Here is a 57671-nt window from a genome sequence, read left to right on the forward strand (position 1 = left end):
TGATCCCGAATGCTGCCGGGTCCACTTTCGAGTCCGACCAACAATAGGAAGTGTTGGCCTTCAAAAGACTCCTTAGAAAGGAGGTGATCCAGCCGCACCTTCCGGTACGGCTACCTTGTTACGACTTCGTCCCAATCGCCAGCCCCACCTTCACTCATTCCCTCCCCGAAGGGTTAGGCCACAAGTTTCGGGTGTTGCCGACTTTCATGACGTGACGGGCGGTGTGTACAAGGCCCGGGAACGTATTCACCGCGGCGTTGCTGATCCGCGATTACTAGCGACTCCACCTTCATGGGGTCGAGTTGCAGACCCCAATCCGAACTGAGACCGGCTTTTAGGGATTCGCTCCACCTTACGGTCTCGCACGCCCATTGTACCGGCCATTGTAGCATGTTTGCAGCCCAAGACATAAGGGGCATGATGACTTGACGTCGTCCCCACCTTCCTCCGAGTTGACCCCGGCAGTCTCCTATGAGTCCCCACCATTACGTGCTGGCAACATAGAATAGGGGTTGCGCTCGTTGCGGGACTTAACCCAACATCTCACGACACGAGCTGACGACAGCCATGCACCACCTGTCACCCACCAACTAAATGACCCTGTATCTCTACAGGTCCACGGGCGATGTCAAACCTTGGTAAGGTTCTTCGCGTTGCGTCGAATTAAGCAACATGCTCCGCCGCTTGTGCGGGCCCCCGTCAATTCCTTTGAGTTTTAGCCTTGCGGCCGTACTCCCCAGGCGGGGCGCTTAATGCGTTAGCTGCGGCGCGGAAACCGTGGAAAGTCCCCACACCTAGCGCCCAACGTTTACGGCATGGACTACCAGGGTATCTAATCCTGTTCGCTCCCCATGCTTTCGCTCCTCAGCGTCAGGTAAGGCCCAGAAACCCGCCTTCGCCACCGGTGTTCCTCCTGATATCTGCGCATTTCACCGCTACACCAGGAATTCCAGTTTCCCCTACCTACCTCTAGCATGCCCGTATCCACTGCAGAACCGGAGTTAAGCCCCGGTCTTTCACAGCAGACGCGACACGCCGCCTACGAGCTCTTTACGCCCAATAATTCCGGACAACGCTCGGACCCTACGTATTACCGCGGCTGCTGGCACGTAGTTAGCCGGTCCTTATTCCCCACCTACCGTCAACCCCCAGAGAACTGGGAGCCTGCGTTGGTGGTAAAAGAGGTTTACAACCCGAAGGCCGTCATCCCCCACGCGGCGTCGCTGCGTCAGGCTTTCGCCCATTGCGCAATATTCCCCACTGCTGCCTCCCGCAGGAGTCTGGGCCGTGTCTCAGTCCCAGTGTGGCCGGTCGCCCTCTCAGGCCGGCTACCCGTAATCGCCTTGGTAGGCCGTTACCCCACCAACAAGCTGATAGGCCGCGAGCCCATCCCTGACCGAAAAACTTTCCACACACCACCATGAGGTGGCGTGTCATATCCGGTATTAGACGGCGTTTCCACCGCTTATCCCGGAGTCAGGGGCAGGTTGCTCACGTGTTACTCACCCGTTCGCCGCTCGTGTACCCCGAAGGGCCTTACCGCTCGACTTGCATGTGTTAAGCACGCCGCCAGCGTTCGTCCTGAGCCAGGATCAAACTCTCCATAAAGGTCAAACAATCCGTCCCGGCGACCAGAGGTCAGCCTGGGGCGAATAAACCTAGAAGAAATCCTGACCAACCAGGTTGCCCTGGTTAATCAAAGGAACCCTTCACACCGAACCACTGTTCGGGTGACGGGGCCAAAACAAACATGGCTTAAAGAAAATCAAACACGCGCTGTTGAGTTCTCAAGAAACAACCGCTCTTCCCTTACAAGCCCGATCCTGGTGGACCGTGTGCTCTTCCGTGGAAGGCGTCTGCGTTTCCGCTTTGTTGTGTCTTTACTTTATCAGGTGTTCCGCGCCCCGCCAAATCGGCGGTTTGTGGTTCGTGATCGGGGTAAAGCCCGTTTTGCTTCGTTTGCTTTTGTCCGAATGGACTTGGCTTTTGAAGCGACTCCCTGAGTTTACATGTCCAGGGCAGTGCTCGAACCGCGAGGTTCGGAGGCTGTACTGGTGTGACTCGGGGAGAGACCGGCACGTCCGCGGAGATTCCGCGTCCGTCTCGCTCGGTCTTGACCAACTGTACCCCCGTGCAGGAGTCCTCGTGACGCGTTCCGGGAAATCCGTCGGTGTCGTGTGTCCCGTCCGGCCCGCGAACGGGGACGGAACGGGACACGCCTGCTCACGGAGTCGTCAGAGCTTCTCGATCGGGGCGTACTTGACGAGGAAGTCCTTCTCCCCGATGTCGGCGCCGAAGTCGATCCGGGCCTTGGTCTTGTCCCCGGCCCCCTCGACGAGCTGTACCCGGCCCATGCCGAACGAGTCGTGGTTGACCAGGTCTCCCACGCTGAGCGTCGGCGCCTCCTTGCCGGCGCTCCGGCGCGAACCGCCGCCGAAGGTGCTGCCGAACCCGCCGGTCCCCCGCCCGCCCCCGATGCTGCGGCTGGGCGGTGCGGCCAGGCTGGACTCCGCCCGGCGCCAGTCCACCAGGGAGGACGGGATCTCGTCCAGGAACCGCGACCCCGGGTTGTAGGAGGGGGTCCCCCAGGCACTGCGCACGGCGGCGCGGCTGATGTAGAGGAGCCGCTCGGCGCGGGTCAGCCCCACGTAGGCGAGCCGGCGCTCCTCCTCCAGTTGCGTCTTGTCGCCCAGCGTGCGCGTGTGCGGGAACACGCCGTCCTCCATGCCGGTGAGGAACACGGCGGGGAACTCCAGCCCCTTGGCCGCGTGCAGGGTCATCAGCGTGACGACGCCGCCCGTGTCGTCCGCGTCGGGGATCTGGTCGGTGTCCGCCACGAGGGAGATCCGCTCCAGGAAGTCGACCAGTGTCGGCTCCCCCGGGTCGAGCGTCCCGGAGGGGACGGCGCCGTCCTCGTCGTCCCCGTCCGGGGGCTCCTCCTCCAGGAGCACGGCGAAGGTGTGCTCGAACTCCCTGGCCACGTCCACGAACTCCTCCAGGTTCTCCACCCGGCTCTCGTCCTGGAGGTCCTTGGACTCGGCCAGCTCGGAGAGGTACCCCGTCTTGCTGAGCACCGCCTCGACGACCTCGGCGGGGGTGCTGCCAGGCACGGCCTGTCCGAGCTCGTCCAGCAGCGCGGTGAAGTTCTGCACCGCCTTGACCGAGCGGGTCGCGATGCCCGGCGCCTCGTCCACCCGGCGAAGCGCCTTGGAGAAGGAGATGCGCTCGCGGGCGGCGAACAGCTCCACGGACTCCTCCGCCCGCGCGCCGATCCCGCGCTTGGGCACGTTGAGGATGCGCCGCAGGCTGACGGTGTCCTCGGGGTTGGCCAGGACCCGCAGGTAGGCGAGGATGTCGCGGATCTCCTTGCGCTCGTAGAAGCGCACGCCGCCGACGATCTTGTACGGCAGGCCGGTACGGATGAACACGTCCTCGAACACACGGGACTGCGCGTTGGTCCGGTAGAACACGGCGACCTGGCTGGGCGTGACCGTGCCGTCGTCGGTGAGCTTGTCGATCTCGCCGACCACGAACGCGGCCTCGTCGTGCTCGTTGTCGGCGACGTAGCCGGTGATGGCCGGGCCGTCGCCCTGCTCGGACCACAGGTTCTTGGCCGGCCTGCCCTCGTTGCGGTCGATGACCGCGTTGGCCGCGGACAGGATGGTCTGGGTGGAGCGGTAGTTCTGCTCCAGGAGGATGGTCCGCGCGCTGGGGAAGTCCCGCTCGAACTCCAGGATGTTGCGGATGGTGGCGCCGCGGAACGCGTAGATGGACTGGTCGGCGTCGCCGACCACGCACAGCTCGGCGGGCGACACCACGCTGGTGTCGGAGTCCTCGGCCGCGCCGACCAGCTCGCGGACGAACGCGTACTGGGCGTGGTTGGTGTCCTGGTACTCGTCGACCATGACGTGCCGGAAGCGGCGCCGGTAGTACTCGGCGACGTCCGGGAACATCTGGAACAGGTTGACGGTGACCATGATCAGGTCGTCGAAGTCCATGGCGCCGGCCTCGTGCAGGCGGCGCTGGTAGAGCTGGTAGGCCTCCGCGAGCTTCTTCTCCTGCTCGGTCTGGGCCTGCTCGGCGGCCGTGTCGTAGTCGATCAGCTCGTTCTTGAGGTTGGACACCTGGAAGGAGAACGTCTTGGGCGGGAACCGCTTGGGGTCCAGGTCCATCTCCTTGCAGACCAGCTGCATCAGCCGCGCGGAGTCCGCGGAGTCGTAGATGGTGAAGCTGCTGGGGTAGCCGAGCCTGTGCGCCTCCCTGCGCAGGATGCGCACGCACGCCGAGTGGAACGTCATCGTCCACATGGTGTTGGCCGCCCGCACGCCGAGGAGCGCCTGGATGCGCTCCTTCATCTCCGCCGCGGCCTTGTTGGTGAACGTGATCGCGAGGATCTCACCGGGGCGCACGCCGCGCTCGGCCATGAGGTGGGCGATGCGGTGCGTCAGGACGCGGGTCTTGCCCGACCCCGCGCCCGCCACGATCAGGAGCGGTGCGCCGCTGTGGGTGACGGCGTCGCGCTGGGGACCGTTCAGACCTTCGAGAAGCTGCTCTTGGGAGGACACGTCTCCAGGTTACGGCCGACCGGGGACGACGGTGTCCCCCTCCCCGGGGGCGGTCCGCCCCGCCTTGCCCGTTTTGTGGGTGAAAGCGCGCTGACCGGCGGCCTAGGCTGTTTCGGTACGGGTTCCCGGAGGGGGACCGTGGTTGTCTCGGGGGGAGTTTCCTTGACCATGCGTGTGTTCGTCGACTGCGATCCGGGGATCGACGACGCCGTCGCTCTCGCCTACCTGGCCGCGCGCCCGGAGGTGGAGATCGTCGGTGTCGGCGCGGTCTTCGGCAACAACAGCGTCGACATCACGGCGGACAACGCACTGCGGCTCCTGGAGCTGTACGGCCGTCCGGACGTGCCCGTGGCGGTCGGCGCCGCGAGGCCGCTGGTGCAGGAGCCGCGGCTGGCCGCGCACGTGCACGGCGGCAACGGCCTGGGCGACGTGGAGCTGCCCGTGCCCGCGGGCAAGCCGGTCGCGGAGTCGGCGGCGGAGCTGCTGGTGCGGCTGGTCCGCGAGGCCCCGGGCGAGATCGACGTGCTGGCTGTGGGTCCGCTCACCAACCTGGCGATCGCGCTGGGGCTGGAGCCGCGGCTGCCGCAGCTGGTGCGGCGCCTCGTGGTGATGGGCGGCGCGGTCCGGGTGGCCGGCAACGTGTCCTCGCACGCCGAGGCCAACATCAGCAACGACCCGGAGGCCGCGGAGGCGGTGTTCGCGGCCGGGTTCGCCCTGGACCTGGTGGCGCTGGACATCACCATGAAGACGGTGGCCACGCCCGAGTGGCTGTCGGACCTGCGGGCGGTCCCGGGTGAGCGCGCCGAGCGCACCTCCGCGTTCCTGGACTTCTACGCGGAGTTCTACAAGGGGATCTTCGGCGTCCGCCAGTGCGCGATGCACGACCCGCTGGCCGCGGCGGTCCTGGTGGACCCGCACCTGGTGACGGAGTCGTTCGAGGCGCCGCTGCGGGTGGAGCTGTCCGGCGGGCTCACGCGCGGGATGACCGTCGCCGACCTGCGTCCGAGTCCGAGTCGCGACGACCGTCGCGCCGCCCGGGTGGTCACCGGTGTGGAGGAGGCCGAGTTCCTCGGCAGGATGCTGGACTCCCTGCGCTGACGCACCGACGCGCTGACGGCGGTCGCCCCGGGGGGACGGCCGCCGTCGCCGTTCCGGCTGGGGACGGGCCCCGCGGTGCGGAGCCGGGGCCGCCGTCCGCCGGGGTTCCGGTGCGTCAGACGAGCCTGCGGGCCGTGGCCCACCTGCTGAGCTCGTGCCGGTTGGACAGCTGGAGCTTGCGGAGCACCGAGGACACGTGTGTCTCCACCGTCTTGACGGAGATGAACAGTTCCTTGGCGACTTCCTTGTACGCGTAGCCGCGGGCGATGTGCCGCAGGACCTCGCGCTCGCGCTGGGTGAGGCGGTCCAGTTCGGGGTCCACCGGCGGGGCGTCGGTCGCGGAGAACGCGTCCAGGACGAACCCGGCCAGTCGCGGGGAGAAGACCGCGTCGCCGTCGGCCACGCGGACGATCGCGTTGGCCAGCTCCCTGCCGGAGATGGTCTTGGTGACGTAGCCGCGGGCTCCGCCGCGCACCACGCCGATGACGTCCTCCGCCGCGTCGGAGACCGACAGCGCCAGGAAGCGGATCTGCGAGTGCTGGGACAGGACCCTGCGCAGTACCTCCACCCCGCCGCCGCCGGGCAGGTGGACGTCCAGGAGGACGAGGTCGGGCTGTTGCTCCCCGATGACGTGTACGGCGCTGTCGACGTCCCCGGCCTCCCCGACGACGTTGACCGCGTCGCCCAGCTCACCACGGACACCGCTGCGGAACAGCCGGTGGTCGTCCACGATCACGACGCGGGGTACCGCGTCACCGTCACTGAAGGTCGTGCTCTCGTCTCCCACACCCTGGACTCTACCCACGTCGGGGGCGGCGGGGACAGCGGTGGCGGCGGTGGCGGGGCCGGTTGACCGCTTCCGGTCGGCGGCGGGCGGTCCGGGCCGCTGGGCATGGGCGTCCACCGGGGCTACGCCTCCGGGATGCGGGGCATGCGCAGCTGCACCTCGGTGCCCTCGCCCGGTTCGGTGCGGATGCGGGCCGATCCGCCGTGGCGATCCATCCGGCCGAGGATGGAGCCGCGCACGCCCATGCGGTCCTCGGGGATGCCGTCCATGTCGAACCCGGCTCCCCTGTCGCGGACGAACACGAGGACTTCCTCCTGGTCGACCTCGCCGAATACGGAGATGGTGTCGGTCCCGGCGTACTTGGAGGCGTTGACCATGGCCTCGCGGGCGGCGCGAAGCATCGCGGACAGCGCGTCGTCCATCGGGCAGTCGCCCACGCACACCACCTCGATGGGCACGCCGTGCTCCTCCTCGACCTCGGCGGCGACCCGTTCGAGTGCGGGCGACACGGTGGTGTCGGCGTCGGCGGGCCGCTGGTAGAGCCAGCTGCGCAGGGCGCGCTCCTGGACGCGGGCGAGGCGCTGGACCTCACGGGGGTCCTCGGCGCGGCGCTGGATGAGGGTGAGGGTGTGCAGGACGGAGTCGTGGATGTGCGCTGCGAGTTCGGCGCGCTCGGCGTTGCGGATGCGCTCGCGGCGTTCCTGGTCGCGTTCGCGTACCAGCCCGATGATCCAGGGGGCGGCGATCAGGGAGACCCCCGCGAGGAGGGTGAAGGCGAAGGTCAGGCCGGCGCGGGCGTTCTGGAGCTGTTCCTGGAAGACGAGGAAGCCGATGACGCCGACCACGACGAGGAGGACGCCCGTTCCGGCGCGCATGACCCCCTTGCTTCCCTTGCTCCCCCGGCCGCCCTTGCCGACGGCGCTGGTCATCCATTCGTCGCGCTGGGTCGGGTTGGCCTGCTGCCAGAGGATGACGCCCCCGAGCGTTCCGAACACGACGAACCACAGCAGGGGGTCGAACACGCCTCCGAAGAGCAGGAACAGGAAGCCGAGCGCGGCGGCGAGGCCGACGTAGGCGACGACCTGGGAGATGTCGCGGCCCTTGCGCCGGGTGTCCGCCTCTCCGGGTGCGCGCCCCGGCTCCTCGGGGTCGGCGGGCACGAAGAAGTACAGGGCGACGTACACGGCGATGCCCATGCCGCCGACGGACAGGGCCATGAAGGCGAGGCGGACGACCACCGGGTCGAGTCCGAGGTGCCGGGCCAGTCCGGCGGCGACCCCGCCGAGGAGCCTGCCGTCCACCGCGCGGGTGAGCCGCGGGGTGTCCGTGGCCGTTGCTGCCACCGCCCGATCACCGCTTTCTGTCGTGCGGCTCGGGTTCACGTGCCGCGCTCGTAGGTCCTGTGGTCCAGGATGCCCCCCGGGGCCCCCGCTCGGCATCCGGGGCGCGTCCCTGGTCCGGCCCTGGTTTCGGTCAGGGTGGGTTCAGGGTCGTCCCGGATTCCCTGTCCGGCGGTTCCGGGTGACCATGGGTGTGTGAGGAAGGTGCGGTGAGTGACCATGGCTGACGATCCGACGCCCGAGGGCTCCGGGGGCGGCGCATCCGCCGCGTCCGGGGCTCCGGGTGCGGCGGGGGGCGGTCCCGGGACCGCCGAGGCGCGTCCCGAGGCGCCCGGGCGCGAGCTCCGCAAGGGGGACGACGACCGGGTCCTCGCGGGGGTGTGCGCCGGTCTGGCCCGGTACACGGACGTCGATCCGGTGGTGTGGCGGACGGCGTTCGTGCTCACCGCGTTCGCCGGCGGCACGGGCCTGCTGCTCTACATCGCCGCGTGGATGCTGATGCGCGGCCCGGAGGGCGGTCCGGCGACGTTCGAGCAGATGCTGAACCGGAGTTTCCCGTCGCGCGCCGTGCCGAAGCTGCTCGCGGTCGGGTTGGCGGTCGCGACGGCGTTCAGCGTGGTCGGCGGTCTGGGGTGGTCGACGCTGGTGCTGGCGATACCGCTGGTGCTGGGGTTGCTGACGGCGCGGAACCGCGGCGTGGACCTGCGTGCGGCGTTCGCGGAGCTGCGCCAGGACCTGAGGTCGAAGGAGCCGCCGCCCACGGTCCCGGTGGCGGGGCCGACCCCGACCTACTACAACCCGGCGCAGCCGTGGGCGTCGGCTCCGCAGGGCCCTGTCGATCTGGCGGTGGTGGCGGAGCGGTCCGCGCACGCCGACGGGTCCGGCGGGGGCCTGGACGACGACGATGCGGACGACGAGGCCGAGGACCGACCGGAGGACGGGTCCGGCGGAGGGCCCTGGGGCGGGCACGGCTTCGAGCCCGGTCGTGCCCGGGGCTCGGAGGCGGCGTGCCGCAGGGGGGCACCGCTGGCGTCGTTCGCGCTGTGGACGGTCCTCGCCGCGGCGGTCCTGGTCCCCCTGTCGGTGTTCGGGTGGTCGTCCTCGCTGTGGAGCGCGCAGTCGGCGACGCTGCTGTTCGGTCCGGAGACGGGGGTGTACTTCCTGTCCGGCGTCCTGGCCGTCATCGGCCTCTACGCGCTGATCGGCACCTGGGCGGGCGACCCGCGGGGGCTGATGTTCCTGGGGCTGGTCGCGGCACTGGCGCTGGTGCTGGCGTCGGTGACCGACCTCACCCGGGTGCGGATCGGCGGCGAGACCTGGCGGCCTACGACGGTCGCCGAGGCGGAGGCGGGCGACCACCTGCTCACCGTCGGTTCGGGGTCCCTGGACCTCTCCGGGCTCGAGGACCTGGAACCCGGCGGGACCGCGGACGTGTCGTTGAGTGTGGGCGTCGGCCACCTGGTGGTCGTCCTCCCGGAGGACGCGCGCGTCGCGTTCACGGCGGACCTCGGCCTCGGGATGGTGGACCCCGTGGGGACGGGGGACGGTGGTGAGCTGGTCGGACACTCCCTCGTGTACGAGGAGGTCTACGAACCCGTCAGGGGTTCCGCGTCCGGGTCCGGGGACGGGACGGAGGACGGGACGGGGGAGGAGTCGGCGGAGGACGACACGGCCGAACCCCCGTTGATCAACGTGCGCACCGACTCACTGGTCGGGGTAGTGGAGGTACGGCATGGCGAAGCGTAGAACCGACTGGGGTTCGCTGGTGGCGGGTCTGTTGTTCCTCGCCCTGGCGGTCGCGTTCGTCGTGCGCGGGCAGGGCGACTGGGAGTTCAACGTGGTCTGGGTGCTGCCGGTCCTGGCCGCCGGTCTGGCCGTGGCCGGGGTGGCCCGCGCGCTCACGCGCCGGTCCCGGAGGAAGGACGCCCGGGCGGACGGCCGGGGCGAGACGAAGGGCTGACGCCGACGGCCGCCCGGCGGGGACCGGGCGGCGGGGCACGCGGAAGGGCGCCGGCCGACGGGGGCGGCGCCCTTCCGCACGCGTGCGGCACAGTCGTGTCCGGGGTGGTCCGCGGTCCGGCGCGGCCGGCGCGGTGACGGATCGCGGGGGGCGCGGGGCCGGAGGCTATCCGGCGGTGGGGCGCTGCTCGGCGATGGCCGCGAACTCGGCCACCCCCAGGGACTCGCCTCGGGCGCCCGGGTCGACGCCTGCGGCGCGCAGCGCCGTCTCGGCGGCGGGAGCGGATCCGGCCCACCCGGCCAGGGCGGCTCTCAGGGTCTTGCGGCGCTGGGCGAAGGCCGCGTCGATCACCGCGAAGACCTCCCGGCGGGCGGCCTTCGTGTCGGGCTCGGGGCGGCGGACGAGTTCGACCAGCCCGGAGTCGACGTTGGGGGCGGGCCAGAACACGTTGCGTCCGACCGAGCCGGCGCGACGTGCCCGGGCGTACCAGGCGACCTTGGCGGAGGGGACGCCGTAGATGCGCCCGCCGGGGGTGGCGGTGATCCTGTCGGCGACCTCGGCCTGCACCATGACCAGGACCCGCTGGAGGCTGGGCAGGAGTTCGAGCAGGTGCAGGAGCACGGGCACGGACACGTTGTACGGCAGGTTGGCCACGAGCGCCGTGGGGGCGGGGCCGGGGAGCTCGGTGATGCGCATGGCGTCGCCAGGGACGACGGTGAGCCGGTCCGCCAGGTCGGGCGCGTGGTCGGCGACGGTTCCGGGCAGGGCGGCGGCCAGTGCCGGATCGATCTCGATGGCGGTCACGTGGCGGACGTGCGGGAGCAGCGCCAGGGTGAGCGAGCCCAGGCCCGGTCCGACCTCGGCCACGACGTCCTCGTCGGTGACGCCGGCGACCCGGACGATGCGGCGGACCGTGCCGTGGTCGATGACGAAGTTCTGACCCAGGGTCTTGGTGGGCCGGATGCCGAACCGCTCGGCGAGTGCTCGCACGTCGGCGGGCGTCAGCAGGCGGGAGCGGTCGTCGGGTACGGGTGTCTGAGTCACCCCCATATCTTGCCAGCTCCCGTCCGCTGCCCCGGTGCCGGTCCGCGGAGGCGCGCTTCCCCGGCCTCCGCCCGCCCCGGCCGCACGCGGGTTCCCGCCGGTGGTCCGACGGTCCGGGGCCGGAGCGGAGCGCAGGCCCCGAGTGGACACGCCCTAGTCGAAGAGGTGGACCCCGCAGTGGGGCCACTGGCTCTGCCAGTTGCCGTCGACGGAGGTGTAGAGCTGCTGGGCGCGCCGGGTCTGCTCGGACGCGTCGGCGTCGGAGGGCAGCCCGGTGCCGCCGACCGCCTGCCAGGAGCCGGTGCTGAACTGGTAGAGGCCGTGGTAGCTGCCCGAGGAGCTGACGGCGGCCGGGTCGCCGCCCGATTCGCACTGGGCGAGGGCGCCCCAGTTGAGGCCCGCGGCCGCTCCCCCGGAGGGCGTGGGCTTCTTGGTGCCGATCTCGACGAGCCCCTCCACGGGCGCGGTGACGACCTCGCGCTCGAGTTCGTGTTCGACCTCCTCGCCGCCCCTCAGGATGGTGGCGGTGGTCACCTTGCGGAGGCCGTCCACGGGTGCGGTGACGACCTCGCGCTCCCCCTCGGGCAGGTCGGGGTTGTCCCGTTCGACGGTCTCCGCCTCGATGACCGTCTCCTCGGTGACGGGTTCGCCGAGGACGGGGGTGATCTCGACGACCATGCCGGGCTCGGCCGGCTCGGCCGGCGCCGGAGAGACGATGTCGTGCTCGCCCGTGTCCACCCCGGCGGCCAGGAGGACGTCGGCGACGGTCGCCCCGGTGGAGCGGGTCTCGGTGCGGACGGTGTCGTACATGACGACCATGCGCGGGGCCCGTTCGGCGGTGACGGTGAGGCCGCCCTCGGGGATGCGGGTGTCGTGGTCCTCGGAGAGCTCGATTCCCTCGGGGTCCAGCCCGATCTGGCGGAGCGCCTCTCCGAGGGTGAGGGCGTTGACCGTGTGGGTGAGCCGGTGGCCGTCGAGTTCGACGGTCACGTCACGTGGGGAGCGCAGGAGCACGTGGTCGCCGGAGGCGATCCGGGTGTCGGGGGGCGGGGCGACGACGTCGCCCTCCTCCGGGGTGATCCCCGCGGAGTCGAGGACGTCCTGGACGGTGCCGCCGAAGGTGTGCACAGTCTGTTCGCTGCCGTCGGCGTCGAGGACGACGCTGCGGTCCATGGCGAAGGCGGTCCCGCCTGCGGCGACGGCGAGGACCCCCGCGACCGACGCGGCGACGAGCGGGAGCGGGAGCCTGCCGCGTGCCCGCCGTCGGCCTTTGGCGCGGCGCGTGCGCTTGTTCGGGGTACCGGGCATGGCGGCTGCGTCCTTCTCGGAAAAGGGGTGGATCGGGTTTCTCCGGATTCGCCCGGGCGGGCGCGTCCTGGAGCCGTCGACGCTGCTGGCGGCGGCGTTCCGCAGAGTCTCCACGCGGCTTCGCGGCTCTTTCCCCACGAGCACGGACACATTAACACCGGCAGCGGACCGCGTTTTTTACTTGGCCAGAAAGGCCGTCATTCTGTCGTGTTTAGTCATCCCTTTTCCTTTTCTTCTTCGGTAGCCTTCTCCGGACACCGCCGTGGCGCCCCCGGCCCGGAACCTGCACAATGACCCGAACGACGTTCTAGTCAGCTCGCTCGCTTGGAGGCCTGCGCCCATGGGACCCCTCACCGGAATCCGTGTCGTCGAGTTCACCGGGATCGGCCCGGCGCCGATGGCCGGCATGATCCTCGCCGACCTGGGAGCCAGCGTCATCCGCCTGGACCGCCCCCCGGCCGCCGACGCGATGAACGCCGGAGCCGGCGGCCCCCACATGAGCGAGGGGCGCACCGTCCTGGCAGCCGACCTCAAGTCCGACGAGGGGCGCGCCCTCGCCCTCGACCTCGCCTCCCGCGCGGACGTCCTCCTGGAGGGCTTCCGTCCCGGGGTCATGGAACGCCTCGGGCTCGGCCCCGACGCGTGCCTCGAACTCAACCCCCGCCTGGTGTTCGCGCGGGTCACCGGGTGGGGCCAGGACGGTCCGCTCGCCCGCACCGCCGGACACGACATGAACTACGTCTCCGTCAACGGCGCCCTGCACTCCATCGGCCGCGCGGGCGGCCCGCCGGTGCCCCCGATCAACCTGCTCGGCGACTTCGCCGGGGGCACGATGTTCGCGGTCAGCGGGATCCTGGCCGCCCTGGTCGAACGGCAGGCCTCCGGCCTCGGCCAGGTCGTGGACGCCGCCATGGTGGACGGCAGCTCCCTGCTCATGTCGATGGTGCACGAGGACCGCGCCCGCGGGTCCTGGAGCGACGAGCGCGGGACGAACTACCTGGACACCGGCGCGCCCTGGTACGACGTGTACGAGTGCTCGGACGGCGGCCATGTCTCGGTGGGCTGCATCGAGCCCCAGTTCTACGCCGCGTTCCTGGCCGGCCTGGGACTGACCGGTGAGGACCTTCCCGACCAGTGGGACCGGGCGGGCTGGCCGCGGTTGCGCGCACGCTTCTCGGAGGTCCTGCGCACCCGCGGCCGCGACGAGTGGGCCGCGGTGTTCGACGGCGTCGACGCGTGCGTGATGCCGGTCCTGTCCCTGGAGGAGGCGCCCGACCATCCGCACGTGCGCTCCCGCGGGTCCCTGGTCCGCGACGGCGAACGGATCGTCTCCGGCCCGGCTCCGCGCTTCGGCCGCACCCCCGGCGGCGTCACCCGGGGACGCGAGCAGCCCGACACCGACGCGACGCTCCGGGCGTGGGGCGTCACCGCCTGACCCGTTCCGCGGCCGCGGACCTCGCCGCACCCGGCGGCTGGCCGGTCCGGGACCGGACCGACGCCGCACCGGACCTCCTCACGCGCCAGGATCGCGCGGGTCCCCCTACCCGGCGCGGATGATCACTATCGTGGCCAGTCCGGCTGAGCGCGACTGGGGGGTTCGCCATGCCACGACGGCTGGTCACGGGGTCAAGGGCACGCTGGGGAGCGCGCCTGGGCTCGCTCGTCCTGTCCGGGGCCGTACTGCTGTGCGCCTCGGCGGCGCCGACCGCGCCCGCGGGCTCTGCCGCGCCCGCCGAGGCGGCGGCCCTCCGAGCCGGGGCCGACCCCGAACCGGCCGATCGACGCAGTGGCCCGGTGGTCCTGGTGGGAGTTCCGGGGTTGCTGTGGCAGGACGTGACCCCGGAGCACACGCCGACCCTGTGGGGGATGGCCGAGGACGGCGCCGTCGGCAACGTGTCGATCCGCAGCGCCACCTCCCGCACCTGCCCGACCGACGGCTGGCTGTCGGTGTCGGCGGGGCAGCGCGCCCTGTCCGAACGCGAACGCTTCACGGTGTGCGAGGCCGCGCCGGAACCCGAGAGCGACGGCTCGGGGGCGGTCGTCCCCGGCTTCGACTCCTACGTGCGGGTGAACGAGCGCTCGTCCTTCTCCGCCCCCGTCGGCGTGCTCGGGCAGACGGTCCGCGACTCCGGGGGGACGACCCTGGCCGCGGGCCCCGGCGCCGCCCTCGGCGTCGCCGACACCTCCGGCCGTGTCGACCACTACGTCGACGGCCCGCTCGACCTGACCACGGAGCGCCTGAAGGGCGTGTCCCTGGCCGCCGTGGAACTGCCCGAGCTCACCCGGCTGTACCCCGATCCCCCGGGGGTGCGGGGGCAGGCCGAGACGGAGGAACCGCCGGAGCCCGACCCCGAGGACGTCCCCGAATGGGCGCGCGAGGAGGCGCTGGCCGACCTGGACGGCCGACTGAGGGCCCTGGAGCGGATCCTTCCGGCCGGTTCGTCCCTGATGGTCGTCGGCGTGTCCATGGACACCGGCCCTTCCCAGCTCACCGTGGCCCTGTCCGGGGAGATCACCGAGGAGGGGTTCTCCGGGAGCGAGGCGTTCCTGGCGTCGGAGTCGACACGGCGCCCGGGGCTCGTGGCCCTCACCGACACCACGCCCACCGTCCTGACCGCGCTGGGACTGGAGGCGACCGAGCCGACCAGCGGGCGGGTCTGGCACCTGACCGAACGGCCGCCGACGGTCGAGCAGACCGTCGTGCGCCTGGTGGACTTCAACACCGCAGCGGTGGTCGTGGGCGCGGCGATCCCCGGCTTCTTCAGCGGGCTGGTCGCCTTCCAGCTCCTCATCTACGCGGCGGCGGCGTACGCCCTGCACCGGTACTCGGGGCACCAGCGCGGCAAGCGCGCCCTGGTGCTGTCGGTGACGCGGATCGTGGCACTGGCGGGGGCCGCGTTCCCCGTGGCCAGCTACCTGGCCAACCTCATTCCGTGGTGGGCCTCGGAGAGCCCGCTGGTGGCGCTGCTCGCCTGCGTGGTCACCGCCGACGCGCTGGTGGTGGCGCTGGCCGTGGCCGGGCCGTGGCGCAGGAGCATCCTGGGGCCGATGACGGTCGTGGCGGGGGCGACCACGGCGGTGCTCTTCCTCGACCTGTGCTTCGGGGCGAACCTCCAGATGAACTCGCCGACCGGCTACTCCCCGATCGTGGGAGGCCGGTTCTACGGGATCGGGAACATCGCCTTCGCGACGTTCGCGACCGGCATGCTCATGGCGGTCGCCGGGGTCGCCCACGAGCTGATCGCCCGGGGCCGGCAGCGGGCGGCCGTGGTGACGACCCTGACCGTCGGGACGGCGTCCGTCCTGATCATCGGCTGGCCCGGGCTGGGCACCGACTTCGGCGGTGTGATCGCCCTGATCCCCGGGCTCGCCGTGACGACGATGATGATCGCCGGAGTGAGGATCACGCCGGTCCGGCTGGCGGCGGTGGGGCTGGTGGCGGTGGCGGCGATCACGGCGCTGTCGTGGCGGGACTACCTGCGCCCGCCGGAGGAGCGCAGCCACCTGGGGGCGTTCGCCGCGCAGGTGGTGAACGGGGAGGCCGGGACCGTGCTGACCCGCAAGCTGGGGGCGATGCTGGGAACCCTCGGCAACTGGCAGCTGACCCTGCTGGCGGCCTGCGCGCTGGTGTTCCTGTTCGTGGTGCTCAACCGGCCGACCAAGTGGCGGATCGGAGCGCTCCAGCGCGCCTACGAGTACGCGCCGACGCTGAGGGCAGGGCTCACCGGATCGCTGGTCACCGCCCTCGCGGGTTTCGCGGCCAACGACTCGGGGGTGGCGATCCCCGCGATCGCCCTCACCGTGGCTGTTCCGCTGACGCTTTCCGCGTGTGTCTGGGCGGTCCAGCGGGAGGAGCTGGACCAGACACCCGGCCGCGAACCGACCGAGAACGCCCACTGCCTGTGATCCATACCTCATGCAGCACAGGCGGAGCAAACGGCACGAGCACGACCTTGCGTCGCTCACGTCACGAATCGGCCACGGCCCTATGGTAAAGTCCGAGGCCGGGCGGGTCCGCCAGAGGAAATCGGCATCCGCCGGGGGCCCGCGGGGACTCCGGGCCGACCGCCCGGCACACGGTCGCGGCCCCGTTTCCGCCGCCCCGGAAGGCCGCCCCCCGACCTCGGGGGGAATGCCCGCTCCTACGGGCGGGTTCACAGTTGCAGAGGGTCGGTAGTGGCCCGAAGCGACAAGCGACGCGTCCGACGACGCACCACGCGTCTCCGCCATCGGCGGCAGGACAGGGCGCGCCCAGGAACTTTCGACCCGGGTTCACACGTTCGACGGACATCCGTGCTTTGCGCGGAGCCCGCAGGACACCCAGGTGAGAAGGCGTTTCGTTCCCGGACTCAGACCGGGGCACCACGCAAGGAACTCGATGAACCATCAGCTTGGCCACCGCGGTAACGCGGCGAACGTACCGGTCGACACGCGCTCATGGAGCGGCGGACGGCCTGTGTCGCCGACCCATCGGGCACGTCCCGACTACGCCGGAGTCGCAATGCCCGACCTGAACATCTCCTCCACCCTGCACGACGCCGGACGGGTTCTGGCGCTGGACGGGGAGATCGACATGGCCACCGAGCACCGCTTCCAGGAGGCGGTGACCCAGGCCCTGACCACGCAGCCGTTCGGGCGGGTCGTGCTGGACTGCTCCGACCTGCGGTTCATCGACTCCAGTGGTCTGCGGGTCCTCATCCGCGCGCACAAGGCCGCCAAGGAGCAGCAGGCGGTCCTCGCCATCGCCTCGCCCATCCACCGGGTGATGCAGACCCTGCGGGTGACGTCGCTCGACACGCGCATCCCCGTTTTCACCACGGTCTCCGAGGCGCTCGCCGCGCCGCGTGCGAACTGACCGATCTCCGACGGGGAGCCCCGACCCGCTCCCCGGCCGGTGAGGGCCGTCCAGTCCTCCCGGCAATGCACAGGGCGCGACCACGGGGCCGCGCCCTTCTGTGTGCCCGGAACCTCTCGCGTGTCCGGAACCGGCCATCGTGCGGGGAGCGGGCCGGCCGGAGGCCCTCAGAGGAGCAGCAGCCACACGCCCAGTGTGGTCACCGCGATGTTGACCAGGGCGAAGACCACCACCCACAGGGTGCCGGGCACACCGGTGAGCCGGGCGAGCTGGTCGGCGTCGGAGTGGGGGGACGGGTTGCGCCTGCGCTGCGACTGGAGCTCGAAGACCGGGCGCACGCCCGCGAAGAGCAGGAACCAGATGAACAGGTACGCGAAGGCCGCCTGGACCTCGGTCGGGGTGAACCAGCTGACGCCGAACACCACCGCGCCCGTGGCGACGATCGACACCACGCCGTAGACGTTGCGGATCATCAGGAGCATCGCGGCGAGCACGACGATGCTCAGCCACAACAGGGCTGTGATGCGGTCGGACATGAGCATGAGGATGCCCAGGAGGCCGATGACCGACGAGGCGACGTAGCCCGCGAAGACGGTCAGGATCATGCCGATGCCGGTCGGCTTGCCCCGTGAGACGGTCACCCCGGAGGTGTCCGAGTGGAGCCGGATGCCGGTGAGCTGCCGGCCGCTGAGCAGCGCGACGAGTGCGTGCCCGCCCTCGTGGGCGATGGTGACGACGTTGCGCCCGATCCTCCACGGCGGGCCGAGCAGGACCGCTGCCAGGGCCAGGACGGCCGCGGCGATGATGATCCACCGCTCCGGCTCCGGCTGTACGGAGAGGACTTCCTGCCAGACGTCACCCAAGGTTGTTCCCACCACTGCCCCCGACTCCTGCTGTGCGTACCGTCGACGGGCCCGACCGGTTCGCGCCACGGCTGCCGGGAGACGCGGAGAACACGGGCCCTTGCCGAACTTTAGGGCATTTGGACGAGTGCTGCGGGTGCCCTGTGGACGACGGTCGGCCCGGAGCCAAGACACGGATCCACCTCCCCGATGAACTGGCCAAACGGGGGAGGCCGACTTACATTACGACTGTCAGTAGTTCCTTGACTACTTTTAGTAAGGATTCAGTCGTGAAGCGTATTGCCGGACTTGCCCTCATCACCCTGACCACCGGTGCGGCCATCGGCCTCGCCGTCTCGCCCGCCGCCGCGTGGGTCGGCAACGACGGGTTCCAGGAGATCGAGCAGCTCATCGCCGAGCCGATCGGCCACGTGGGCTACGACGGCCACTGGCAGGACCAGGTCGAGGCCGCCGAATCGGAAGAGGTCCTTCCCGCCGAGGAGGCCGCGGGCACCGACGCCGTCGAGGGCACCGCCACCGCCGAGGAGTCCGAGACCGAGGGGGCCAACGCCGAGAGCGCCCACCCGGTCGAGACGACCGAGGCCGAAGGCACCGAGACCGTCGAGGGTGCCGAGACGACCGAGGCCGAGGGCACCCACCCGGTCGAGACGACCGACACCGAAGGCGCCGAGACGGCCGAGGAGGCTGAGGAGACCGAGGCTGAGGAGACCGAGGCCGTCGAGGCCGAGGAGACCGAGGAGACCGAGGGCGCGGAGACCGAGACCGCCCCCAACGGCTACTAGCCGACGCGCCCCGGCCCGCTCCGCGGCGGCCTTGAGGCGCTCCAGGGTCTTCTCGATGCTGCGCGCGTTGTTCGCGGGCATCCCCATCAGGACGTAGAAGGCCGGCAGCCCCCGCGAGTAGTCGAAGGTCTCGGTGACCCGGGTGCCGCCCTCCGGCAGCTCCTCCAGCTCGTAGCGCCAGCGGTGGGGACCCCCGTGGCGCCAGGCGATGAGCCGGTCCTCCTCGTACTCCACCACCCGGTTGGTCATCCGGTAGCCGATACCGAGCATCCGCATGTCCATACCGAACTCGCTGCCCCTCTCCAGCCTCTCGGGGCCGAAGTGGGTTCCGCGCACGGTGCCGGAACCGTCGAACTCGGCGTGCAGTGCCGGTGAGGCGACGATGTCGAAGATCCGCTTGGCGGGAGCGTCCACCACGACGCTCCGCGCAACCTTGTGTTTGGCCATGACCGCATCATGTCACCGTGGTTCACAGCGCCCCCGACGGGCCCGGCGAACCCGTGTCAGCCGCGGACCGCGTGCCGCTCCACCCCCGCCAGCGTCCCCGACCCGGAATCCACGTGCACCACCCAGAACGATCCCTTGCGCAACCCCAGCTGCTGTGTGATCGGCGCTCCGAGCCGGGTGAGCGCCTCGGTCATCAGCCTCGGAACCAGCTCGCCGTGCGTGCACACCACCGTCGGCAGCCCCTCGGCGACGATGCCCGCGAACGCCTCCCGCGCCTCCTCCACGTCGTACTCCGAGCCCTCCCGGACGGTGAAGGCGCGCTCGGTCCGTATCGGCACGTCGTACTCCACTGCGTACGGCAGCATCGACTCCGTGCACCGCGCGGCGGCCGACGACACCACCCGGGGCCTCCCGTAGGCGCCGAGCACCGCGGGCAGGGCCAGGGCGTCGGACCGCCCGGCCTCGTCCAGCGGGCGCAGCAGGTCGCTGTCGGTCCATCCGCGCTTCTCCCCCGCCGACAGGTGCCGCAGCAGGATGACGGGGAAGGTGGTGGCGGGTCCGGCCCGGAAGTTGTCGAGGACCTGGACGTCGTGGTCGTAGGTGAGCCGGTCCCGGGCCTCCTTGACGGGAACCCACTCGACCAGTTCGACCTCCTCGTTGGGCTGGTAGTCGATCGTGCCGCCGGGGTGGTCCGGGGTGGCCGCCCACCACTCCACCTGTTTGGGCCACCCGTCCTTCAGATAGCGCTGGGGCGGGAGCCTGCGCCCCATCAGCGGGGTCAGCCCCGTCTCCTCCTCGACCTCGCGGACCGCTCCGGTGACGGGGTGCTCCCCGTTCTTGAGCTTGCCCTTGGGCAGGGTCCAGTCGCCCCTGTCGGGGCGGCGGATGAGGACCACCTCGATCACGCCGCCGGCGCCCGCGCGCCACAGCACGGCGCCTCCCGCGCGGATGGGTTCGAGGTAGCCGCCGACCGCCGTGTCCCTCGGCGGGAAGGCACTGGTCACACGCACGTCCTCGACCGGCCCCGCACCTTCCGGGGAGTGCTCGCCGTTCTCGGTCATCGGGTCCCCCGCGTCCGCGCCGTCCTCCGTTCTCCCGCTCATCAGTTCTCCACCACCCGCAGGTGGCGGTCGCCGCGCAGGCTGTCCTGGAGGTCGACGAGGGGCTGCCCGTCCTCGCCGCGGGTGTGCCGGGTCCACGTGCCGTCGGGTTCGAGCCGCCAGGACGAGGTGCTCTCGGCCATCGCCAGGTCCATGAGGCCGACGAGGCGGCGGCACTGCTCGGAGTCGGAGACCCGCACCAGTGCCTCCACCCTGCGGTCCAGGTTGCGCGGCATCAGGTCGGCGCTCCCGATCCATACCTGCGGCCGCCAGCCGTTGGCGAACACGAAGATGCGGGAGTGCTCGAGGAAGCGGCCCAGGATGCTGCGGACCCGGATGTTCTCGGAGAGGCCGGGGACGCCGGCGCGGAGGACGCAGCTGCCGCGCACCCACAGGTCCACGCTCACACCGGCCTGGGAGGCCCGGTAGAGGGCGTCGATGATCTCCTCGTCGACCAGGGAGTTGACCTTGATCCGGATGCGGGCGGGCTCCCCCTTGAGGCTGTTCTCGACCTCCTGGCCGATCTGCCGGAGCAGGCCCTCGCGCAGGGCGGCCGGGGCGACGAGCAGGCGGCGGTAGTGCTTCTTGCGGGAGAACCCCGTGAGGCTGTTGAACAGGTCGCTGACGTCCTCGCCCACCTCGGACGCGGCGCTGAACAGGCCGAAGTCCTCGTAGATGCGGGCGGTGCTGGGGTTGTAGTTGCCCGTGCCGACGTGGCAGTAGCGGCGCAGCAGCCCGTCGTCGTCCTTGCGTATGACCATGGACAGCTTGCAGTGCGTCTTGAGGCCGACGACGCCGTAGACGACGTGGCAGCCCGCGAGTTCGAGCTTGCGCGCCCACTGGATGTTGTTCTGTTCGTCGAAGCGGGCCTTGATCTCGACCAGGACCACGACCTCCTTGCCGGCGCGGGCGGCCTCGATGAGGGACTCGACGATGGGTGAGTCGCCGCTGGTGCGGTAGAGGGTCTGCTTGATCGCCACGACCTCGGGGTCGGTGGCGGCCAGGGACAGGAACCGCTCGGTGGTGGTGGCGAACGACTCGTAGGGGTGGTGGACGAGGACCTCCCGTTCGCGGACGGTCGCGAACAGGTCTCCCGAGGTCAGGGTGCGCGGTTCGACCGGGACCATGGGCGGGAAGCGCAGCTCCGGCCTCTCCGTGTCGGCTATCTGGGACAGTCCGGCGAGGTTGAGCGGACCGGGCACGCGGTAGATCTCCTCCTCCTCCGCGCCGAGCTCCTCGGTGAGGATGGAGAGGACCTCGGTGGAGATGCTGTCCTCGACCTCCAGGCGCACGAGGGGGCCGAAACGGCGGCGCAGGAGCTCGTTCTCCAAGGACGTCACGAGGTCGTCGGTCTCGTCCTCGTCCACCTCCAGGTCGGCGTTGCGGGTGACGCGGAAGGCGTGGTGCTCCAGGATCTCCATGCCCTCGAAGAGCTGGGGCAGGTGGGCGGCGATGACGTCCTCGACCGGGACGAACCGGCCGCTGTGGCGGGGGCCGAGTTCGATGAAGCGCGTGAGGGAGCTGGGCACCTTGACCCGGGCGAACATGCGGCGCTCGTCGAGCGGGTCGCGGACGGTGACCGCGAGGTTGAGGGAGCGGCCGGAGATGTAGGGGAAGGGGTGGGCGGAGTCGACCGCGAAGGGGGTCACCAGCGGGTACACGGAGCGCAGGAAGTAGCCGTGCAGGTAGTCGCGCTCGTCCGTGTCCAGCTCGCTCCAGCGGACGATGCGGATCCCCGCGGCCCGCAGGGCGGGGGCGACGCTGTCCTCGAAGCAGGCGGCCTGGCGGAGCATCAGGTCGTGGGTGAACAGCGAGATGCGTTCGAGCAGGGCGCGCGGCCGGTGTCCGCTGGAGGAGGCGACGGCGACACCGGTGGCCAGGCGCCGTTTGAGTCCGGCGACCCGGACCATGAAGAACTCGTCGAGGTTGCTGGAGAAGATGGCCAGGAACCGGGCGCGTTCCAGGAGCGGGATGTCCTCGTCCTCGGCGAGTTCCAGGACCCGCTGGTTGAACCGGAGCCACCCCTCCTCTCGATCCATGAACCTGTCGGCGGGCAGCTCGGTGGTGGGACCCGCTGGCGTTGGCGCTGATTCCGTGCTCACAGTGGGCAGACTCCCCCTCTTTCATGACCGCACGGTGACAACCCCGTGAGGGGAAAATGACCGCCGCGCGGCTGCTATGGAGCTTCTGTACCCACCAGGCCGGGAACGCGCGGGATTTTCGCGCATAGATTGCACAGCTTTCGCACCACGGGGACGAAAACGGGGCCCGTCGTCCCCGGTCGGGCGAGCGGGGACCGGAGGCGCCGTGTGCGAGGAGGCGGCCAGGTCGTGTTCTTCGCGCCCTTCCGGGCTCCGAGAGACTCCGAGAACACACTCCTCAGGTGATGCCGATCCTGAGGTCCGGCGGCATGATCATGACGAACATCCCGATCCGTATGAAGACGTTGATCCACGTGTTGCGGAAGCAGGCCCACAGGTAGCCGTACAGCAGGCCGGCCGAGGCGTAGGTGAGCAGGGCCAGCCCCGTGTCGTACACGATGTCGACCCCGGTGAGCTGTGACACGGCGTCGTAGGGCTGGATGACCGCGTAGGTGAGCGCGAAGACCACCGAGGTCGCGAGGATCCCGCCCCACCGGCCCATCAGTATCTCCAGGCGCGTCTGCACCATGCCCCGGAAGAAGATCTCCTCGCAGACCGCGACGACGGCGAACGCGAGCACGAAACCGAACAGGGGGAAGGACGCCTCGGGGAGCCCGGTGCGCGGGATGAGCAGGTACGCCATCAGGCCGAGGACGACGGCGACGGGGGCCAGGCCCAGCCAGCGCCAGGGCTCGGTCACCTTCAGCGCGACCGACGGCATGGCGGTGCCCTTCCCGTCGATCGTGACGCCGGAGCGGTCCATGACGAGCAGCGGCAGGGTGAACAGGAAGAGCAGCCGGGACACGAGGGACGCGGACATCGCCAGGTCGGCGCCGATCGCCGCCTCGTACATCCCGAAGATCATCGACAGCAGCACCATGGTCAGCACGAAGCCGCCCAGGCAGACCGCCAACCAGACGAGTTCCCTGTTGAGCGGGTGGCCGACCATCGCCGCTGCGACCCGGCGGTCCAGTTCCTCGCGGGCTCCGAACCACCGGACCAGGACCCAGGCCAGGATGCCGCCGAGCAGCATCGGCGCCCAGGAGACCAGGAGGAGGACGGCGGAGTCGCCCAGGACGTCGGAGCGCAGGGCGGGGTGGGTGATCATCGGTACCGCGACGAGCAGGACGGCGAGGGCGGACCACCAGGTGAGCCCCCATCTTCGCACCATGGTCACAAGAGTCCCTCCTGTATCAGAACTCTCATTCTGCCCAAGGGGAAACTAAAAGCTACCCAATGACTACGGTATGTCGCCGTCAGTCTCGAAGGGGCCTCCGGCACGTCGGCGGGGAGACGCCACGGGGCGGCCCCGAGTCGTGTGTCGACTCGGGGCCGCCCCGTGGTCGTTCCTCCCGCGGATCCGCCCTGGACCGCACTGATCCGTGTCGGGTCCGGTCCGGGCGGAGGGCCGCGTCAGTCCCCGTTGTCCAGGACCGACCTGAGGAACGACTTGGTCCGCTCCTCCTGCGGGTCGCCGAAGATCTGGTCCGGCGTCCCCTCCTCGGCGATCTGCCCCTGGTCGAACATGAGCACGCGGTGCGACACGTCGCGGGCGAAACCCATCTCGTGGGTCACGCAGAGCATGGTGATGTCCGTGCTCTCGGCGACCTCGCGCAGGACGTCGAGCACGCCGGCGACCAGCTCCGGGTCCAGCGCCGAGGTGACCTCGTCCAGGAGGAGGATCTCCGGGCTCATCGCCAGCGCGCGGGCGATCGCCACACGCTGCTGCTGGCCGCCGGACAGCTGGGTCGGGTGGGCGTCGATCTTGTCCTCCAGCCCCACCAGTTCCAGCAGTTGCTCCGCCTTGGCGTTCGCCTCGTCCTTGGGGGTCCCGAGGACGTGGACCGGGGCCTCGATGATGTTCTGCCGCACGGTCATGTTCGGGAACAGGTTGAACTGCTGGAAGACCATGCCGATGCGCTTGCGGCGCTCGCGCAGGTAGCTCTCGCTGGCCGGGGCCATGCCTCCGGAACCGCCGCGGGGCATGTGGCTGAAGGGCTCGCCGCCCACCCAGACGACACCCTCGGTGACCTTCTCCAGGGTCATGAGCAGGCGCAGGATGGTGGTCTTGCCGGAACCGCTGGGCCCGATGAGGGTGACCCGCTCGCCGGCGTCGACCGAGAAGTCGAGGTGGTCGAGCACGGTGAGGTCCCCGAACCGCTTGACCACCTGGTCGAAGACGATCAGGGAGTTCCCCTGGGCCTCGGCCCCGACACCCTGGGGTTGTGCGTTCGTGGGGGTATCAGACGGCGGCATAGCGTCGCTCCAGTCGTCGGATGATGATCGCGGACGGAATGCTCACGAGGAGGAACAGGAATCCCACGAGGGTGAACGCCTCCACGATCTTGAAGCTCGCCTGCCCCACCTGCTGGGCGGTGGCCAGGAGCTCGACGACCGTGATGGCGAACAGCAGCGGGGTGTCCTTGAACATCGCGATGAGGTAGTTGCCCAGCGCGGGGATGACCTTGCGGATCGCCTGCGGCAGCACGATCGCGCCCCACGTGCGCCGGGACGGGAGGCTCAGCGCGCGCGCGGCCTCCCACTGGCCCGCGGCCACGCCCTCGATGCCCGAGCGGTACACCTCGGCGGTGTAGGCCGCGTAGTGCACGCCCAGGACGATGATGCCGACCAGCAGGGGTGAGAACCCCGCGGGGACGAGGGCGAAGACGAAGACCAGCTGCACCAGCAGCGGCGTCGTGCGGATGAACTCCATCACGAAGTGGACGATCGACCCGACCACCGGGACCCGGCGGACGATGGCGATCACCAGGCCCAGCGACAGCGCGATCAGGTAGCCGAACACGGTGGCCTGGATGGTGACCCACAGGCCGCGCAGGAGGTCGGGCATGACCTCCAGGGTGAACTCGAAGTCCCAGATCACTTGGCGACACCCACCTTCGTGCCCACGGACGGGGGCCGCAGAAGTGCCAGCAGACCGGTGCCCCCGGGCGGGGTCCGTCCGAGCTTGCGGTTGGCGCGGCGTTCGAGCAGTCGCATGCCGAAGATCAGCACCTGCGCGATCAGGTAGTAGAGGATGAGGGCTCCGGTGAAGGCCAGGACCGTCTCACCCGTGGCGGAGCGGATCTGCTGTGCCACGGCCGTCAGGTCGGCCACACCGATGAGGTAGGCCACCGCGGTGGCCTTCATGAGTTCGATGACGAGGTTGCCGAACGTGGGGAGCATCTGCGCCCACGCCTGCGGGAGCACCACCAGGCGCGTCCTCTGGAACCACGACATGTTCAGCGCGACGGTCGCCTCGACCTGGGCCTTGGGCACGGCGTTGATGGCCGCGCGCACCACCTCGGCGCCGTAGGCGCCGACGTTGATGCCCAGGGCGACGATCGCCGCGAAGGTGTCGTCCAGCTTGAAGCCGGACACCAGCGGTAGGGCGTACGCCATCCAGAACATCAGGACCAGTGCGGCGATCCCTCGGAAGACCTCCACGTAGACCGTGGCCACGGCCCTGGGCAGCCAGTGCCGCATGGTGCCCAGGATGCCGAACACCATGGCGAGTACGAAGGCCAGCGCACTGCCACCAACGGTGAGCTGGATGGTGATCAGAGCGCCGTCGAGATATCGGGGTAGCTGCTCGATCAGGAATTCCACGTCGTGGTCATCCCTCGCAGAGTTCGGCGGTGGTCGCGTCGTCGGGCAGGTCCGCCTCGGTGAAGCCCCACTCCTCGCCCAGTTCCAGGAGGCGTCCGCTCTCCTTGAACTCGGCGATGACGCGGTTGATCTCCTCCAGGAGCCCGGTGTCGTCCTGGCGGACGCACAGGCCGCCCCAGCCCTTCTCCTCCCGGCCGTTGATCTCCGGGAAGAACCCCTCGGTGACCTCGAAGGGGCCGCCTCTGTCGATGAGGAGGTACTCGTGGGAGACCTTCAGCATGGACACCGCGTCGACCCGGCCCGCCTCCAGCAGCTCGTAGCCGGTGGTCTGGTCGGGGATGAGTTCCAGTTGGCCCTCGGGAACCTCGAAGTGCGTGGCGTAGCCCTGCTCGACCGAACCGTTGAGGACCGCGAGGGTCAGGTCGGGGTTCTCCACGAAGGAGGTGAAGTGCTGGATGCCCTCGGGGTTGCCCTCGTTGACGAGGAAGGCCTCCGGGGACGTCGCGGTCGGCTCGGTGAAGGCGACCTGCTCGCAGCGCTCGGGCGTGATGAACACGCCGGCGGCGAGGACGTCGAAGCGATTCGCCTGGAGCCCGGGGATCAGGCCGTCCCAGGTGACGGGGGTCGGCTGGATCTCGGGAACGCCCAGCTCCTCGAAGACCGCCTGGGCCACGGCCGGGGACTGCCCGGCGGGGGCTCCGCTGCCGTCGATGAAGCCGAACGGGATCTCGTTGGCGAGGCCGACGCTCACGAAGCCCTGTTCGCGCAGGCGTTCCAGGGTGGACTGTCCCCCCTCCTCCCCGCCTCCGCCACCGTCGACGCGGGTGCAGGCGGCGAGACCGACCGTGGCGAGCCCCACCCCTCCCAGACGGAGTGCGTCTCGGCGGCCCCAGGTTCCTCGGCTGATCGCTGGTACCTGCTTCTTCACGACTGCTCCTCGATGGTTCGCGAGAGCGACGCTCCCGCCTGAAGCACAGGGCGAGTGCGCCGCGCATTCGGATGGTGGGCGCCTGGTGCGGGCGGTTCGCGGCGCTGGGCCGCGGCTGCGGCCGCCGGTCGGGACACGGAGCGGCGGCGCTGGTACGGGGTCTCCCTCCCCGGGCACACCCAGCAGTAACGAGACACGTTTAGTCCGTTATGCACTGGTTATGGATACGCGGTCGTCGAGTTACCGGGCTTTCGTCCTGTTCAGGGCGGGTCACCTGTGCCTGGTGACCCTGGGTCCGAATCCCGGTCACACTGGGGCGTCGAGTGACCGACGCGCTGTTCTCACCCCATACCGCCCCCCGAGTTCCGCTCCAGAGATCATCATCAAAACCCAGGTGACGACTGTGGGCGGGGTCCGCCACGCGGACCCCGCCCACCTCCTGCCGTGTCTGTGCCCTACGCGGGGGCGTCCTCCTCGACGACGAGCGGGTAGACCCCGTTCTCGTCGTGGACCTCGCGCCCGGTCACGGGCGGGTTGAACACGCACAGCACGCGGAAGTCCGTCTTGGGCCGGACCGTGTGCTTCTCGTGGCCGTTGAGGAGGTAGAGGGTGCCAGGGGTGATGATGTGCTTCTCCCCGGTCTCCTCGTTGGTCAGCTCCGCCTCACCCTCGATGCAGTGCACGAGCTCGACGTGGTTGGCGTACCAGAAGGTCGACTCGGTGCCCGCGTAGAGGATGGTCTCGTGGAAGGAGAAACCCACTTTTTCCTTGGCCAGGATGATCCGGCGGCTGCGCCAGTTCTCCGTCTTGATGTCGGCCTCGGTGTCGTTGATCTCGTCCATGCTGCGAACGATCACTGGTTTCCTCCTTGAACGCGCTGCTACGCCTTGCTGGGGTGGTGCGACGCGGCGCGGGGCCGGACGACCCCCCGTGGGGGTGCCGTCCGACCCCGTGCCGCGCGGATGTGGAACCGCTGCCCGGGTCTCCCCTAGGCGGGCTGGGCCACCTTGACCGCGGCACGGGCCGCGTCAGCCATGATGTCAAGCCCGGCGGTCAGTTCCTCCTCCGTCGCGGTGAGCGGCGGAAGAAGTTTCGCGACCTCGTCCTCGGGACCGGAGGTCTCCAGGAGCAGCCCGCGGTCGAACGACTCGGCCGCGAGCTTCTTGGCGATGCCGGTCTGCTCGAAGGCCAGGCCGCGGGCGAGGCCGCGACCGCGCACGTGCGCCCCGAAGTCGGAGTGCTCGGCGGCCATCTCCCCCAGGCGTGCGGCGACCATGTCGCCCTTGGCCTTGGTGGACGCGGAGAAGGCGTCGTCGCTCCAGAAGCGCCGCAGCGCCTCGGCTCCGGTCACCATCGCCGGGTTGAACCCGCGGAAGGTGCCGTTGTGCTCGCCCGGCTCCCACACGTCCAGCTCGCGCTTGAACAGGGTGAGCGCCATGGGGAGGCCGTAACCGCTGATGGACTTGGACAGCGTGACGATGTCCGGGGTGATCCCGGCCTCCTCGAAGCTGAAGAAGTCCCCGGTGCGGCCGCAGCCCATCTGGATGTCGTCGACGATCATGAGGATCTCGTACTCGCGGCAGAGATCGGAGAGCTCGCGCAGCCACTGGGCGCTGGCGACGTTGATGCCGCCCTCGCCCTGGATCGCCTCGACGATGACCGCGGCCGGCTTGTCCAGACCGCTGCCGCTGTCGTCCAGCAGGCTGCGCAGCCACAGGAAGTCGGGCGTGCGCCCGTCGAGGTAGTTGTCGAACGGCATCGTGGCCACGTGGTCGAGCGGTACGCCCGCGCCGCCGCGCTTCATCGAGTTGCCGGTGACGGCCAGGGCGCCCAGGGTCATGCCGTGGAAGCCGTTGGTGAAGTTCACGATCGTCGAGCGGCCGGTGTACTTGCGGGCCAGCTTCAGCGCGGCCTCGACCGCGTTGTTGCCCGCCGGACCGGGGAACTGGATCTTGTAGTCGAGACCCCGCGGTTTGAGGACGATCTCGTCGAAGGTCTTCAGGAACTCGCGTTTGGCCACGCTGTACGCGTCGAGGCTGTGGACGATGCGGTCGTCCGTCAGGTACTCGATGAGCGAGGTCTTCAGCTCGGGGTGGTTGTGCCCGTAGTTGAGCGAGCCGGCTCCTGCGAAGAAGTCGAGGTAGGGCTTTCCGGTCTCGTCGTAGACATGGCTTCCGACCGCCCTGTCGAAGACGACCGGCCAGTTCCGGCAGTATCCGCGGACTTCGGACTCCAGGCGCTGGAAGGTCTCCATCGTGTGTACCTCGGTTCCTTTCCCCAGGTTCGTGGGCTCATGGCTTGGACGACGGGGTGGGTCGGGATCGGTCGTTCCGGTGCGGATGGTCGGTCACGCCCCTGACTCGGGTTGGTCGAAGGGGCCGATGCGTACCAGGTCCTCGGGCTCGTGGGGGGTGTCGCCCTCCTGGGGGAAGTGTTCCCCGGTCAGGAGCGGACTCCACACGACCCCGGCACCCCGGTCCCGGGCGAACGACGCGAACAGTGCGCGCGAAGCGGTGTTGTCGGGTGTGACGGTCGCTTCGAGGTAGCGCAGACCACGGTCGGTGATCCGGTCACCGATGAAGTCGAGCATCCGGCGGGCCAGCCGCTGTCCGCGGAACGCGGAGTCGACGGCGACCTGCCAGAGGAAGTACGTGTCGGGGCTGTCGGGACGCACATACCCGGTGACGTAGGCCGCGACACGGCCCTCGTCGTCGCGGGCGACGACGCTGGTCGCGGAGAAGTCACGGCACCAGAGTGCGTAGGCGTACGGGGAGTTGACGTCCATTCCCGTCTCCCGGGCCAGCCGCCACATGTGCGGCCCGTCCTCCGGGGAGGGGTGCGCGAGGCACACGTCCCCACGGCCCGCGGCCCCTGTGGTCTCAGGACTCTCGGCCCCGGTGTCAGTACGGTCGCGTGCTTGGAGGTTCGTTCGTAGATGTGGCACGTCGATCGAACTTAGCGAACGAATGTCAATGAGGTTCCGGAGAGATTCCGCGCAGATGTTTCGGGAGGTTCACATCGGGTATGGCCCGTCTATTTAACAGCGAACCAAAGCCCTGACCAGGGCTTTCGAGGAGCGTCCCGGGGGCGCGCATTCCGCCGTCCACGCCCCGTCCATCAGGCGGTTCGGCGAGCGGGCCGACAGTGTGCGGCGCGCGGCGGCGGAGCCGTCGCCTCGCGCGGCGGCCGCCCGACAGGGTCAAACATAGAGCCTTACCAAGCAATATTAAGCGTGCGTTAAGTCACATCAATTCGGTGGGAACCTCGCGACATAACGTCCGGCCGGATGGCGGCTCAGGTCACACGCTACGCGCCGGGGCGCAGAAATAGGTCTGTGCGCTGGAATTTCCTCCACCCCCTCCCGCACCGGAACGCCCGGCGCACAAGGCCCGTCGCGCGCCCGTCCCCGGCGGGGCGGAGCGCTGACACGGACGAACGTCCTTGATGATTCGGCGGATTTCGAGCAGACTCCGTGTAGTACGACCTCATGTAGTACTACACTTAGTCGCATCGCTTCGCCGCAGTTCCACCCGGTCGACGGGAACGCCAGCGGGGCGGAGAACTTCCGGCCCGCCGTGGGAACACGGCGCGGCCCACGGACCATGGACCAAGCCACGGATCGGAGGCGCCCCGTGAACCGTCTGTACCACGAGAGCGAGGACTGGGTCGAGCAGGGCACGTGCCGCTCGTACGACCCGGAGATCTTCTTCCCGGTGAGCAGCACCGGGATCGGGCGCGCCGACACCGAACAGGCCGTCGCCGTCTGCCGCAGCTGTACTGTTCGCCAAGAGTGCCTGCGGTGGGCCCTTCGTGCCGGGGAGGCTCACGGAGTCTGGGGTGGCACCACCCCCGAGCAGCGCCGCTACATGCGGCGCGAGCTCGTACCGGCCAGTTAGCGGACCCGCGGGTCCGCCGGCGCGGGAAGGCCGCGAGGGGCGACGGAGGAGGCCGCCGGGAGCGCGGGGGACCGCGCCCGGTGGCCTCTTCCATGTCCGCCCCTCCCGCACTCCTCTCCCCGCCCGCCCTACCGCCCGGAGGGCCGCCGGTCCGACCGAAGCCGTGAGGTGCCGAACCGTGGAGTACCGCCCCGCGCCGTACCCGGTCGCGACCGGAGAGGCGCGATTCTCACCTTTCGGGGATCTTGCGGCCCCTCGGGGCACGGCCTAGGTTCGTTCACGTGCGACCCGCCCATGGCACACTCCGCCTCACACGCACGGCGTCCCTCGCCGCGGCGTGCACGGGGCTTGCCTGGGGCGGCCACAACCTGTGGGCGGAGGTACCCGCCTCCACGGGCGGGTTCGCCGCGGCGACCGCGGTGCTCTTCCCCGTGCTCTGGATCTTCACCCGGTCCATGCGCGGCTTCGGCGACATCCTCGCCGTCATGGCGACGGTCCAGATCGTCCTGCACCTCGTCCTCCAGGGATCGGTCGACCCCGCGTTCGGCACCCTCGACACCGGCGCCGGCCACACCGGCCACGGGCTCCTGTCGCACACACTCGGCTTCGCCCCCGGCATGCTGCTCGGGCACCTGTGGGCCGCGCTGCTCGCCTCGGCCCTGCTCGCCCACGGCGAGGCGGCCCTGTGGTTCCTGGCCGCCCTGCTCGCCCGCGCCCTGCCGCCGCTGCTCGTCCCCGACCTCGCGTTCGACGCCCCGGGACCGGTCCGGTGCCCGGCCCGGTCACCGGCGCCCTCCCCCGCCGCGCCCTCGGCGCACCGGCCCCGCGGGCCCCCCGGTTCGTACGCACTCGCCGCCTGAGAGGCCCGCACAGCGCGGAACCCCCGTACGGGAGGACCCGCGCACCGGGCGCGAACCGAACACGAACGCTGAGAGAAGAACATGACCACCACCAGCAGCACCCCCGTCCACGCGACCGGGGCCGCTCCCCGCCTGCTCCCGCGCGCGGCCGCCGCCCTCCTGGCCCCCCTGGCCGCCGTCGCCCTGGCCCTGGCGCCCTCGCCCGCGCTGGCGCACGACGTGCTGACCGGGTCCTCCCCGGAGGACGGCGAGACCCTGGAGACCGTCCCCGAGGAGGTCGTGCTGACCTTCAACAACGCGCCGATGGAGGGCGGGAGCGGCAGTGCCGTCGTCGTGACGGGACCGGACGGGGAGACCACCTACGAGGACGGGGAGCTCACGTTCGACGGCGTGGACGTGTCCGTGGCGCTGAGCCCGCTGGACCAGGCGGGTGAGTACACCATCGGGTTCCGTGTCGTGTCCTCCGACGGCCACCCCATCCAGGAGAGCCTGGCGTTCACGGTGACGGAGGAGGCCGTGGCGGCCGCGGCCCCCGAGCCCGAGGAGGGCGGGAGCGAGTCGCCCGCCGCCGAGGAGGCCGACGAGCCCGCCGAGGAGCCCGCGGCGGAGGAGGCCTCCGCCGAGGAGACCGACGAGGGCGGCGTCTCCCTGGCGGCGCTGGCCGTGGTGGCCGTCGTCGCGGTCGCGGGCATCGGAGCGGTCGTGCTCGTCCTCGCCCGCATGCGCAACCGCCCGGGTGGCGACCGGAAGTAGGGGGAGCGCGGACCCGCGCGGTCCGTGAACGGCAGGGGCCCGTACACCTCGCGGTGTACGGGCCCCTTCGCGTTCGTCCCCCGCCGGACCGGATCCCACGGGCAGGACCCGTCCCCGACGTGTGCCGGGGCCGGACTCAGACGCGGCGGGCCAGAAGGATGCTGATGTTGTCCTTGCCGCCGGCCTCCATGGCGGCCTGCCACAGGGCGTGCACGGCGGCCTCGTCGCTGCCCGCCTCCGCGATCATCCGCTCCATCTCCTCGGGGATGACGAGGTCGGACAGCCCGTCGCTGCACATGAGCCACGCGCTCGGGTCGGCCGCGTCGTCGCGCCCCACGTGCGGGACCATCGAGCCGCCCGAACTGCCGCCCAGGGACTGGGTGATGAAGTTGGTGGTGACCGGACGGCCGTCCTCGGAGGGAGGGAGCGCGGGGGAGTCGTCCTCGGAGAGCTGCCTCAGGCGGCGGCCCTCCAGGCGGTAGGTCCGGGAGTCTCCGACGTTGAACCAGAAGTTGCCGTCGCTGTTGAGCAGGACGCCAGCGACCGTGGTCCCCATCCCGGAGAACTCGGTGTGCTGGAGGGCGTGGTCCTTGATCTCCTCGTCGATGTTGCTCAGCAGTTGGGCGATCTCCTCGGGGCCGTTCAGCCGCGGCCCCATCTCGGCCATGCGGTGCACGGCGTGCTCCGAGGCGATCTCTCCTGCGGCCTGTCCGCCGATCCCGTCGGCGACCGCCAGGATGACGGGCTCGCTCACCGGCAGCACACAGCGGACCGGCGAGGTCATGTTCGCACTGGCGACGGTGAGAGCACCCATGACGACGGCGTCCTCGTTGGCGGGGCGGATAGCGCCCCGGTGCGTGAGGGCCGTGACAATGACTTCCCCACCAGCGACACCCATACGCCCTTCCTCCCGTTTCGTCGGCCGTGGCCGGTTGCCCGGCGCCACGCGCCGGACCTTGGTCGAGTCCCGTTCAACGTCTGGATTCTGTAACCGTACCGACCTACTGCTGGAGTCGGTCAAAATCCGCGTACATCATGGCGGAAAACACCCGGATATGCAGTTCCCGCACCGGTTCCGGCCGACAAAAGTGCTGTGACGGATGTGCCCCCGGTGTGTGTCGCGGCCTTCCGTGGTTCCGGTCTGACAGTAGCGGCGTCCACGCGCGCCCGACAGGGCCGATCGGCCGGTACGGAGAACCCGCAGCGCACAGGGGGTCCCGGGGCATTACGGTCCGACCCGAAGGCGCGTTGGGGCATGGTGCGAGATCGGCCCTACGTTGTCCGCCCTCAAGGCTTCTGGCAGAATGGGGCCAGTTGGGTGTCTAAGACGCAGACACACACGACCCGCCCCGTGCGCCGCGACTCCGTCGCGCCCCGGTGGTCCTCGATCTCCTTCGACGGTCGTTTGGTGTGATCTCCGTGCGTCTGCCCTTCCCTCTTTCCTCCCTCGGCCCGCCCCGCGGCAACCGTGCGCCCTCCGTGCGTACGGTCCTCAGTGCTGCCGGGCGCCCACCACCCGCTGTGCCCGGGCGCTCCCTCACCGTGCGCCCGCCCTCCCCAGGACCGCACAGCCACCGTCCCGCCCGAGGGGATTCCGATCCCCGCTCCGGAGTCACCTCGGGCGTTCGTACCTACGACGGGCACCGTTCTTGCCCAAGGAGTCCAGCCCAGTGAAGATCGCGATGATCGCCGAACACGCCAACCCGCTCCCCGCCCACCGGGGCGAGCCCGCCTGCCCGGCGAGCCTGCACGTCTGCGCGCTCTCCAGGCAGCTGGCCAAACTCGGTCACAAGGTGACGGTCTACTCCCGCCGGAGTGACCCCGCCCAGCCCGACGGGCGCACCCGGATGGCACGGGGGGTCTCCGTCTCCTACCTCGACGCCGGCCCCGCCCGGCCGCTCTCCGCCGAGGAGCACGCCGAGCACACCGGCGCCTTCGGCACCGCCCTCGCCGCCGTCCTGGACGAGGACGCGCCCGACGTCCTGCACGCCATCGGCTGGACCAGCGGCCTGGCGACGCTGCACGCCCAGGCCCACAGCGAGGGCGACCAGAGCGGCACTCCCCTGGTCCAGACCTTCCACTCCCTGAACGCCAGCGAACAGCGCTCCGGCCTGGCCCACCACCCGGAACGCGCCCGCATGGAGACGATCCTCGCCTCCCGCGCCGACCACGTCCTGGTCAACTCCACCGACCAGCAGGGCGAGCTCGCCCGCCTGGGCGTGCCCCGCCACCACGTGAGCGTCGTCCCCTTCGGCGTGGACGCCGACCACTTCAGCATGGAGGGCGGCACGTCCACCGAGCACTGGACCTCCCGGCGCGAGGAGCGCGCGAGGCTGGTGTCGGTCACCTCCCTGACCGAGGCGGGCGGCGCCGACCGCCTCGTCGAGGCCATGACCCGCCTTCCCGAGGCCGAGCTGCTGCTCGTCTCCACCGCCGAGGACCTCGACGTGGCCCTCGACGAGAACGCCCGCAGGGTCGAGCTCCTCGCCAAGGAGGCCGGGGTCGACGACCGCGTCCACCTGGTCGGACCGGTCGAGCGCAAGGAGCTCCCGCGTCTGCTGCGCTCCGCGGACGTGTATGTGTCCGCGGCCTCCTACGACCCCTACGGCGGGGCCGTCCTGGAGGCCATGGCCTGCGGCCTGCCCGTCGTGGCCACCGCGACCGGCGCGACCCCGGGGGCGGTCCTGCACCGCACCAGCGGCGTGCTGATGCGGTTCGGCCGGCCGGACGAGGTCGCCCGCGCCGTGCGCGCCGTGCTCAGCACGCCGACCATGAGCACCGCGTACGGGATCGCCGCCGTGGACCGTGCCCGCTCGCGGTTCACGTGGCAGCGGATCGCCGTGGAGACCGCCATCGCCTACGACCGGTCCCGCCCGCAGCAGGTGGAGGACGAGGGCGCCGACGGGGGCGAGGTGGGCGGCCTCCTGCTGTCCGGGGCGACTCGCTGATCCGTGTGGTCTCCCACTCCCAGCGCGTGTCCGCGCCCCGAGTCCGGCGGAGCCCTCTCCGGGCGGCCGGGGCGCGGAGCCGTGCGCCGATGACCTTCGAGCACCAGGGACTCCTCTTCCACGACGAGAGGTGGTTCCTCGACACGGCCCGGGAGCGGCTGCGGTCCGCGCTGGGCGGGAACGCCCACGCGGTCCTCGCCGTCTCCGAGGCCCGCGCCGCCGTGCTCGTCGGCTCCCTGACGCCGTCGGAGGGAGCGCGCGTCCACGTGGTCGACAGGGACGGGCTCTACGAGGCCCCTGGGCGCGCCCTGGCGGCCCTGCACCGCCTGACCCTCACCCACGAACCCGTGACGCTGGTGGCGGAGCCTCCGACCCCTTCCGGGTCGGCGATGGAGTCACGCGAGTGGCAGCGGTTGGAGTCGGTCATGTGCACGGCACTGGCGCCGCTGCGCCTGCGACTGCTGTGCGCCTACGACGCACGGGCCCTCGCGCCGGGGGCCCGTGCGTCGGTGCGCGTCACCCACCCGACGCTGGTCGGCCCCGACGGCCCCCGCCCCAACCCCGGCTACCTGGGGACGGCGGCGTTCGGCGCCAGGCCGGACACGCCCGCCCCCCTGCCCGCCACCGGGCCCGTGCACCGGTTGGAGATCGGGATGTCCCTGCCCCGGCTGCGCCGCGAGCTGGCGGCCCTCTGCGCGTTCCTGGGGATGGCGCCGCACCGGGCCGAGAGCCTGGTGGTGGCCGTGAACGAGTTGGCCGCGAACGTGCTGGAGCACGGGGCGGGCAAGGGCTCCGTCAGCGTCTGGCGGGGGCCCGACCGGTGGGTGTGCGACGTGTTCGACGAGCACGGGGGCCTCGCCGACCCGCTGGCGGGCTACCGCCCCGCCGACAGCATGCGCCCGCGCGGGTACGGGCTGTGGATCACCCGGCAGAGCTGCGACTTCATGGAGATCAGCGGGACCGCTGAGGGTTCGACGGTGCGGCTGCACTTCGTGGACGGGCTCGGCGCTCTCAGCCCCTGAGACCGTCGACGGCCTCGGCGGTGGTCGGCAGGATCGGGATGACCTGGTCGATTCCCGCTATCACGAACAGGCGGTTGACCTGCTGCTGCGGCTCGGCGACCACGAATCCCACGTCCAGGTCCCGGCCTCGCCGGTAGGCGGCGACGAGCACCCCGATGCAGCGCGAGTCGCAGAAGCCGACCTTGGCGAGGTCGACCACCACGCCCCGCGGCAGGTCGGCGGCCAGGACGTCCTCCAGGACGTCGGCCAGTCCGGGAGAGGTCACCGCGTCCATCTCCCCCACGGGCGTGACGACGACGACGTCATGCTCGCGACGGATCGAGATGTCTGACGTCACGGTCGATTCTCCTTGTCGCTGCGGGTCGGAGCCTCATCATGGCGGTTTTCGATCACGCTCGGGACTCGTCACCCGCCGTGTTCTCCATGACGAGGTCCCTGGCCACGTCCACAACCCGTTTGCGGTTGCGCTGAGCAACCTCCCGCAAGGCGGCGAAGGCCGTGTCCGCGTCGCAGCCGCGCGCGTGCATGATGATGCCCTTGGCCTGGTCGATGAAGGTGCGCGCGGACATCGCGCGGCGCATGTGCGCGGTCTCCCGCGCCACGTCGGCCCGGCGCCCGACCGCGTGCAGGGCCGCGGCGGCGTGCTCCGCCAGCAGGGCGGTGAGAGGGGCGACGACTCGCTCGTCGAAGGCGTCGGCGCGGCCGGAGTGCACCCCGAACGTGACCACGCGGTCGTCGCCGGCGCCGTCTCCGAGCAGCAGGCTGGGGAGGGTGAGGGAGGAGCGGTCGCCGCACTGGACCGCCATGCTGGTGTAGCGCGGCCAGCGGTGGGGTTCCCGGAGCACGTCGCCGACGCTGACGCGGGTCATCTCCCGGACGGCCTCCACGGTCGGTCCCTGGTCGGTCGTGTACTGGTGCTCGAAGGCGAGCGAGAGGTCGTCGTGGGAGGCGCCGTAGTCGGTCACCACGTGGCGGGCCGACCCGTCGGGCCCCTCGACCTCGCTCCAGACCACCACGAGGGCGGCCGAGCATCCGGGGACCCCGATGGCGGCGGCCCTGCTCATCTGGTCGATGGCGCGTTCGAGGGTGGTGTTCTCCGCCTGTCCGAGCGCACCGATGTCGCGGGCCAGGCGTTCGATCCACACAGGACGGCCTCCTTCCGCGTCCGGGGCACGTCCACTAACCGTAACCTTGGGGATCACGGGCCCGGACATCCGGGAGAGACCAGCCACGACGGGAGACCTGAGCGTGCCGGAGAACCTCGCCGGGCTGCAACGGGAGACCACTGCTCTCAGTGAGCGAATAGTTGCCCTCCGAAACACGCACACCATGTTCCCGGACGACGCCGAGGGGACCGCCGAGGCGGCCCTGGCGGAGCTGGAGTACGCGGAGCGCCTGCTCAACGACGCGGGGGCACAGCTGACGCGGGCTCACAGCCAGCCCGGGCCGCGCCGCCAGCACGACGAGGACCGGACACTGCTCCGTGCGGTGTTCACGGAGCTGAGCGTCCCGGTCGTCCTGCTGGACCACGAGGGGTACGTCCGGCGGATCAACAACGCGGGCGCCGCCCAGCTGGGCAGCGCGCCCGGCTATCTCACCGGGAAGCCCTTCGCCCACTTCGTGGACCTGCGCAAGAGGGCCGCGATGCAGTCCTGGCTCGCGGCCGTCCTGCGCGGTGACGGGCAGGCCTCCCTGAGAACCAGGCTGGCGCAGCGGGGGTGGGCGGAGGACGTCCACCTCACCCTCACCCGCGTGGAACTGCCCACCGAGCCCAACCCCCTGGTCCTGGTGGCGATGGCGCCGCCGATGCCCGGCGCCGAGGAGGAGGGCCCCTCCCCCCTCGAACCGGAGGTGGAGGACCAGGTCGTGGTCCTCGCCGCGCGTCGGCTGGACGTGCTGACCCGTATGACGCGGCTGCTGCTGCGCTCCGCGGGTCCGGGCGGGGCCGGGGAGCCGCTCGCCCTGGCCGACGCCGCGGACCTGCTCGCCGACTCCTACGCGGACTGGGTGATCATGGACGTGTGCGACCTGCCCACCGACCCCGGGGTCGCCCGGCGCGCCGTCGTCGCCGGCCCTCCCGACGCGGCTCCCGGGCTGCGGGAGGAGGTCGAGGCGGTGGCCCCCGGCGGGTCGGACATCCCCGGCGAGGTGCTCGGCCGGGGCCAGTCGCTGCTGTTCCCGCTCATCGAGGACGAGTCGGTGCTGGGGGCGGCGGCGTCGGGGGCTCCCCTCCTGGCGGTGCTCGGGGCAGGGTCGCTCCTGTCCGTCCCGCTCCGGGGGAGCCGGGGTGTGCGCGGCGCGCTCACCCTGATCCGCCGCAGCAACCGGGGCAGCTTCCGCCTGGCCGACCTCGGCCTCATCGAGGAGATCGGCGAGCACATCGGGCTCGCGCTGCCTCCCCGCCCCTCCGCCTGACCCTCCGGGGGCGGCCCCCCGGCGGGCGGACGCCCTCCACGGCCGCGGCGGCACAGCCGACCGCACCGCCGCGCGGTCCCGGCGGGGCGCCCCGGGGGCGCCGCCGGGGCGGCGCGGGACGGGCCGCCGGCGGGTGCCGGTCGCGGGCGGGACGCCCCGGCGCCGGTGCGGCCGGACCCGCGACGTTCGCGGCTACTCGGGACCGTGCAGGGTGTCCACCAGCGTGCTCAGCTGCGACACCGAGCGGTCCATCCGGCGCACGCCGTTGACCAGCGGCTGGTCCACGTCCTGGTAGTTGGTGACGATGTGCTCGCGCAGCTCGGCGAGGTCGGACTGCACCTGGCGGGCGCGCTGTGCCAGCTGTTCGGCCAGCACCTTGCCCGGCTCCCCGGTCTCCTGTCCGAGGTCCCGCTGGAGCGCGCGGGCCTGCTCGCGCATCTGCGCCTTGAGCTGGTGCAGCTCCACGAACACCTCGACCTTGGAACGCAGCACCCACGGGTCGAACGGCTTGAGGAGGAAGTCCACCGCGCGCGACGCGTAGCCGCGGAAGACCTGGTGCCGGTCGATCTCCTGAGCCGTCAGGAAGATGATCGGCACGTCCTTGGTCTTCTCGCGCTGCTTGATGTGCGCGGCGGTCTCGAACCCGTCCATCCCCGGCATGACCACGTCGAGCAGGATGACCGCGAAGTCGGTCCCCAGGAGGTGCTTGAGCGCCTCCTCTCCGGAGTTCGCTCGGACCAGGTTCTGGTCGAGGGACGTGAGTGCGGCCTCCAGCGCGATCAGGTTCTCGTCACGGTCGTCGACGAGAAGGATGTTGGCCTTCTGGGTCACTGAGGGTTACTCCAGGTCTTCGGTCGGGGTGCTGGTGCCAGTGTCCCCGTTCGGGTCGGTGTTATCCCTGGTACTGGTGCGGGTGTTGTTGCCGTTACCGGTCGTCGCGCCATTCTGCCCGGTCCGCGGGTCCTGCGCGTCCTCGCCCCCCGGCTCGCCTCCTCCGGAACCCCCGGTTCCGGTGCCACTGGACGCCGCCTCGGCGGCGTCCTGGGCCGCCGCTCCGGCGATGGTCTCCTCGCGACCCGCGGTGAGCCAGCGCCTCATGACGTCCAGGAGGTGGTCCAAGTCGACGGGCTTGGTCACGTAGTCCGTGGCGCCCGCCGCGAGGCTGCGCTCGCGGTCCCCCTGCATGGCCTTGGCCGTGAGCGAGATGATCGGCAGGTCCACGAACTGCGGCATCTCCCGGATCCGCTGGGTCGTCTGGTTGCCGTCCAGCTCCGGCATCATCACGTCCATGAGGACCAGGGAGATGTCCTCGTTGGCCTCCAGCTTCGCGATGCCCGCGTGGCCGTTGTCGGCGTAGAGGACCTCCAGCCCCTGCGCCTCGAGGGCGCTCGTCAGGGCGAAGACGTTGCGCACGTCGTCGTCGACGATGAGGACCCGCTGGCCCGCGAGGACCGCGCGCCGCTCGGGATCCGTGCGCGCCTCGACCTCCTTCGGCTCCTCAGCCTTCTCGTCGCCGGCCGGTGCGGCCGGTTCCGGCGCCTTGAGCACCGGGACCGTCGGCAGCGGCTCGTTGCCGATGTCGGTGAGGGCGGCCACCGCCGCGTCGAAGTCCTCGTCCGGCATGGCGAAGTCGTCGTGCAGTGCGACACCGCTCCCGGTACCCGGGCCGAAGGCGTCGGTGAAGGCGTCCACGTCACCGCGCCCGGCGTCCAGCATGGGCACCGTCGACGACGTGCCGACCGCCTGGTCGTCCCGGTCCCCGGCGTCCTCGGGCAGGCGGACCGGCAGCAGCAGGGTGAAGGTCGACCCCTGGTTCGCGACGCTCTGCACCCGGATCTCCCCGCCCAGCAGGCGGGCGAAGTTCCGGCTGATCGACAGCCCCAGGCCCGTGCCGCCGAAACGCCGTGAGGTGCCGCCGTCGCCCTGGTGGAAGGCCTCGAAGATGACCTGGAGCTTGTCCTCCGCGATACCGATCCCGGTGTCCGCGACCGTGAAGGCGATGACCTCCTCGTCCTCCACGAACATCTCCAGGTCGGCGCCCTCCAGGGCCCACGCGGGCTCGATGAGGAGGCGTACCTCGCCCTGCGGCGTGAACTTGACCGCGTTGGACAGCAGGTTGCGCAGGATCTGCTGGAGCCGCTGCTCGTCGGTCCACAGCGTCCCCGGGATGTCCGGTGAGACGTCCACCGCGAACGCGAGCCCCTGCTCCCCCGTGACCGGGCGGAAGGTCGCCTCGACGTAGTCCACCAGCTGCCCGATGGAGACCTCGCTCGGCTGGACCTCCGCGCGGCCCGCCTCCACCTTGGACAGGTCGAGGATCTCGTCGATGAGCAGGAGCAGGTCGCTGCCGGCCTTGTGGATGGTCTGGGCGAACTCGACCTGCTTGGGCGAGAGGTTCTGCTCGCCGTTGTCGGCGAGCAGGCGCGCCAGGATCAGCAGGCTGTTCAGCGGTGTCCGCAGCTCGTGCGACATGTTCGCCAGGAACTCGGACTTGTACTTGGAGGAGACCTGGAGCTGGTGCGCCCGCTCCTCCAACGCGTTCCTGGAACGCTGGATCTGCTGGTTCTGGAGCTCGATCGCCCGGTTCTGGTTGGCGAGCTGGGTGGCCTTCTGCCGGAGTTCGGCGTTCTTGCCGCGCAGCTCCTCCTGCTGGCGCTGGAGCTCGTTCGAGCGCTCCCGGAGCTGGCTGGTGAGCTGCTGCGACTGCTCCAGCAGGTGCTCGGTGCGGTTGTTGGCCAGGATGGTGTTGATCGTGGTGCCGAGCAGGGCGACCAACTGCCGCAGGAAGTTCTTGTGGATCTCGCGGAACTCGCCGTAGGACGCGAACTCCACGACGCCGAGGGCGCGCTCCTCCGAGACGATCGGGAGGATGTACAGGTTGCGGGGCGAGGCCTCGCCCAGACCCGACTCGACCTTCACGTACCCGGGCGGGATGTTGCCCACCTGCTGTTCCACCTGCTGGGACAGGGCCTCGCCGATGAGCCCGACGCCCTTGCGGACGCGGCGCCGGCTCTCCCCCGGCTCGAAGCCGAAGCCCGCGTAGAACTGGAAGTTCTCCTGGTCGTCCTGGGCCTCGGGCAGGTAGCAGGCCCCGTGCTGCGCCCCGATGAGCGGCGTCACCTCGGTCATGATGAGGCGGGCCAGCTCCTTGAGGTCGCGGTGGCCCTGGATGTGGCCGGAGATGCGGGCGACGTTGGACTTGAGCCAGTCGGCGTCCCGCTGGGTGGCGGTGGTCTCGCGCAGGTTGGACACCATCAGGTTGATGTTGTCCTTGAGCTGTTCCATCTCACCGCGGGCGTCGACCTGGATGTTGCGGGTCAGGTCGCCCTCGGCGACGGCGCTGGCCACCTCGGCGATCGCCCGCACCTGGGTGGTGAGGTTGCCCGCCAGTCCGTTGACGCTGTCGGTGAGCTGCTTCCACGTGCCCGAGACGCCGTCGACCTTGGCCTGGCCGCCCAGCTGCCCCTGGCTGCCCACCTCGTGCGCGACGCGGGTGACCTCCGTCGCGAACGCCGACAGCTGGTCCACCATCGTGTTGACCGTCGTCTTGACCTCCAGGATCTCGCCCTGGGCGTTGACGTCGATCTTCTTCGTGAGGTCGCCGGCCGCGACCGCCGTCGTCACCTCGGAGATGTTGCGCACCTGGGTGGTGAGGTTGTGCGACATCGAGTTGACGTTCTCGGTGAGGTCGTTCCAGATGCCGGACACGCCCTTGACGTTGGCGCGACCGCCCAGCTTGCCCTCGGTTCCCACCTCACGGGCCACGCGCGTGACCTCGTCGGCGAACGCGGACAACTGGTCGACCATCACGTTGATGGTGTCCTTGAGTTCGAGGATCTCGCCCTTGGCGTTGACCGTGACCTTCTTGGTCAGGTCGCCCGCGGCGACCGCGCGCGTGACCATGGAGATCTGGCGCACCTGGTAGGTCAGGTTGTTGGCCATGGAGTTGACGTTGTCGGTCAGGTCCTTCCAGACCCCGGACACGTCGCGGACGTGGGCCTGCCCGGCGAGCTTGCCCTCCGTGCCTACCTCGCGCGCCACGCGGGTCACCTCGCTGGCGAAGGAGTCGAGCTGGTCCACCATCTTGTTGATGGTGTCCTTCAGCTCCATCATCTCGCCCTGGGCGTCCACGGTGATCTTCTTGTTGAGGTCACCGGCGGCGACGGCGGTGGTCACCTGCGAGATGTTGCGGACCTGGTAGGTGAGGCTGTTCGCCATGGAGTTGACGTTGTCGGTCAGGTCCTTCCAGATCCCCGACACGCCCTTGACGTTGGCGCGACCGCCCAGCTTCCCCTCGGTACCGACCTCGCGCGCCACGCGCGTGACCTCGTCGGCGAAGGAGTCGAGCTGGTCGACCATGGTGTTCACGGTGTTCTTCAGGGCCAGCATCTCGCCCTGGACGTCGACCTGGACCTTCTGGGTGAGGTCGCCCCGGGCGACCGCCGTCGTCACCTGCGAGATGTCCCGCACCTGGTTGGTCAGGTTGTCCGCCATCGAGTTGACGTTCTCGGTGAGGTCCTTCCAGATGCCCTGCACGCCGCGCACGTTGGCCCGGCCGCCGAGCTTGCCCTCGGTGCCCACCTCGCGGGCCACCCGGGTGACCTCGTCCGCGAACGTGGACAGCTGGTCCACCATCGTGTTGACGGTGTCCTTGAGGTCGAGCATCTCGCCCTGGACGTCGATGGTGATCTTCTTGCTCAGATCACCCCGGGCCACGGCCGTCGTCACCTCGGAGATGTCGCGGACCTGCACGGTGAGGCGGGACGCCATCTGGTTGACGGACTCGGTGACCTCGCGCCAGGCGCCGGAGACGCCCTCGACCCGGGCGGAGCCGCCGAGCTTGCCCTCGGTGCCCACCTCGCGGGCCACCCGGGTGACCTCCTCGGTGAACCCGCTCATCTGGTCGGCCATGCGGTTCACGGTGGTGGCCAGACGGAGCAGGTCGCCCTTGAGCTCTCCGCGGCGGCCGTCGGTGGAGGCGCGTCGGCTCAGCTGGCCCTCGGCGACCGAGTCCAGGACCTGGGCGACCTCGGTCAGGGGTTCGGCCACCTCGTCCAGGAGCTCGTTGAGGGCCTGTGCGCTCTCGCCCCACGCCCCGCGGGAGGGGTTGACGTTGACCCGCTCGTTGAGCCGCCCCTCGTCGCGGACCACGTCGCCGACGCGTTGCAGCTCCTTGCTGAGCTGTTCGCTGTGGTCGACCACCTCGTTGAAGACGGAGGCGATCTCCCGGACCGTGCCGCTGCCGCGTTTCCTGAGGCGGACGCTGAAGTCGCCGTCGCGCATGCGGTACAGGGCACGCAGAATCTCGTCGAGCTGGTCGTCGGCCACCAGTTCCTTGACCGCCTCGGGCATCGGACCCCCTCCTCAACCTGCGTTGCCGCCTCGGTGTCCCGCCGGGGCGCCCGCCCTGCCGGTCCGGACCGCCGTCGGGGCGGGCCGGGCCGTGGCGGAGGCTCACGGACAGGGGGTGCGCGGTCCGTCCCGCGTACCCTTGGTGACACCCCGTCACGCTACCCGCGCGAAGTACCACCCGAAAGAAGCGGATGTGTCGACTTACACTAACCGGCCGGGATGGGGCGGACGGGCGGGTTCGCCATGTTGGGCTCCCCGCTCCCGCACGGAGCCCGGCAGCGCGCCGTCGCCCCGTCTGCCCCTCACCGGGGGGCCGGGGCGGTGTCACGGAGTGCGGCACGCGCGGTCCGGTGATTCGGTGGTTCTGCTCGATACCTCGGGATCCGACCGCGTACGCACGCGTATCGTGTCAGTGACCACCTCCCCCGCTCCCGTATCCAGCGACGAAGGACACTGACGGCTTGCCAGCACACGACGCGTTGAAGGTCGCTCGACGAGAGTTCCCTCCTGCCCCGGAGACCGCGGCCGCTGCCCGTGAGTTCGTTCACGACACCCTCCTGTCCTGGGGCGTTCCCGATCCGTTCGACGACGTGATCCTGCTGGTCAGCGAACTGGTCACGAACGCCGTCATCCACGCGCGGTCGCCCCTGGACGTGACCGTGCGCCGCGCCGAGGGCGCGACCGAGGTGATGGTCACCGACTCCGCGCCGGAGCGGGCCGTCCCTCAGGCGGGCCCGCTGGCCGTGGACACCTCGCCGTCCAGGGACAACGAGCGCAGCGGCGGACTGGGGCTGGCACTGGCGTCCGCGATCGCGTCCAGCTGGGGCGTGAGCTACGGGCGCAACGACAAGGCGGTGTGGTTCCGGATCGAGGACTCCCCCGGCGAGCACCCCTCGCTGGAGTCGCCCCAGGTGCGGCGGGGTCCCGCCCGTCCGGTGCGCCCCACCCCGTGGTCGGCGCTGGACGCCGCCCTCAGCTCCCGGCTGTCCCTGCCGCAGCTGCTGGAGCGCACCGTGGAGTACGCGGCCACCGCCCTGGGCGGGGATGCCGCCTACATCACACTGGCGACCTCCGACGAGACCATGTGGGAGGTCCGCGCCGCCGTCGGGCTGACCCCGGGCGGGGCGCCGTGGCGGCCGCTGCGCGTGCGCACGGAGGAGACGTTCCCGTCCGCCGCCCCCGAACCGGGCGCGGTGATCAACGACGACCTGATGATCGCCCGCACCGGCCGCGGACGCCTGTCGCGCGCCGGGATGCGCTCGCTGGTGACGGCGCCGCTGATCGTGGACGGCCGGGTGGCGGGACTGCTCGGGGTCGCCTCCAAGCGGGCCAGGCACTTCGGCCCGTCGGCCTCCAAGCGGCTCCAGGAGGGCGCGGACCTGATCGCGCTGCCCGTGGAGCGCTCACGCCTGGCGGAGGTCGAGCTCAACCGGCGTGCGTCTCTGAGCTTCCTGGCCGAGGCGAGCGACCTGCTCGCGGGCACGCTGGACGAGCGGATGACGGGCGCGCTCGCCGCCCAGCTGATCACCTCCCGGCTGGGGCGGTGGTGCTCCATCCACACCACCAACGAGCTGGGCAGTTCCCAGCTCACCCACGTGGTGCACGGGGACGAGAACTACAACGACGTCCTGAGGGCTCTGCTGATCGGGCTGCCCCCGCGCGAGCAGCGCGAGCCGCAGCCCCTGTGGTCCCCGGCCGAACTCGCGGAGGAGGGGCTCGACGAACAACTGGTCCGCGAGCTCGCCAGCGGCCCCGCGATCAGCGTCCCGCTGGTCGCGCACGGCCGCGCGCTCGGCCGGATGACGATCGGCAAGAACGAGGCCGACGACTTCACCCGTGAGGAGGTCGACGTCGCGGACGACCTCAGCCGCCGTGTGGCCTCCGCCATGGAGAACGCGCGCCTGCACGAGAAGCAGGCCGCGATGAGCAGCGCCCTCCAGCGCAGCCTCCTTCCCGCGAAGGAGAAGGAGCCGGTGATCCCGCACGTGGACCACGCGGTGTTCTACCGCCCCGCGGACGAGAAGAACCAGGTCGGCGGCGACTTCTACGACGTGTTCGCGGCCAGCGGCCGCTGGTGCTTCGCCATCGGCGACGTGTGCGGGACCGGCCCGGAGGCCGCGGCGGTGACCGGCCTGGCCCGGCACACCCTGCGCGCCCTCGCCAAGGAGGGGTTCACCCCGTCGCACATCATGCAGCGGCTGAACATGGCCATCCTGGACGAGAACACCTCCACCCGCTTCCTCACCATGCTCTACGGGGAGATGACCCCGGCCACCGACGAGGGCGGCGGCATGAGGGTGCGGATGGTGTCCGCCGGGCACCCGCTGCCGATGCGCCTCAACCAGAAGGGCGAGGTGGAGAACTTCGGGACCTCGCAGCCGCTCCTGGGCGCGTTCGAGGACGTGGGCTTCACCACGGAGAGCGTGGACATCCGCCCGGGCGAGGTGGTCCTGGCGGTGACCGACGGCGTCACCGAGCGGCGCAGCAACATGGACATGCTCGGCGACGAGGGCCTGATGGAGATCTTCTCCGGCTGCTCCGGCCTGACCGCGCAGGCGGTCATCAGCCGGATCGACCGCGAACTGGAGGAGTACGCGCCGGGCGGGCACACGGACGACACGGCCATGATGGTGCTGCGCTTCCTGTGACGGGACCCCGGGGGTGACGGCCGGGCCCGGTCGCGGGGAGGCCGGCAACCCCGGCCCCCCGCCCCTCCGTCACAGCCAGCCCATGTCCTGCGCCGTGCGGATGGCGGACATGCGGTTGTCCGCGCCGGTCTTGCCGATGGCGTTGGAGAGGTAGTTGCGGACCGTTCCCTCGGTCAGGTGGAGGGAGGCGGCGATCCTGGCGACGGTGGCGCCGTCGGAGGCGGCGCGGAGCACCTCGGCCTCCCGGTCGGTCAGGGGGCTCTCCCCTCCGACCATGGCGGCGGCGGCGAGGTCGGTGTCGATGTAGCGCCCGCCCTCGTGGACGCGCCGGATGGCGCCCGCGAGCTGGTCGACCGGGGCGTCCTTGGCGAGGAACCCGCGCGCCCCGGAGGCGAGGGCGCGGCGCAGGTAGCCGGGGCGGCCGAAGCTGGTCAGGATGACGACCCCGCAGGCGGGGGCGCTCGTCTTGAGCCGCGCGGCGACATCGAGGCCGGTGGCGCCGGGCATCTCGATGTCCAGGACGGCGATGGAGGCGGCGTGTTCGAGGACCGCGTCGACCACCTGGTCGCCGCGGCCGACCTGCGCGACGACCTCCAGGTCGTCCTCCAGGCCGAGGAGTGCCGCGATGGCCCCTCGGACGAGGTGTTCGTCATCGGCCAGCACGATCTTGATCAAGGTCGGCCCTTCTCACGTGTAGCGGGGACTGCGGCGCGGTATCGTTCCGGACATTGTGGTGCATACGGTTCTTGCAGGTACGAGAGGTCGGCGCGCCGCGGGAGTCGGCCCCCGCGGCGGCTCCGGGAGCGCCCGGCCCCACCGGCGCCCGGTCCCCGCTCGCGCCGAGGACTCGAAACCCTGGTATATCGGGCTCTCACCCTGTTCTAACCCATGCCGCCCATGATGGAGTCCGTCCGCTAGACATCGTCCCGCCAGTCGGAGGATGAGTTGAACCCCAACGAACCGAGTACAGGTACCGAGCACGGTGCGGCGACCGGGAACGCCCACCTTCCCGCCGAGCCCGCCGACCCGCAGGTGCCGTCCGGTCGGGAGGGCTCCTCCACAGACGACGGGGCGCACGTTGAGCCCGTACCCGGCGGGGAGCACGGGGGTGTTCCCGCCGGGTACGACGACCAGCCGTCCGCGGCGCCGGCAGCCGAGGGTTCCGGGTTCCCGGAGGACCGGGGCCCGGGCCTCGGGGCCGAGGGCGCCGGACGGCAGGACGCGTCGCCGGAGGGGAGCGCCGGCCGCTCCTTCGCGGTCGAGCAGCAGCCCGCGCGGTACGCGGAGAACCCGGGCCAGGCGCACCCGGGCCATCCGGTGCAGCACGCGGGGACGCACGCGACCGGGACCGGTCCGCGCTTCTCCCCGCCCGAGCACCCGCCGCGGTGGGCCACGGGGCCCAACGAGGCGGACCGCGCGTCGTACACGTTCCCGCCGAACGTCGGCGGCCCCGGCGGCCCGGCGGGCGGCGCGACCGACCAGTTCGCCGCCCACCAGGGCGGCCACGGCCGGCCGTACGGCGGACCGCAGGGGCCCGTCGGCCCGAACGGCCCGGGGGGACCCGCTGTGCCGGGCGGCCCGGGCGCCCCGGGCGGACCGCCCTACGGTGACGGTTCGGCTTTCGGCGGGGGCGGCCACGGCCAGCCCCCGTACGGCGCCTCGGTTCCGGGACCGGTACCCCCCCGCAAGACGAGGCGGGGCGGCCGGGTGGTGGCGATCGCCGCCGTGACCGCACTGGTCACGAGCCTGATCGTCGGTCCTGCGGCGGCCCTGGGCACCGCCTACCTGTTCCCGAACGGACTGGGCTCCCCGGCCAGCTCGCTGACCGGCGAGCAGGGCAGCACGGCCACCGAGGGCGCGGTCGGCGACGTCGCCGAGAGCGTCCTGCCCAGCGTGGTGTCGATCCAGACCGCCAACGGCGGCGGCAGCGGCGTGGTCATCTCCTCGGACGGCCAGATCCTGACGAACGCGCACGTGGTGGAGGCGTCCCAGGGCGGAGCGCTGGAGGTGCTGTTCAACGACGGGACCTCCGCGTCCGCCGAGGTGCTGGGCGCCGACGCGGTCTCCGACATCGCGGTCATCCAGGTGGAGGGGCGCAACGACCTCGAACCCGCCACGCTCGGGGACTCCGAACAGGTCGGCGTGGGCGCGGACGTGGTCGCGATCGGCTCCCCGCTGGGGCTGTCCGGCACGGTCACGACGGGTGTGGTCAGCGCCCTGAACCGGCCGGTGAACACAGGGGCGACCGAGAACGGCGGCGGCCAGACCTCGACGGTGATCAACGCGATCCAGACGGACGCGGCGATCAACCCCGGCAACTCGGGCGGTCCCCTGGTCAACATGGCCGGTGAGGTGATCGGCATCAACACCGCGATCGCGGGGATCTCGCAGGACAGCGGTTCGGTGGGGCTGGGCTTCGCGATCCCCATCAACCAGGCCCGTCCCATCGCCGAGCAGCTGGTCGAGAGCGGTAGCGCGAGCTACCCGGCCATCGAGGCGACCATCACCAACAGCCGGGGCGGCGGGGCGGAGATCGTGGAGGTGACCGACGGCGGCGCCGCGGACGAGGCCGGACTGACGGCGGGCGACGTGGTGGTGTCCGTGGACGGTCAGACCGTCACGACGCCCGACCAGCTGATCGCGGAGATCCGCTCCCGCCAGCCGGGCGAGGAGGTCACCTTCGGTGTGGTGTCCGGCGGCAACGGCTCGCCGCAGGACGTGCCCGTCACGCTCGGCGAGCAGAGCTCGGCGTCCGTCGAGAACGAGGCGGAGCAGGACGGGGGGAACTGAGCGAGCGCGGTCTCGGTCCCTCTCCACGGGGCGCTCCCAGGGCTTTCGGCCCGGGAGCGCCCCGTTCCCGTTCTCCGGTCCCTCCCGTCGCGGACACACGTCGGGACGGCGGGGCGGATCACCGGCCGTCGGCGGCCCGGAGTCCCTGGCGGTGGCTCCCGCACCCGCGAGCGCGTTCATCGGCCGGACGCCGCCGCTGCTCCTCCTGGAGCGGCGACCGGACCGCCGGCGGGCAGGCAGCGCCCGTGCCCCGCCTCTCCCGAAGGTCACCGATCTGCCACATCACGGTGCGCCTGGGCACAGGATTGAACACGAAGAGTATTCTTCTGTGCGCCGTGTGCTGTCTGAGCGGTCGCTCCCCGGTCACCGGAAGGTCGACGACGGTCTACACGGGTGGGCCACACTCGTGCCCACGCGGCGACCCGACAGCCAGGAGAACCGGTCCATGCCCACGTCCTTCGCTTCCGCATCCCCCACGCCGGCGGAGCCTCCCCGACGGGGCGGCGGCCCGGAGCGCCGCCCCCGGGTGCTGATCGGTACCGACACCTACCCTCCGGACGTGAACGGCGCCGCCTACTTCACCGCGCACCTCGCCCACGGGCTGGCCGGGCGCGGCGCGCGGGTGCACGTGGTGTGCCCCTCCCCGGAGGGGGCGCCCCGCACCGTGGAGCGCGGCGGGGTGGTGGAGCACCGCCTCCGCTCGATGTCCTCGCTGGTCCACGGGAGCGTACGGCTCGCGGTCCCGCTGGGGGTCCGCGGGCACCTCGACCGGCTGCTGGAGCGGCTGCGGCCGGACGCCGTGCACATCCAGAACCACTTCCTCGTCGGCCGGATGCTGGCGTCGGCCGCCCGCGCCCGCGGGGTCCCCGTGGTCGCGACCAACCACTTCATGCCGGAGAACCTCTTCGACTACGTGCGCGTTCCCGGGCCGCTGCGCCCGTACGCCGCACGGATCGCCTGGTGGGACCTGGGGGCGGTGCTGTCCCGGACGGAGCACGTGACGACGCCGACCCCCGCGGCAGCCGGGCTCCTGCGGGAGCAGGGGTTCACCAAGCTGGTCGAGCCGGTCTCCTGCGGAATCGACCTGGCCCGGTTCAGTCCCCTCGACGGCGGGGCCGCGGCCAGGCGGCGGCTGCGCGACCGGCTGGGGGTCCCGGACCGGACGACAGTGCTGTTCGTGGGCCGGCTGGACGAGGAGAAGCGCACCGAGGAGCTGGTGCGCGCGGTGGCCCGGATGCCCGGTGTCCAGCTCGTGCTGGCGGGGGACGGTGCGTTCCGGCGGAGGCTGGAGGAGCTCGCGGTGTCCGAGGGCGTGGCGGACCGGGTGCTGTTCCTCGGGTTCGTACCGCACACCGACCTTCCGGACGTGTACCGGTGCGCGGACGTGTTCGCCATCGCGGGCGTCGCCGAGCTCCAGAGCATCGCGACCCTGGAGGCCATGGCGAGCGGTCTGCCGGTGGTGGCGGCGGACGCGATGGCGCTGCCGCACCTGGTGGAGGAGGGCGCCAACGGGTACCTGTACCGGCCGGGCCGTGCGGAGGAGCTGGCCGCGCGGATCGGGGACGTGGTGGAGGACGAGGGCGAGCGCCTGCGGATGGGCGCGCACAGCCGGGTCATGGCCTCGCGACACCGGCTGGAGGACTCCCTGGCGCGGTTCGAGCGGATCTACCTGGAGGCCGCGGACGGGGTGGTCGCCCCGGCGCCCGCGGCGTTCACGGCACCCGCCCCCCGGTTGGGCGGGACCGCCCGGGGCTGACCGGGGCGCGGGGGTTCGCGGGCAGGCGGCCGAACGCGGCCCAGCTCCGGGGTGCGGCCGGGAGCCGGGCCCCGGGACGGCCCGGGGGTCCGACGGAACGGGCTCCCCCGCCCCCAGGGCTCAGTCCGGGGGCGCGTCCTGCTCCGGCGGTGTGTACTGCGGCAGCTGGAAGCCGATGGCGGAGCCGCCGCCCTCCCGGTTGCGGGCGAACACCCGCCCGCCGTGGGCCTGCGCGATCTCCTGCACCATGGCCAGTCCGAGGCCGGAGCCCGGCAGGCCGCGGGCGACGGTGGCCCGGTAGAAGCGCTCGAAGACGTGGCCCAGCTCGTCCGGGTCGATGCCGGGGCCGCGGTCCAGGACCTCGACGGCGCCCGCGCGGACGCGGATCTCGATGGGGGCAGTGCCGTCGGGGTCGAACTTGGCGGAGTTCTCGACCGGGTTGGCGACGGCCCGCTCCAGTGAGCCGGGACGCCCCCACACGGTGCTGTCGTCGGCGTCCACGACGATCTCGCGCCCGGTGCGCCTGCGGGTGCGTTCGGCGACCCTCTCGACGACCTCCCGCAGGGGGACGGCGCGCATCGCCTCGTCCTCGTGGTCCCCGGTGGCCAGTCCGACCAGTTCGTTGACGAGCGCGGTGAGCTCCCGGGTCTCGCCGCGCAGGTCGTCGATGAGGCTCTCCCGCGCCTCGGGGCTGAGCCGGTCCACCCGGCCCAGCACCTGGACGTTGGTGTAGAGGCTGGTGAGCGGCGTGCGGAGTTCGTGCGCGGCGTCCTGGACGAGTCGGCGCTGGTCCTCCTTGGACCTGGCCAGGCGGGCGAGCATCGCGTTGAAGGCGCTGCTGAGGCGGTCGACCTCGTCGTGCCCGGCCTCCTCGTGCCCGTATCCGCCGGAGTCGACGGGGTCGAGGCGCCCCGTGGAGCTGACGTACTCGGCGGCGTCGGTGAGGCGGACCAGGCGGCCGGTCGTGCGATGGCCCACCAGCCAGCCCACCGCGGCGGCGCAGAGGGCGACGAGCAGGCCCACCCACAGGATCTGGGTGGCGAGACGGTCGAGCATCAGCTCGGTGGGCGACAGCCGCTGGAGGAGTTGCAGGGCCCCGCCCCCGTCCCCCACGGAGACCGTGGCCAGCCGGTACGCCTGCCCGTCGACGACCTGCTCGCGCATGTCGACGGCACCGGGCTTCGTGGTCGCGGCCAGTTCCATGTCCGTCTCGGACGGGGCGAAGAACACGACCTCGGCCGGGTCCTCGACGCTGACGGTCCGGCGGCCGTCGGGGCCGAGGAGCTGCACCTGGAGGTTGTCGCTGGACAGGAACGGGATCGGGCCGGTGGTGGGCTCGCCGCCCTCCTGGCCGTGGATCTCGACGAGCTTCTCGGACAGGTCGGTGACGGTGCGCTCGAACCCGTTCTCGACGTCGGCGCGGATGAGCGCGGCGGCGGTGGTGTAGGCGAGGGTGCCGACCAGGGCGATGATCACGGTGGCCACCAGGGCGAAGAGCACCGCGAAGCGCGTGCCCAGCCGCCATCCGCGCGGGTTGAGCAGCACCCCGTTCCGCCACGGGAGGGCCGTGTGGGCGCCCGTGCCGCCGGGACCGGGCGCGCCGGGGGCTCCGGCGCCCCCGGCCTCCCCGTGGCCGCCGCCGGGCGGTCGCACGCCGGTCACCCCTGCGGGCGGAGCGTGTACCCGACTCCGCGCACGGTCTGGATGAGCGGCGGCCCCCCGTCCTCCAGCTTGCGGCGGAGGTAGCTGATGTAGACGGCGAGGTTCTTGGACTCCGGTCCGAAGTCGTAGCCCCAGATGCGGTCGTAGATGGTGGCGTGGTCCAGGACGATCCCCGTGTTGCGGATGAGGAGTTCGAGGAGGTCGAACTCGGTCTTGGACAGCTCGATCTCGCGTTCTCCGCGCCAGACCCGGCGGGCGCGCGGGTCCAGGCGCAGCTCCCCCGCCCGCAGCGGTCCCTCGTCGTCGGCGTCCTCGGGGACGGGTGCGGCCCTGCGCAGCAGGGCCCGCAGCCGGGCGAGGAGTTCGTCCAGCTCGAAGGGCTTGGCGAGGTAGTCGTCGGCGCCCGCGTCCAGCCCGGCCACCCTGTCGGGCGTCTCCACGCGGGCGGTGAGCATGAGGATGGGCGTGCGGTCGCGTTCGGCCCGCAGCACCCTGGCGACCCCCAACCCGTCCACACCGGGCATCATCACGTCGAGGACGAGCAGGTCGACGGGGTCGGCGTGCACGGCGGCGAGGGCCTGGACCCCGTCCGCGACCGTCCGGACGCTGTAGCCCTCCAGTTGGAGCGCGCGTTCCAGTGAGTCCCTGATCGCGCGGTCGTCGTCGGCGACCAGGACCGTGGCGGTGGCTTCCATGGCGCCCATGCTTCCCTATCCGGGTGAGAAGGCGGTAAGAGGCGGGTGGGGTGCGTGTCAGACCCCGCCGGTCAGGCGTCGGGGACGAACGATCGGGTCCTCGCGAGCCCCGCCGCCCGGCCCTTGCCCGCGACCACGAGCGCCATCTTCCGGGAGGCCTCGTCGAGCATCTCGTCGCCGAGCATGACGGCTCCGCGGCGGTCCACGGTGGTGGCGTGGGCGTAGGCGTCCAGGATCAGCTCGGCGTGGTCGTAGTCCTCCTGGGAGGGGGCGAACACCTCGTTGGCGGCGTCCACCTGGAGCGGGTGCAGGACCCACTTGCCGTCGAAGCCGAGGGCGGCGGTGCGCCCGGCGGAGCGGCGGAAGGCGTCGACGTCGCGGATCTGGAGGTAGGGGCCGTCGACGGCCTGGATGCCGTTGGCGCGCGCTGCCGTGAGGATGCGCATGAGCACGTAGTGGTAGGCGTCGCCGGTGTCGTAGCCGGGGGGCTGCTCGCCGACGACCAGGCTCTTCATGGTGAGGGAGGCCATGAAGTCGGCGGGGCCGTAGACGAGGGCCTCCAGGCGGGGTGAGGAGGCGGCGATCGCGTCGACGTTCACGAGCCCGCGCGCGTCCTCGATCTGCGCCTCGATGCCGATGCGGCCGACCGGCAGGCCGACGGCGCGCTCGATCTGGGTGAGCAGGGTGTCGAGCCACTCGACGTCGCGGGCCGCGGTGACCTTGGGGAGGACGAGCGAGTCGAGGTCCGCGCCGGCCCCCTCCACGACGCCGATGACGTCGCGGTAGGCCCACTCCGTGGTGGTGTCGTTGACTCGGACCGACCGGACCCGCCCGCCCCAGCCGCCGTCGGTGAGGGCGCGGACGACCGTGGTGCGGGCGGCCTCCTTCTCCGAGGGGGCGACCGCGTCCTCCAGGTCCAGGAAGAAGGCGTCGGTGTCGAGGCCCCTCGCCTTGTCCACGAACCGGGGGTTGGACCCCGGAACCGCGAGTACCGACCGCCGCGACCTGAGTTCGCCCATCGTCGTCCCCGCTCCGCTCGCCTGCGCCACTGTCCGCGCGCCCGGCGCCGCGCCGCCCTCGGCGCCGCCGTCGCTCCGGGTCGCGGGGCCCATCATCCCACCTGTGCGTGCGTAGAGTGAGGTGCGGGTCCCCTGGCGGGGCCGGAGTGATCGAGGGAGAGTGACGATGTCCGCCACGCTGCGTCCGACGAGCGCCCACTGGGGCAGCTACCAGGTGGTCGTCAGGGACGACCGGGTCGTCGGAGTGCGCCCGGACCCCGACGACCCGGCACCCTCCCCGGTGATGGCGAACACCCCCGCCGCCCAGCACCACGCGTCGCGCGTGGCCCGCCCCGCGGTGCGCCGCCGGTGGCTGGAGCGCGGCCCGGGCCCGGACGCGCGAAGGGGCCACCCGGACGACGACTACGTCGAGGTCGAGTGGTCCACGGTCCTGGACCTGCTGGCGACGGAACTCGACCGGGTCCGCACCGAGCACGGCAACGCGGCGATCTACGGCGGATCGTACGGGTGGGGCAGCGCCGGCCGCGTCCACCACGCGCAGAGCCAGCTGCACCGGTTCCTGAACACGGTCGGCGGGTACACGCGGTCGCGCGCGACCTACAGCCACGGCGCCGTCGAGGTGCTGTTCCCCAGGCTCATCGGCACCCCCGCCGCGAACCGGCTGCTGCACCGCGCACCCGCGTGGACGCAGATCCGCGAGCACACCGATCTGCTGGTGACCTTCGGCGGGCTGCGACTGTCCAACACGTGGACGACGTCCGGGGGCCGGGCCGCCCAGACCGCCGGTCCGGCGATGCGCGCCGCCTCGGAGTCCGGGGTGGAGTTCGTGTCCGTGTCGCCGCTGTTCGACGACACGCCCGAGGACGTCAAGGCCGAGTGGATGTCCATCCCTCCGGGCACCGACACGGCGGTGATGCTCGCCCTGATGCACGTCCTGTTCACGGAGGGGCTGGCCGACACCGCGTTCCTGGACCGGTACACGGTGGGCGCGGACGTGCTGCGCTCCTACGTGCTGGGCGGACGCGACGAGCACGGCGCCCGTCCGGGCGTGGAGCGCTCGCCCGAGTGGGCGGAGCGGATCTGCGGGGTCCCGGCCGGTGAGCTGCGGTCTCTCGCCCGGCGCATGGCGGAGGGGCGCACCCTCGTCAACGTGGGCTGGTCGGTGCAGCGCGCCCGGTACGGCGAGCAGCCGCTGTGGGCGGGTCTGGCGCTGGCCTGCTGCCTGGGCCAGGTGGGGCTGCCGGGCGGCGGTTTCGCGTCGGGGTACGGGTCGATGGGCAACTACGGCGGAGGCTCGACCCCGCTGGGGCTGCCGAGGATGCCGCAGGGCGCCAACCCGGTGGACTCGTCGATCCCGGTGGCCCGCATCGCCGACATGCTGCTGGACCCGGGCGGGCGCTACGACTTCGACGGCGAGGAGCGGCACTACCCGGACGTGCGGCTGGTGTACTGGGCGGGCGGCAACCCGTTCCACCACCACCAGGACCTGGAACGGCTGACCAGGGCGTTCGGCAGGCCGGAGACGGTGGTGGTGCACGAGACGCACTGGACGGCGACGGCGAGGCACGCCGACATCGTCATCCCCGCGACCACGGTGCTGGAGCGCGACGACCTGACCGCCAGCCAGGGCGACCTGAGCGTGCGGGCCATGCCGCGGGCGGTGTCGCCCCACGGGCAGGCGCGCGACGAGTACGACACGTACGCCGACCTGGCCGAGCGGTTGGGGGTGCGCGAGAAGTTCACGGAGGGGCGGACCAGCGCCGGGTGGATGAGGACGGTCTACGAGCGGTGGCGCTCGCTGGTGGCGCGGCACGGCGTCGAGGTGCCGGGGTTCGAGGAGTTCTGGGCGCGCGGCCGGGTGGAGATGCCCGGACGGGTGGAGGACGAGGCGCTCCTGGGCGGGTTCCGGGCCGACCCGGAGGGGAGTCCGCTGCGGACGCCGAGCGGGAGGATCGAGCTGTTCTCGGAGACGATCGCGTCGTTCGGGTACGAGGACTGCCCGGGGCACCCGGTGTGGCTGCCGGAGCAGGCGGCGGACGGGGAGCGCGACGGGTTCCCGCTGGTGCTGCTCGCGAACCAGCCGAGCGGACGGCTGCACAGCCAGCAGGACATGGGCGCGCACAGCATGTCGCAGAAGGTCGGGGGGCGCTCGCCGCTGCGGATCGGCCCTGAGGACGCGCGGGCGTGCGGCGTCGCCGACGGCGACGTGGTGCGGGTGTCGAGCCGCCGGGGTTCGTGCCTGGCCGGCGTGGTCGTGAGCGACGCGCTGCGGCCCGGTGTGGTGCAGCTGTCCACGGGCGCCTGGTACGACCCGTCGGCGCCGGGCGTGACGTGTGCGCACGGGAACCCCAACGCGCTGACGGAGGACGTGGGCACGTCCGCGCTGAGCCAGGGGTGCACGGGGCAGACGGCGCGGGTGAGGGTGGAGCGTTTCACTGAGCCGGTGCCTCCGGTGCGCGCGTTCGAGCCGCCCGCGGGCATCACCGCCCTCTGAGCGCGCGGACACCGGCGGCCCCTGCCCCGGCGGCCTGCCGCGGAGCCGGGATCCGCCCCGTCCGCCGCGGCGCGGACGGCCTCGGGTCCCGGCCGGGTCAGCGGACCAGAAGGCGGTCCACACGGCGGGGCAGGACCAGCCCCACCACCCCGAGGAGCGCGTAGCCGACCTGTCCGGGGGCGAGCATGCCCAGGATCGCCCCCGTGTTCGCGGTGGGGGCGCGCAGGAACTCCCGCATGCGCGGGTGCGCGTGCGGGACCCCGTTGCCGGACACGAGCAGGGACAGCACCGCGACCAGGACCACCGCGGCCCATGCGGTCTCGGCGCCCGTCAGGCCGCCCAGCCAGAGCCGGACCCGGTCCAGCGCCACGAACGCGTAGGCGGGCGTGCCCGGGGCGCCGGCCCCGCCCCACCCGAACGCCTCGGGACCGGCGACGGCGTACACGGCGGCCAGCGACGCGAAGGCCGCGGTGACGCCGCCGGTGGCGGCGAGCCCCAGACGACGCGCCAGTGCGCGCGACTGCCGGGTCAGCTCCT

The 57671-nt window shown here is 71.3% G+C and carries 43 protein-coding genes, 1 rRNA gene and 1 pseudogene (1 of these 45 running past the window's edge); 17 read left to right on the forward strand and 28 right to left on the reverse strand.

Annotation, left to right across the window (positions count from 1 at the left end; genetic code table 11):
• Positions 1–76: 76 nt before the first annotated feature.
• Together Q8791_RS01820 and pcrA are read right to left on the reverse strand one after the other, a co-directional pair.
• Positions 77–1608: ribosomal RNA gene (locus Q8791_RS01820) — 16S ribosomal RNA — on the reverse strand.
• 626 nt (positions 1609–2234) lie between these two features.
• Positions 2235–4565, reverse strand: coding sequence for a DNA helicase PcrA (pcrA, locus tag Q8791_RS01825; protein WP_330089797.1), 2331 nt, complete (start codon positions 4563–4565; stop codon positions 2235–2237).
• 168 nt (positions 4566–4733) lie between these two features.
• Between pcrA and Q8791_RS01830 the strand changes: the two genes are divergently transcribed.
• On the forward strand, positions 4734–5663 hold the full coding sequence (locus Q8791_RS01830) for a nucleoside hydrolase (RefSeq protein WP_330090125.1): 930 nt from the start codon (positions 4734–4736) through the stop codon (positions 5661–5663).
• A 115-nt stretch (positions 5664–5778) separates the two neighbouring features.
• Here Q8791_RS01830 and Q8791_RS01835 read toward each other — a convergent pair whose 3' ends face one another.
• Positions 5779–6450: a response regulator transcription factor gene (locus Q8791_RS01835; RefSeq protein WP_330089798.1), complete on the reverse strand. Its 672-nt coding sequence runs from the start codon at positions 6448–6450 to the stop codon at positions 5779–5781.
• 122 nt (positions 6451–6572) lie between these two features.
• Positions 6573–7793, reverse strand: coding sequence for an ATP-binding protein (locus Q8791_RS01840; protein ID WP_330089799.1), 1221 nt, complete (start codon positions 7791–7793; stop codon positions 6573–6575).
• Between the two features lie 216 nt (positions 7794–8009).
• Between Q8791_RS01840 and Q8791_RS01845 the strand changes: the two genes are divergently transcribed.
• Together Q8791_RS01845 and Q8791_RS01850 are read left to right on the forward strand one after the other, a co-directional pair.
• Positions 8010–9536: a PspC domain-containing protein gene (locus tag Q8791_RS01845; protein ID WP_330089800.1), complete on the forward strand. Its 1527-nt coding sequence runs from the start codon at positions 8010–8012 to the stop codon at positions 9534–9536.
• Positions 9523–9750: a hypothetical protein gene (locus Q8791_RS01850; RefSeq protein ID WP_330089801.1), complete on the forward strand. Its 228-nt coding sequence runs from the start codon at positions 9523–9525 to the stop codon at positions 9748–9750. The genes Q8791_RS01845 and Q8791_RS01850 overlap by 14 nt, the downstream gene beginning before the upstream one ends.
• Positions 9751–9915: 165 nt before the next feature.
• Here Q8791_RS01850 and rsmA read toward each other — a convergent pair whose 3' ends face one another.
• On the reverse strand, positions 9916–10800 hold the full coding sequence (rsmA, locus tag Q8791_RS01855) for a 16S rRNA (adenine(1518)-N(6)/adenine(1519)-N(6))-dimethyltransferase RsmA (protein WP_330089802.1): 885 nt from the start codon (positions 10798–10800) through the stop codon (positions 9916–9918).
• A gap of 147 nt (positions 10801–10947) precedes the next feature.
• Positions 10948–12102, reverse strand: a complete 1155-nt coding sequence (locus tag Q8791_RS01860; RefSeq protein ID WP_330089803.1) for a ubiquitin-like domain-containing protein — start codon at positions 12100–12102, stop codon at positions 10948–10950.
• Positions 12103–12442: 340 nt separating this feature from the next.
• Here Q8791_RS01860 and Q8791_RS01865 point away from each other — a divergent pair, with 340 nt between their 5' ends.
• The 3 genes from Q8791_RS01865 (at position 12443) to Q8791_RS01875 (ending at position 16957) form a co-directional block, all read left to right on the forward strand.
• Positions 12443–13537, forward strand: a complete 1095-nt coding sequence (locus Q8791_RS01865; RefSeq protein WP_330089804.1) for a CaiB/BaiF CoA transferase family protein — start codon at positions 12443–12445, stop codon at positions 13535–13537.
• A gap of 167 nt (positions 13538–13704) precedes the next feature.
• Complete coding sequence (locus tag Q8791_RS01870; RefSeq protein WP_330089805.1) at positions 13705–16008, forward strand: hypothetical protein; 2304 nt, start codon at positions 13705–13707, stop codon at positions 16006–16008.
• Between the two features lie 595 nt (positions 16009–16603).
• On the forward strand, positions 16604–16957 hold the full coding sequence (locus Q8791_RS01875; RefSeq protein WP_330089806.1) for an STAS domain-containing protein: 354 nt from the start codon (positions 16604–16606) through the stop codon (positions 16955–16957).
• Positions 16958–17124: 167 nt separating this feature from the next.
• Here the strand turns inward: Q8791_RS01875 and Q8791_RS01880 are convergent, their stop codons facing one another.
• Complete coding sequence (locus tag Q8791_RS01880; RefSeq protein ID WP_330089807.1) at positions 17125–17820, reverse strand: M50 family metallopeptidase; 696 nt, start codon at positions 17818–17820, stop codon at positions 17125–17127.
• Positions 17821–18089: 269 nt separating this feature from the next.
• Here Q8791_RS01880 and Q8791_RS01885 point away from each other — a divergent pair, with 269 nt between their 5' ends.
• On the forward strand, positions 18090–18602 hold the full coding sequence (locus Q8791_RS01885) for a hypothetical protein (protein ID WP_330090156.1): 513 nt from the start codon (positions 18090–18092) through the stop codon (positions 18600–18602).
• An 18-nt stretch (positions 18603–18620) separates the two neighbouring features.
• Here the strand turns inward: Q8791_RS01885 and Q8791_RS01890 are convergent.
• The 11 genes and pseudogenes from Q8791_RS01890 to ectA form a co-directional block, all read right to left on the reverse strand.
• Positions 18621–19049, reverse strand: a pseudogene (locus tag Q8791_RS01890) (SRPBCC family protein); the annotation flags it as partial.
• A 56-nt stretch (positions 19050–19105) separates the two neighbouring features.
• On the reverse strand, positions 19106–20110 hold the full coding sequence (locus Q8791_RS01895; RefSeq protein WP_330090126.1) for an NUDIX hydrolase: 1005 nt from the start codon (positions 20108–20110) through the stop codon (positions 19106–19108).
• Between the two features lie 41 nt (positions 20111–20151).
• On the reverse strand, positions 20152–22251 hold the full coding sequence (locus Q8791_RS01900; RefSeq protein WP_330089808.1) for an RNA degradosome polyphosphate kinase: 2100 nt from the start codon (positions 22249–22251) through the stop codon (positions 20152–20154).
• Positions 22252–22528: 277 nt separating this feature from the next.
• Positions 22529–23461, reverse strand: a complete 933-nt coding sequence (locus Q8791_RS01905) for a CPBP family intramembrane glutamic endopeptidase (RefSeq protein ID WP_330089809.1) — start codon at positions 23459–23461, stop codon at positions 22529–22531.
• Between the two features lie 242 nt (positions 23462–23703).
• Entirely contained in the window at positions 23704–24546 is an 843-nt protein-coding gene (ehuA, locus tag Q8791_RS01910; RefSeq protein WP_330089810.1) for an ectoine/hydroxyectoine ABC transporter ATP-binding protein EhuA, read from the reverse strand.
• Positions 24533–25171, reverse strand: a complete 639-nt coding sequence (gene ehuD, locus Q8791_RS01915; protein ID WP_330089811.1) for an ectoine/hydroxyectoine ABC transporter permease subunit EhuD — start codon at positions 25169–25171, stop codon at positions 24533–24535. Before ehuD ends, ehuA begins: the two co-directional genes overlap by 14 nt.
• A complete protein-coding gene (ehuC, locus tag Q8791_RS01920) occupies positions 25168–25896 on the reverse strand; it encodes an ectoine/hydroxyectoine ABC transporter permease subunit EhuC (protein WP_330089812.1) in 729 nt (242 codons plus the stop codon). Before ehuC ends, ehuD begins: the two co-directional genes overlap by 4 nt.
• A gap of 7 nt (positions 25897–25903) precedes the next feature.
• Positions 25904–26755: an ectoine/hydroxyectoine ABC transporter substrate-binding protein EhuB gene (gene ehuB, locus Q8791_RS01925; RefSeq protein ID WP_330090127.1), complete on the reverse strand. Its 852-nt coding sequence runs from the start codon at positions 26753–26755 to the stop codon at positions 25904–25906.
• Between the two features lie 524 nt (positions 26756–27279).
• On the reverse strand, positions 27280–27681 hold the full coding sequence (locus Q8791_RS01930; protein WP_330089813.1) for an ectoine synthase: 402 nt from the start codon (positions 27679–27681) through the stop codon (positions 27280–27282).
• 131 nt (positions 27682–27812) lie between these two features.
• Positions 27813–29078 (reverse strand): diaminobutyrate--2-oxoglutarate transaminase, encoded by a 1266-nt coding sequence (gene ectB / locus Q8791_RS01935; protein WP_330089814.1) that lies wholly within the window; start codon positions 29076–29078, stop codon positions 27813–27815.
• A gap of 93 nt (positions 29079–29171) precedes the next feature.
• The gene (ectA, locus tag Q8791_RS01940) at positions 29172–29675 is read right to left on the reverse strand and encodes a diaminobutyrate acetyltransferase (RefSeq protein WP_330090128.1); all 504 of its coding nucleotides are present in this window, start codon (positions 29673–29675) and stop codon (positions 29172–29174) included.
• A gap of 781 nt (positions 29676–30456) precedes the next feature.
• On the opposite strand from ectA, the gene Q8791_RS01945 reads away from it, so the two are divergent.
• The 3 genes from Q8791_RS01945 to Q8791_RS01955 all read left to right on the forward strand — a co-directional run bounded on the left by Q8791_RS01945 (position 30457) and on the right by Q8791_RS01955 (position 32333).
• A complete protein-coding gene (locus Q8791_RS01945; RefSeq protein WP_330089815.1) occupies positions 30457–30720 on the forward strand; it encodes a WhiB family transcriptional regulator in 264 nt (87 codons plus the stop codon).
• A gap of 281 nt (positions 30721–31001) precedes the next feature.
• A complete protein-coding gene (locus Q8791_RS01950) occupies positions 31002–31580 on the forward strand; it encodes a copper resistance protein (RefSeq protein ID WP_330089816.1) in 579 nt (192 codons plus the stop codon).
• An 81-nt stretch (positions 31581–31661) separates the two neighbouring features.
• Entirely contained in the window at positions 31662–32333 is a 672-nt protein-coding gene (locus tag Q8791_RS01955; protein ID WP_330089817.1) for a copper resistance CopC family protein, read from the forward strand.
• 136 nt (positions 32334–32469) lie between these two features.
• Here Q8791_RS01955 and Q8791_RS01960 read toward each other — a convergent pair whose 3' ends face one another.
• Positions 32470–33231, reverse strand: coding sequence for a PP2C family protein-serine/threonine phosphatase (locus tag Q8791_RS01960; RefSeq protein ID WP_330089818.1), 762 nt, complete (start codon positions 33229–33231; stop codon positions 32470–32472).
• Between the two features lie 772 nt (positions 33232–34003).
• Between Q8791_RS01960 and Q8791_RS01965 the strand changes: the two genes are divergently transcribed.
• Positions 34004–35281: a glycosyltransferase gene (locus Q8791_RS01965; protein WP_330089819.1), complete on the forward strand. Its 1278-nt coding sequence runs from the start codon at positions 34004–34006 to the stop codon at positions 35279–35281.
• 89 nt (positions 35282–35370) lie between these two features.
• The gene (locus Q8791_RS01970; protein ID WP_330089820.1) at positions 35371–36303 is read left to right on the forward strand and encodes an anti-sigma factor RsbA family regulatory protein; all 933 of its coding nucleotides are present in this window, start codon (positions 35371–35373) and stop codon (positions 36301–36303) included.
• On the opposite strand, the gene Q8791_RS01975 is transcribed toward Q8791_RS01970, so the two are convergent.
• Positions 36293–36640 (reverse strand): STAS domain-containing protein, encoded by a 348-nt coding sequence (locus Q8791_RS01975; RefSeq protein ID WP_330089821.1) that lies wholly within the window; start codon positions 36638–36640, stop codon positions 36293–36295. The two genes, Q8791_RS01970 and Q8791_RS01975, sit on opposite strands and share 11 nt — an antisense overlap.
• A gap of 52 nt (positions 36641–36692) precedes the next feature.
• Positions 36693–37448, reverse strand: coding sequence for an ANTAR domain-containing response regulator (locus tag Q8791_RS01980; RefSeq protein ID WP_330089822.1), 756 nt, complete (start codon positions 37446–37448; stop codon positions 36693–36695).
• A 103-nt stretch (positions 37449–37551) separates the two neighbouring features.
• Here Q8791_RS01980 and Q8791_RS01985 point away from each other — a divergent pair, with 103 nt between their 5' ends.
• Positions 37552–38718 (forward strand): PAS domain-containing protein, encoded by a 1167-nt coding sequence (locus Q8791_RS01985; protein WP_330089823.1) that lies wholly within the window; start codon positions 37552–37554, stop codon positions 38716–38718.
• Positions 38719–38910: 192 nt separating this feature from the next.
• Here Q8791_RS01985 and Q8791_RS01990 read toward each other — a convergent pair whose 3' ends face one another.
• Positions 38911–39549, reverse strand: coding sequence for a response regulator (locus tag Q8791_RS01990; protein ID WP_330089824.1), 639 nt, complete (start codon positions 39547–39549; stop codon positions 38911–38913).
• A 6-nt stretch (positions 39550–39555) separates the two neighbouring features.
• A complete protein-coding gene (locus Q8791_RS01995) occupies positions 39556–44070 on the reverse strand; it encodes a HAMP domain-containing protein (RefSeq protein ID WP_330089825.1) in 4515 nt (1504 codons plus the stop codon).
• Between the two features lie 479 nt (positions 44071–44549).
• Here Q8791_RS01995 and Q8791_RS02000 point away from each other — a divergent pair, with 479 nt between their 5' ends.
• Positions 44550–46718 (forward strand): SpoIIE family protein phosphatase, encoded by a 2169-nt coding sequence (locus Q8791_RS02000; RefSeq protein WP_330090129.1) that lies wholly within the window; start codon positions 44550–44552, stop codon positions 46716–46718.
• A gap of 69 nt (positions 46719–46787) precedes the next feature.
• Here Q8791_RS02000 and Q8791_RS02005 read toward each other — a convergent pair whose 3' ends face one another.
• Positions 46788–47393 (reverse strand): response regulator transcription factor, encoded by a 606-nt coding sequence (locus Q8791_RS02005; RefSeq protein ID WP_330089826.1) that lies wholly within the window; start codon positions 47391–47393, stop codon positions 46788–46790.
• A gap of 270 nt (positions 47394–47663) precedes the next feature.
• On the opposite strand from Q8791_RS02005, the gene Q8791_RS02010 reads away from it, so the two are divergent.
• Positions 47664–49508, forward strand: a complete 1845-nt coding sequence (locus Q8791_RS02010) for a S1C family serine protease (RefSeq protein ID WP_330089827.1) — start codon at positions 47664–47666, stop codon at positions 49506–49508.
• 445 nt (positions 49509–49953) lie between these two features.
• Positions 49954–51264, forward strand: coding sequence for a glycosyltransferase (locus tag Q8791_RS02015; RefSeq protein ID WP_330089828.1), 1311 nt, complete (start codon positions 49954–49956; stop codon positions 51262–51264).
• 120 nt (positions 51265–51384) lie between these two features.
• Here Q8791_RS02015 and Q8791_RS02020 read toward each other — a convergent pair whose 3' ends face one another.
• From Q8791_RS02020 to Q8791_RS02030, 3 genes are all read right to left on the reverse strand, one after another.
• Positions 51385–52809 carry a sensor histidine kinase gene (locus Q8791_RS02020; RefSeq protein ID WP_330090130.1) on the reverse strand — a complete coding sequence of 475 codons (1425 nt, stop codon included), beginning with the start codon at positions 52807–52809 and terminating at the stop codon, positions 51385–51387.
• A 113-nt stretch (positions 52810–52922) separates the two neighbouring features.
• Entirely contained in the window at positions 52923–53621 is a 699-nt protein-coding gene (locus Q8791_RS02025; RefSeq protein WP_330089829.1) for a response regulator transcription factor, read from the reverse strand.
• Positions 53622–53692: 71 nt separating this feature from the next.
• On the reverse strand, positions 53693–54640 hold the full coding sequence (locus Q8791_RS02030) for an HpcH/HpaI aldolase/citrate lyase family protein (protein ID WP_330090131.1): 948 nt from the start codon (positions 54638–54640) through the stop codon (positions 53693–53695).
• Positions 54641–54806: 166 nt separating this feature from the next.
• Here Q8791_RS02030 and Q8791_RS02035 point away from each other — a divergent pair, with 166 nt between their 5' ends.
• A complete protein-coding gene (locus Q8791_RS02035) occupies positions 54807–57134 on the forward strand; it encodes a molybdopterin-dependent oxidoreductase (protein ID WP_330089830.1) in 2328 nt (775 codons plus the stop codon).
• Positions 57135–57231: 97 nt separating this feature from the next.
• On the opposite strand, the gene Q8791_RS02040 is transcribed toward Q8791_RS02035, so the two are convergent.
• On the reverse strand, positions 57232–57671 hold the final stretch of the coding sequence (locus Q8791_RS02040) for a PrsW family intramembrane metalloprotease (protein ID WP_330089831.1). Its footprint extends 1753 nt past the window's final position; the window shows 440 of its 2193 coding nt (coding positions 1754–2193); its start codon lies off the right edge, out of view — the gene reads right to left on this strand; its stop codon occupies positions 57232–57234.

The sequence above is a fragment of the Nocardiopsis codii genome (assembly GCF_036327455.1).
Taxonomy (GTDB): domain Bacteria; phylum Actinomycetota; class Actinomycetes; order Streptosporangiales; family Streptosporangiaceae; genus Nocardiopsis; species Nocardiopsis codii.

Excerpts from the sequence above, each read along its gene's own strand:
- Q8791_RS01845 (WP_330089800.1), top strand. The coding sequence starts at position 8,010 with ATGGCTGACGATCCGACGCCCGAGGGCTCCGGGGGCGGCGCATCCGCC.
- Q8791_RS01895 (WP_330090126.1), bottom strand. The coding sequence starts at position 20,110 with ATGACCGAGAACGGCGAGCACTCCCCGGAAGGTGCGGGGCCGGTCGAG.
- Q8791_RS02015 (WP_330089828.1), top strand. The coding sequence starts at position 49,954 with ATGCCCACGTCCTTCGCTTCCGCATCCCCCACGCCGGCGGAGCCTCCC.
- Q8791_RS01870 (WP_330089805.1), top strand. The coding sequence starts at position 13,705 with ATGCCACGACGGCTGGTCACGGGGTCAAGGGCACGCTGGGGAGCGCGC.
- Q8791_RS01905 (WP_330089809.1), bottom strand. The coding sequence starts at position 23,461 with ATGGTGCGAAGATGGGGGCTCACCTGGTGGTCCGCCCTCGCCGTCCTG.
- Q8791_RS01860 (WP_330089803.1), bottom strand. The coding sequence starts at position 12,102 with ATGCCCGGTACCCCGAACAAGCGCACGCGCCGCGCCAAAGGCCGACGG.
- rsmA (WP_330089802.1), bottom strand. The coding sequence starts at position 10,800 with ATGGGGGTGACTCAGACACCCGTACCCGACGACCGCTCCCGCCTGCTG.
- ehuA (WP_330089810.1), bottom strand. The coding sequence starts at position 24,546 with ATGCCGCCGTCTGATACCCCCACGAACGCACAACCCCAGGGTGTCGGG.
- Q8791_RS02030 (WP_330090131.1), bottom strand. The coding sequence starts at position 54,640 with ATGGGCGAACTCAGGTCGCGGCGGTCGGTACTCGCGGTTCCGGGGTCC.
- Q8791_RS02025 (WP_330089829.1), bottom strand. The coding sequence starts at position 53,621 with ATGGAAGCCACCGCCACGGTCCTGGTCGCCGACGACGACCGCGCGATC.
- Q8791_RS01830 (WP_330090125.1), top strand. The coding sequence starts at position 4,734 with ATGCGTGTGTTCGTCGACTGCGATCCGGGGATCGACGACGCCGTCGCT.
- Q8791_RS01960 (WP_330089818.1), bottom strand. The coding sequence starts at position 33,231 with ATGGGTGTCGCTGGTGGGGAAGTCATTGTCACGGCCCTCACGCACCGG.
- Q8791_RS01995 (WP_330089825.1), bottom strand. The coding sequence starts at position 44,070 with ATGCCCGAGGCGGTCAAGGAACTGGTGGCCGACGACCAGCTCGACGAG.
- Q8791_RS02035 (WP_330089830.1), top strand. The coding sequence starts at position 54,807 with ATGTCCGCCACGCTGCGTCCGACGAGCGCCCACTGGGGCAGCTACCAG.
- Q8791_RS01955 (WP_330089817.1), top strand. The coding sequence starts at position 31,662 with ATGACCACCACCAGCAGCACCCCCGTCCACGCGACCGGGGCCGCTCCC.
- Q8791_RS01970 (WP_330089820.1), top strand. The coding sequence starts at position 35,371 with ATGACCTTCGAGCACCAGGGACTCCTCTTCCACGACGAGAGGTGGTTC.
- Q8791_RS01865 (WP_330089804.1), top strand. The coding sequence starts at position 12,443 with ATGGGACCCCTCACCGGAATCCGTGTCGTCGAGTTCACCGGGATCGGC.
- Q8791_RS01850 (WP_330089801.1), top strand. The coding sequence starts at position 9,523 with ATGGCGAAGCGTAGAACCGACTGGGGTTCGCTGGTGGCGGGTCTGTTG.
- Q8791_RS01875 (WP_330089806.1), top strand. The coding sequence starts at position 16,604 with ATGCCCGACCTGAACATCTCCTCCACCCTGCACGACGCCGGACGGGTT.
- ectB (WP_330089814.1), bottom strand. The coding sequence starts at position 29,078 with ATGGAGACCTTCCAGCGCCTGGAGTCCGAAGTCCGCGGATACTGCCGG.